Genomic DNA, 57671 nt, shown 5'->3' with positions numbered 1-57671 from the left:
TTCGGCGTAGTCCAGACCGAAGTCTTTCTGATCCCGCCACGACAAGCCTCGCTGTTCGGCAAGTTGCCGGAACTCGCTGGTTCTGATGAGAAGACCGCCAGGGAATATATAGGCCTGAATGAAGTCCGCGCTTTTCGCGTAATCTTCGAACAGGTCGTCGCGCATCGAAATGTACTGGATGGCCGCCCGGCCACCCGGTTTCAGATTCCGCGCCACGCAATCCATGAAGGTGGGCCAGTATTCACGCCCAAGCGCTTCGACCATTTCGACGCTGACGATGGCGTCATATTGCCCGGCGGTATCGCGATAATCCTGTTTGCGGAAATCCACTGCGACGTCGTGATGGTGGCGCGCCCATGTCAGTTGCTCATCGGACAAACTGATCGCGGTGACAGAAGCGCCTCGAGAGGCAAGATGCGCGGCGAGCGCACCCCATCCACACCCTATCTCAAGCACTTTCGGAGCGTCGTTGATGCGCGACGCCAGTGCATCCCATTTACGCCGCTGCGCCGGTTCAAGCCCGTCGTCGCGCAACTCGAGAGCGGATGAGTAACTCATCGTCGGGTCGAGCCATGCCTGGTAGAAGTCGTTCCCCAGATCGTAATGCGCGCTGATGTTTTTCTGCGCGCCTTCATGGGTGTTTCGATTGATCAGATGGGCCAGCTTAAGCGCATGGCGAAAAGGGCCCTTGGCGCGCGCCGTATCGCCCAGGCGCCCTGCATGCTGCATGAAAAGCGCGAAGAGCGGAACCGGATCCGGGCTCCACCATTCACCCGCTTCCCAAGCCTGGTACCAGCCGACCGAGCCGTTGCTGGCAAGACGAACGAGAGCGTTCCAGCTGCGCAGCTGGACTTCGCATTCGAAGCCTGGAGTACGGCCGCCGAGGACGCGACGAGTTCCATCCGGCAAAACACCGTAAATTGCACCGGAAGTCAGCGCGGCGTCTATCCGGTCCAGGATCTTGCCGAACCCCGGCGCGGTGATCCTTGCAAGCCAACCGGGCTTGCGCGCAAAACGCTGGGATCCGGAAAGCAGCTCGCGGCCGCGCTGGGTTGTCGGCATGTCCATCGCCGGTCCTATGGCGCGTCCGGCCGTCCCGCTCAAGCATCACTTGGCCGCGCGATATGCCTCCAGTGCCCGTTCGCGCGCCTCCTTGTGACCAATCATCTTGGACGGATAATCTCCCCGCTTTTCATCGGGCGGATCGTGAATACAATCGTCGGACAAGTCACCTAGTTCGAGCACATACTCGCGGATATAATCAGCAGAGTTGAATTTCTCGCTTTGTGTGAGCGGCGCCATGATCCGCACGAACATATTGCTGTCCACCCCGGTACCGGAAATCCACTGCCAGTTGACGCCGTTGTTGCCGTAGTCCGCATCGACGAGACAGTCCCAGAACCATTGTTCTCCGCAACGCCAATCGATCAGCAGGTGTTTCACCAGAAAGCTTGCCGCGATCATCCGGACACGGTTGTGCATCCAGCCGGTCTGCCACAGCTGTCGCATGCCGGCATCGACGATCGGATAACCAGTCATGCCCTTCTGCCAGCATTCCAGATCCTCATCGATCAGGTGCCCCGCGTCCGGGTTGCGCCACAATTTGCGCTCGTCGTAATCGCGGTAACTTTCGCGTGGATAGTCGGGGAATTGATCGATCACGTTCTGCGCATAATCGCGCCAGATCAGTTCCTTCGCAAACGTACGCCATCCGTCGGAGCGCTTATCCTTGAGCTTGTACCACACCTGCGCCGGACTGATCTCGCCCCAGTGGAGGTGCGGCGACAGGCGGGAGGTAATGTCCTGCGAAGGCAGGTTCCGCCCCTCGTCGTAATCGGCCACTTCGTTGGCCCACCAATCGAGCCGATCGTGCGCTGCGGTCTCGCCGAAATCCCAGAAGTCGGTAATCCCGCCCGCCCAGTCTGGCTTTGCGGGCAGCAATTGCCAGTCTTGCAGATCGGGACTGTCCGGCCAGCTATCGGGCGAATGAATCGTGTCTGGTTCCGGCAGAGGATCGCGTGGCGGCATGACGTCAAGCATCGCCTTCGAAAAGGGCGTATAGATCTTGTACGGGCTCCCCGAACCGGTCGTCACACTGCCCGGGGGAAGAAGATAGTTGCCGTCGTAGAGACAGAGCTTGCAATCGTCCCCTAGCGCATCGCGCAGTTCGTCCTCTGCCTCTTTCCACCAGGGTTCGTAATGGCGCATTGCATGGATGCAGGCCGCGCCCACTTCGTCGGCCAACGCGGCGAGCACCTGCGGTGCATCACCCCTTCGCAGCACGATGCGCGAACGATGCGCTCCCAAGCTGCGCGCCAAACTATCGAGCGAGTGATGCAGCCAGACCCTGCTCGCCCCGCCATAGGCATGGTCCCCGGCCCGATCGTCATCCAGAACATAGACCGGGACGACCGGACCGGCTTGGGCGGCGGCGTGGAAAGCGGGCTGATCGGCCAGACGCAAGTCGCGCCGAAGCCACACAATCTGAACAGAACTCATGCCTGCGGAACCCGGATCACGACGCGCTTGTTCCTGACTGCATGAGCGACATCATTCACGATTCCGAGCATCTGGCCGCCGAAACCGTTGTCCTGCCGGAGCGCGGCTTCACGATCGACCGTGGCAAAGCCTTGTTGGCAGCAGCGATGCTGTGGGTCGGCTGGGCGCTCATGGTCTATCTGGTTACACATGCACAGACCGGCGCATTCGATGAGTGGGGCCTTCATCTGTATCGTACCGGCGCCGCCTTGGAACCCATCGGCAGTCCACGCATCCACGAGGCAGTCCGCGACGTGACTTCCCTGGGCGGCATCTTCCTGAGCACTCTGATAGTGATCGGCGCGGTAACGGCATTACTGTTCCTGAGCTTGCGACGCGAGGCGTTCCTGTTCGCGGCGACCGTCTTTCTTGGCTGGATGCTCAACAATGTCATGAAATGGCTGATCGGGCGGCCACGCCCGGAAATCGTGCCACACCTGACCGAGGCTGGCGGCAACAGTTTCCCGAGCGGGCACAGCTTCGGATCGGCCATGATCTATATCGGTATGGCGCTGGCCTTCGCGTCGCTCAGCAACCGGCATTCGGTGCGCTATACACTGGTTGGCGCGGCGATGATCATATCTGCGATGATCGCCTGGAGCCGCGTGATGCTTGGCGTTCACTATCCGAGCGATGTCGTTGCTGGATGGATGGGCGGCGCTGCCTGGGCGTTCACGGCTGCCGCGCTGCTATATCGTCCGGTACGGGCAGTGGCGGATCACGAGTTGGGGGAGCCGAGCCCCCAGACAGTTCGTTGAAATAGCTGCTGCATACCTCCTGCGGCAGCGGAACGGAAAAGCGACCGGCGGCGCGCGGGTCCGTGAACCTCGCATCACGTAAGGTTAGAGACCCGTCGCTGCCCTGCTCGATAAAAGGCGTGCGCGACCAGAACAGAAATGCACCGACCTGGCTGTCGGTCTTCGCCAGTTCCGCCAGTTGACAGGACGGAAGGTATACATCACCCAGACGTTCCACCTTCTGGCTGGCGGACGGCCCCGAAAATTGCGGCAGGATTTCATATCTGCCAGTGGGATCGGGAAAGATGATATCCCTTTGCCAGAATGCGAACGGAACCGGTGAGGCGATCGGCTTGCCATAAGCGACATTGAGATTGCCGAGTTCGCTCATTGAACGCGACGTAGCCCAGTTGCCGCCGATATAGGCCAGTGCGATCACTATCCCCAATTGGGCGGGCCGCATCCAGTTTCCACCCCGCTTCTCACGGCGAAGCGAAAACCACAGGGTGAAGCCCATAAGAGCCCACAACCACACATCGATGATGAACAGCGTATCGCCGTAAAACCAGCGGTGGCTGAAGGGTTCGAGCAGGCGAATGCCGTATGAGTTCAGCCAGTCGAACGCCGGATGCGTCAAGCAACCGATAAGACTGAGCAGATAAAGCCATGTGAAATTCACCGGTCGCCGCGCGGCTGGCCGACTGCCACGCTTTGCCTGCCAGCGATCAAAGCCCCAGAGCAATCCGGCGAGGATAAGTGGCAGAAGCACCAAGGCGGGCGGACCGTGGGTGATACCACGGCGAAAGCCGAGATGTTCGACACCATCGAGCCAGAAAAAACAGGCCGCATCCACATCAGGCAAGTTCGCGCCGATGATCAGTGCGGGCATGGCCAGACCCGTCTTCTTCTTGAGACCTGCCTGACCGAGCAATGCCCCGACCAGGCTGTGCGTCAGATTATCCATCGGCGTTCAGATCAAGATTCGCGGGCATTTTCCCGCCGCAGGTTGACGGAGTTGACACAGTCCTGATGCAGGAATGGCCCCCCACCGAATTTGGACGCACGAGCCCTGCCCTGACGGACATATTCGGCTGAAGATGACTGAAAGAAATCCATATCCAAGCGCGTAACCGGTACGCTGCAAGTAGGAAAGATACAAAACGGGGCGACGAAATATCGCCGCCCCACATTAAATCGGCTTCGATTGAATAATTACATGCTGGAAGAACCCGGCGTGCGCGAACTGTCCCGGGCAGCCGAGAATTCGCCGTCGCTGAGGTAGCTGTCGCCATCTTCATCGAAGTAGAAAAATGTCTGTCCCGCTTCGTTGATCTGTGCTGTCGTAATGTATGGCTTGGTCTGATCGTTGGAGACAGGGGTATTAGGGTTGGAGGGTACAGCCCAGATCGCATATTCCGCAACCGACAGCTTCCCGTCCGAATTACGGTCAAGATAGGCAAAATCCATTTCCGAGCGCGGCGGTATCGGGTTCACGTTCGCATCATCGCTGGACTGCGACGCGTCCATAGAAGGACTGCTGTCATTTTCGCTCGCGCTGGCCATTTCCGCGTCGCGATTGGCGTCATATTCATCGCTCACAGCCTGGCGGTCCATGGCATCATATGCAGTCTGCTGATTTTCGGACAGTTCGCCGCCCACTGGCATCGCGTCATCTGCCATCATGCCCGTTTCGGTCGCCATTTCGGGTGTGTCGGTAACGGCCGTCTCATCAACGTCGTTATCCGCACAGGCGGAAAGGGCCAGGGCAGCACTGGTCAGGGCGAGAGTAGTGAGATTTTTCAAAACGTCCTCCTGTTCTAGAGCGTCGCAAAACGCGACGTCTTCACCTTCCCAACGGGACAGGAGGCTAATCGTTCATATTAAAGCAATATTCTGCCGAAGCGGTTTCAGACCGGGTCCTGAGCCGTGCCGCTCACCGTCCACGTCTGTCCCTTGCCGAGCAGCTTGGCGAGATTGGCTTCCTTGCCTTCGCTCGCCGCAGCCTTTTCGGCCATGGCGGCAGCTTCGAAGGTCGGACGTGGATCGTCATAGAGCACGCCGAGCGCCATCGGGAACGGACCGAACGGCATTTCGACCAGCATATGCGCGATCGAGCGATTGGTGACATCGTGCACGATCACCTTCGCCGCTTCCCAATCGCCATCAGTCACATCGACCACTTCGAGGCTGAGAGTGTCGTGGTTCAGGGCGATGCCCTTGGCGCCGCCTGCGAACAGCATGGGCTGGCCGTTTTCGAGCCAGAGCTGCTGATCTTCCGCGCCCTTGGGTGCAGCGAAGTCGTTGAACACATCCTTGTTGTAGACGATGCAGTTCTGGAAAATCTCGATAAACGCAGCGCCCTGATGAGCATGGGCCGCCTTAAGTACATCGGGAAGGTTCTTGGACACGTCGAACCCGCGCCCCACGAAGCGCGCACCCGCGCCGAGCGCAAAAGCGGCTGGACGTGCGGGATGATCGTAGCTGCCGATGGGGGTCGAAGGCGACTTGGTCCCTTCCCGGCTGGTGGGCGAAGCCTGGCCCTTGGTAAGACCATAGATTTCGTTATTGAACAGCATGATCTGCATGTTCACGTTTCTGCGAAGAACATGCATCAAGTGATTGCCGCCGATCGACAATCCATCTCCGTCACCGGTCACCAGCCAGATATCGAGATCCGGATTGGCCAGTTTCGCGCCCGTCGCAAAAGCGGGTGCACGGCCGTGGATGGTGTGGAAGCCGTAGCTCTCGACGTAATAGGGGAAACGGCTGGAGCAGCCGATGCCGGAAATGAACACGGTGTTCGCCGGGTCCGCGCCAAGTTGCGGCAATGTGCGCTGCACGGCCTTGAGGATCGCATAGTCCCCGCAACCCGGGCACCAGCGGACTTCCTGATCGGTTTCCCAATCCTTGAGCGTGGTTTCGATCTTTACAGGAGCGTTCATTCTGCGCCTCCATCGGGGCTCGGCAACTGGTCGTCATTGACCAGGACCTGACCGCCTTCATTATCCGGAATACCGTCGAAATATTTGCTAATCGCTTCTTCCAGTTCAGCGATCTGGAAAGGCTGGCCGCTGGTCTTGGTCAGCGGCGTAGCGTCGACAAGGAACTGATCGCGCAGGACCGTCTTGAACTGGCCGGTGTTCATTTCGGGCACGAGGATGTTGTCGTATTTCCGCAGCAGCTTGCCGGTGTTCGAAGGCATCGGCCAGATGTGGCGGACGTGGATGTGGCTGACGTCCATTCCCTTGCGGCGGCAATTGTCGACCGCGCGGCGGATCGGGCCGAAGGTCGAACCCCAGCCGACCACGGCCAGTTTGCCGCCGGCATCGTCGCCGTCCGGGCCGAGATTGACGCCTTGCGGGGCCAATTCCTTCGCAATCCCGTCGATCTTGTTCTTGCGCGCATCGGTCATGCGCTGGTGGTTGTCCGGCGAATAATCGATATTACCGGTCAGTTCGTGCTTCTCGATCCCGCCGATGCGATGCATCAGGCCGAGTGTGCCCGGCTTGACCCAGGGACGTGCACCCTTCCCGTCCCGTTTGTAGGGCAGGAAATTCTCGCCGTCGTTGGGCTGATCGAGGAATTCGACCGGGAACGGCGCGAAATCGGCCGGATCAGGCACCTTCCACGGTTCGGCGGCATTAGCGATGTAACCGTCGGTCAGCAGCATAACCGGGGTCATGTACTGCACCGCGATCCGGCAGGCCTCGATCGCGCATTCGAAAGCATCGCCCGGGCTGCTGGCGGCGATCACCGGCATCGGTGCATCGCCATTGCGGCCATAGACCGCCTGATAGAGATCGCTCTGCTCGGTCTTGGTCGGCAGGCCGGTGGACGGGCCGCCGCGCTGCGAATTGACGATGACCAGCGGCAGTTCAGTCATGATGGCAAGGCCCATCGCCTCGCCCTTGAGCGCGATGCCGGGACCTGACGAAGAGGTCACGCCGAGGCTGCCCGCATAGCTCGCGCCGATGGCGGCACAGATCGCGGCAATCTCGTCTTCCGCCTGGAAGGTGGTGACGTCGAACTCCTTGAGCCGCGCCAGATGATGCAGGATCGCAGAAGCAGGGGTGATCGGATAGCCGCCGAAGAACATCGGCAATTCGGCAAGCTGCGCGCCTGCGACGAGGCCGAGACTGACGGCCTCGGCACCGGTGACCGTCCGGTAGAGGCCGGGGTCGCTGGGCACAGGTTCGATATGAAGCTGTTTAAGCGGGCCGGACAGTTCCGCCGTTTCGCCATAGGCATGGCCCGCGTCGAGCGCGGCGATATTGGCGTCGGCAATATCGGGCTTGGACTTGAACTTGCCCCTCAGCCAGTCGTGGATCGGCTCGCGCGGGCGATCGAACATCCACAGCGCAAGGCCGAGCGTCCACATGTTCTTTGACCGCAGCGCATCCTTGTTGCCGAGGCCATAGGGCTTGACCGCCTCGATCGTCTTTTCGCTGATGTCGAAGGCGAGCACGTCGAACTTCGCCAAGCTGCCATCCTCCAGCGGATTGGCATCGTATTTCGCCTTGTCGAGGTTGCGCTTGGTAAAGGCACCGGTGTCGGCAATGATCAGCCCACCGGGCTTGAGCGCTGCGAGGTTCACCTTGAGCGCGGCGGGGTTCATCGCGACCAGCACATCGGGCGCATCGCCCGCGGTGTTGATTTCGCGGCTGCCGAAATTGATCTGGAATGCCGAAACCCCGAACAGCGTCCCTTGAGGAGCGCGGATTTCTGCCGGAAAATCGGGAAAGGTCGCCAGATCGTTGCCGGCCAGCGCAGTCGACAGAGTGAACTGCCCGCCGGTCAGCTGCATGCCATCGCCAGAGTCGCCGGCGAAGCGCACAACAACGCTTTCGGGGTTTGCGGGGAGGCCGTCCTGGGTCAGGTCGGCGTCATTCGGGGCGACTGTCGCCATCCGGATCTTCCTTGTCTGCACCGCCAGTTTGCGGTGCCGTTTCTTCTGGGATGCGCCACCTAGGCCCCACCCCATCCTCTCGCAATGAAGTTTCTCTGCTAGGCCAAAAAAGACGCATGGAAAAGCGCTGTGAACAGGCTAAGTCCCGAAACGCAACGCAAATGGGAGAGATACCGATGGCCGATACCGAACATTACGTCCGCGACGATGTGCGCGGGTTCCTCGACATGCTCGAACAAATGGGCGGAAAGGGCGTGGAAGAAGTCGGTGCCGACGAAGGCCGTGCCCAGATGCGCGCCATGAGCGCAGTAGCAGAAGCAGAACCGCGCGCGATGGCGGTCCAGAAGGATCTGACCTGCCCCGGACCTGCCGGCACGGTTCCCATCCGTTTCTACGACGTAAAGGCCGAACGAGGCCCCAGCCCTTGCGTGATTTTCATCCACGGTGGCGGCTTCGTGATCGGCGATCTGGACGTCTACAACGCGCTTTGCACCGAGATTTCGCATCATCTCGACCTGCCGGTGGTATCGGTCGATTATCGCCTTGCACCCGAACACGCCTTCCCCGCTGCGCCCGACGATTGCGAAGCGGTAGCACGCTGGGTCGCATCATCGCCGGACGAGCTGGAGCGCGACATTACCGGGTTGATAATTACCGGCGACAGCGCGGGCGGCAACCTGACGATCGTCACCACCAACCAGCTTATGCGCGATCCCGCGGCTGTTCCGGTGATCGTCCAGGCACCGATATACCCGGTGGCAAGCGACGTATCGAAGCATAAGAGCTTCTCGCTGTTTGCAGATGGCTTCCTGCTGACCGGCGCGGCGATGGCATGGTTCACCGACCAGTACAAAGGCGATGCGAACGACCCGCGTCACACCCCGATGGTAGGCGACTGTTCCAATACGCCGCCGACGGTTCTGTGTACCGCCGGGCTCGATCCGCTGCGCGATTCCGGCCGGGAATACGCCGCACACCTGGTGCAACTCGGCACGGAAGTGGTCTTTCTCGAGTTCCCCGGAATGATCCATGGCTTTACGACGCTGCGAAAAGCGATACCGAGCGGCCAGACCGATCTCGAGGCCTTCCTCGATGCCGTGAAATTGATGGTGGAGCGTTACAGGTGAGCGAACTCGGGTACCGACCCTGCGTGGGCGTGATGCTGGTGAATGGCGATGGCAAGGTATTCGTCGGCCGCCGCATCGACAACAAGGAAGGCGACTGGTGGCAAATGCCCCAGGGCGGCGTCGATGAGGGCGAAGACCTGAAGGATGCCGCCTTGCGCGAGCTGGGCGAAGAAACCGGCGCCAGGCCCGAGCACGTTACGATCCTGAAGGCGATGGATGAACCGATACGCTACGATCTGCCGGAAGAACTGATCGGCAAGCTGTGGGGCGGGAAATATCGCGGGCAGGAACAGGTCTGGTATTTTGCCCGCTTCACCGGCGCGGACGAAGATATCGACTTGGAAGCGCACGATCCGCCCGAATTCTGTGATTGGAAATGGGTCGAACCCGAGCAGCTCCCGGAGCTGATCGTTCCGTTCAAGAAACGCGTTTACCGCGCCGTGGTCGATGCCTTTCGCGAGCTGGTCTAGCTCAGTTCTGCTGCGTCGCCCCGTCTTCCGGCAGCACTACTTCAGCCGTCTGAACGCGCTTGGGCGGACCGGCGGCAATGCTGGCGGAAAGCTGTTCGGTTTCGGCGCAACTCTGGCCGCACATCGATTGGAGCTTGGCCAGATTGCCCTTGGCCTTTTCGACCGCGCCCTTTTCAACCATCGCCTCGCCTTCGCCCGCAAGGGCAGCGAGATTGCGCGGATCACGGTCTAGCGCTTCGCGGTAATAACGGATTGCCTTCCCCTGCAACTGGTCCGCACGCGCGGCTTCGGCGAGATGGAGGAGGATCGGCGTGTAACCGGGATCGACGGCGAGCGCGGCTTCATACGCATCGATCGCGCCCTGCACATCGTTCTGCGCGAGAGCTGCTTCCCCTTCCGCGATAAGCACCGCGGCGCGCTGAGCCGGTGCGCGTTGATCTGCCCAACCCACGCTCGAAGTTGCGGCGAGGGCCAGCGAAAGGGCAGCGGCGGCGGGTGCGAAACGCATGAGAGTCTCCAGCGGGGTATTCCGTCCAATGGGCGGCGTATCAGCCATAATTGGTATGGCTAACATGTTCATTCTGCACAGGCGATGAAAAAACCGTCGGTGCCATCATGAAACGGAGACAGGCGTATTCCTTTCCCGCGGGGGCGACCAAGAGGAAGAGGCAGCTCTTTCGCCCGAAGTTCGGAGTGGCGGCCAAGGAAGGCATCGAACTGCCCCGCCCCCTCTTCGTCCAGGAGGGAGCAAGTGACATACACGATCCGACCGCCAGGCTTGACGAGTTTCACCGCCAGATCGAGCAGGTAGGACTGGATGTCGGTAAGGCGGGCCAGTTCCTTTTCATCGAGACGCCAGCGGGCTTCGGGATTGCGCCGCCAGGTGCCGGTGCCCGAGCACGGCGCATCGATCAGGACCGCGTCCGCCTGCCCTGTGAAATCTGCAAAAGCGTCAAGTTCCTGCGCCGGATTTAGCAGGATCGTCTGAATGTTCGTCGCCCCGGCCCGCTCGGCGCGCGGGGCAAGGCGAGACAGGCGATTGCGGTCCGTATCCGAGGCGATGAGACGGCCCAGATTATCCATCGCAGCAGCGAGGGCGAGCGTTTTGCCGCCGCCGCCAGCGCACAGATCAATGACGGTTTCGCCCGGCTGCGCCGCGACCGCCATGCAGGCGAGTTGCGAACCCGTATCCTGTACTTCGATCGCACCATCGCGAAATGCCGACCACTGTTCCACCTGGGTACCCGGTTCCACCCGCAACCCGTTCGGCGCCGCGGTGGTACTGGCAGGTTCCGGAAGCTCCAGAGTGGCGCGATCGGCCTTGAGCGTATTGACCCTCAGATCGAGAGGCGCGCGTTCGAGCAGGGCATCTGTTTCCTGACCTGTCACATCGGATGCGGCCAAGCGCTGTTCGAGCCATTCGGGAGCAACCCCGCCCGGGGCTGCGCTTTCCCCGTCGCGAACGGCCGCGGGCCCGTAGTTCGATCCGTCGAATAGAGCCGGAATATTCTCGTCCACCTCGCCGAGGCGCAGCATAGCGGATCGCCCGCTTACCGGCATCGGGCCACAGGCGCGGATAGCGGCAAACACCAGTTCACGGATGGCACGGCGATCTTTCGATCCGGCGAACCGATTGTTGCGGAACCATTCCGCAAGGATGCGATCGGCCGGCGCGCCTTTGTTGCGCGCGGCTTCGATGATGCTGTCGAGCAGCTCGATCGAAGTCTGAACCCGTGCCGCGGGGGTCATGGCCTATCGCGTCGGATAGTTCGGCGCTTCCCGGGTGATGGCCACGTCGTGGACATGGCTCTCGGTCAGGCCAGCATTGGTAATGCGCACGAATTTTGCATTCTTGCGCAAGTCCTCGATCGAGGCGCTCCCGGTATAACCCATGGCCGCCTTTATTCCGCCGACGAGCTGGTGGATCACAGCGCTTGCAGAACCCTTGTAGGGCACCTGGCCTTCGATCCCTTCGGGTACCAGCTTCTGCTGGCTTACGTCCGCCTGGAAATAGCGATCGGCGCTGCCACGCGCCATCGCACCGACGCTGCCCATGCCGCGATAGCTCTTGTAACTGCGCCCCTGATAAATGAAGGTTTCGCCCGGGGCCTCTTCGGTTCCGGCGAGCATCGATCCGACCATGATCGTCGAAGCACCAGCGGCCAGCGCTTTCGCTGCATCGCCGCTGGTGCGCAGGCCACCATCGGCAATGGCAGGCACACCGAGCTTTTCGGCTTCTTCCACGCAATCCATGATCGCGGTCAGCTGGGGTACGCCAACACCGGCCACGACGCGCGTGGTGCAGATGGAGCCGGGGCCGATGCCCACCTTCACGGCATCGGCACCTGCGCCGGCAAGCACCTTGGCCGCTTCGCCCGTGGCAATATTGCCGGCAATGACCTGTACGCTGTTGGAAAGCTTCTTCACACGCTCGACCGAACGAGCGACATCGCGGTTATGCCCGTGGGCAGTGTCGATGACGACCACGTCCACTTCGGCATCGATCAGCGCTTCGGTCCGTTCGAAACCCTTGTCGCCAACAGTCGTGGCTGCGGCAACGCGTAGGCGCCCGGTCGCATCCTTGGTTGCATCGGGATAGGCCACGGCCTTCTCGATATCCTTGACTGTGATCAGACCAACGCAGCGCCCGTTATCGTCCACAACGAGCAGCTTTTCGATGCGCCGTTGATGAAGCAGCTTGCGCGCTTCTTCCTGGCTGGTGCCGAGCGGCACGGTAGCGAGGTTTTCGGTGGTCATCAGTTCGCTGACAGGCTGGCGCGGATTTTCCGCGAAACGAACGTCGCGATTGGTCAGTATTCCGACCAACTTGCCGCTGCGATCAGTGACAGGGATCCCGCTGATGCGATGCTTGGCCATGATTTCCTGAGCCTGCCCCAGCGTTGCATCCGGATGGATGGTGATGGGATTGACCACCATGCCGCTTTCATACCGCTTTACCGCGCGAACAGCTGCGGCCTGTTCATCGACCTCGAGATTGCGGTGAAGAACGCCGATCCCGCCCAATTGCGCCATGGCGATGGCCATGTCGGCTTCCGTCACCGTGTCCATCGCGGACGAGATGACGGGGATATTCAATGCGATTTCGCGCGTCAGCCACGTGGTCGTATTGGCCATGGATGGCAGGATCTCACTCTCCGCCGGTACAAGAAGTACGTCGTCGAAAGTAAGACCGAGGGGAATGTCGAGATGTGCCACGTAGAGAATCGCCTGCCGGAGGAAATGTGGCGGCCCATGTAACGACGGTTTGTTGCGGGCGCTAGTGGCTCAGGCGGAGTGGCACCCTGCCGAGCCGCTACGGCGATGCCAGTACAGGCGCCCCAGCACCAGCAAAGCTCCGACAGGGAATAGAAACCGGATCAACACTGGTTCCCAGCTTCCGTCACCAGTCGAGAAGGACACGGTCGGCAAGGCGATTCCAAAGAACCAGTACACTTCCTCTGGCGTCGACCAGACCGTTACCGCACCTCCAACCCCGACGAAGGCGAGAACCATCCACAACGGCTTCAGTGCGAGCCCGGGTTCGCGCAGCGCCAGCACCATTGCAGTCAGGCTGACCAAGAGGCACGCGAAAGCCGCGGCGAGAAAAGCGGTGAATGAAAAAGACACGATCTGTCAGTCCGCCGTCCAGCCGCCATCCACGCTCCAGTTGGCGCCGTTCACATTCTGCGCCTCGTCACGGCAAAGGAACACGGCCATCGCGCCGATTTCCGCCGGTTGAACGAATTTCTTGGTCGGCTGTTTGGCGAGGAGCACCTCGTTCATCACCTGCTCGCGTGTCATGCCGCGCGCCTTCATCGTGTCCGGAATCTGGTTCTCGACGAGCGGCGTCCAGACATAGCCGGGGCTGATGCAATTGGCCGTCACGCCGTGCTCCGCCACTTCCAGCGCCACTGTCTTGGTCAGGCCGTCCAGCCCGTGTTTGGCTGCAATATAGGCGCTCTTGAACGGGCTAGCGACCTTGGAGTGGGCGCTCGCCGTGTTGATGATACGGCCCCAGCCCTTCGCCTTCATCCCCGGGATTGCGAGGCGCGTGGTATGGAACGCGGCGGTCAGGTTCAGCGCGATGATCGTATCCCACTTTTCGACCGGGAAATCTTCCACCGGTGCAACATGCTGCATACCGGCATTGTTCACGAGGACGTCGACCCCGCCCGCTTCCTCCATCATCGCTTCGATCTGCGATACGTCGGTCAGGTCGGCTCCGCTGTGAGTTGCGCCCAGCTCGTCGCACAGTTTCGCGATCTCGCTATCGTCCCCGAAGCCGTTAAGTACGACGCTTGCGCCTTCGGCTGCGAGCGCCCGTGCAATCGCGAGGCCGATGCCGCTGGTCGACCCGGTGACGAGTGCGCGCTTACCATCGAGAAACATTTGAACCTCCGGCCGTTATAGGGAATATCGATTCAGGCCATCGCGCACATAGTGAGCGCTGTAAAGCCGACAGCACAGGGGGAACGGATGCGGCTCAATCCTTTCGATACCGGCAATATCAATGTCCGATCGAGCGGCGGAGGCATGCCCGGCGGCAAGGCGGGCGGTATCGGTTGCGGCACGATCATCATCGCGGCGCTGGGCTATTTCGTTTTCGGCCTGGATCCGATGCAGACTGCAGGAATGGTCGAGAGCGTGCAGCAAGGCCAGCAGCAGGCGGGGCCGGCCAATACCAATGAGCAGGAAGTCTGCACCAGCAGCGAGTATGCGACCGAAGCCTGTAATGCCCTGACATCGCTCAACACAACGTGGTCCCAGACCTTCCGTGATCAGGGGTACGATTTCCAAGAGCCTACGCTCGATCTGTTCGGCGGCGGCGGCGTCCGTACGAAAGGATGCGGAAATGCATCTTCGGCAGTCGGCCCGTTCTATTGCCCGGCAGACCAGACAATCTATATCGATACGAGCTTCTACGACACGCTGGAACGGCAGTTGGGCGCTGGCGGGGATTTTGCCCGCTATTACGTTCTCGCCCACGAATACGGCCACCATATCCAGACGATAACGGGCATTTCCGATCAAATGCGCAGCCTTCAGCAGCAGAACCCGCGCCGGGCGAACCAGCTTCAGGTGCTGATGGAATTGCAGGCAGATTGTTACGCGGGTGTATGGGCGGGGAAGAACCGCAACCTGATCGAACCCGGCGATATCGAAGAAGGCATGAACGCTGCGGCCGCCATCGGCGACGATCGGCTGACGGGCGGGCGGGTTTCGTCTGAAAATTTCACCCACGGCACCAGCAAGCAACGCAGCGACGCGCTGCGCATGGGACTGCAAGGCGATGACCGGGCCTGCGATCGCATCACGAACGTAGGCTGACCGCACTTCGAAAACCGAAAAGGGCGCGGCACAATGACCGCGCCCTTCGTATACGCGCCTGTGGCGACCTAGCGCGAAAGTCCGGAGATTTCGGCGTCGAGTTCACGCAGCGCTTCTGCGCGCTGACGATCGGAAAGGTTGCGATCGATGGCGAGTGCCTGCCGCGCAGCCTTCAGCGCCTTGAGTGCAATGCGATCGCCATATTCTTCGCAAACATACATGGTGGTGCGGCCCTGAGCGTCGGTGACCGATGTAACCGGCGCATCGTAACCGCGGCACTGGTTCACGACGCGCGGCGCCGAAGCACGGGCACGCGCAGCTACTGCGCGAGCCTGCACGCCTGCCGCGGTGGCCGATGCCATTGCGACCCGCATTTCGGAATTGGCGCGCGCTTCTGCTGCCCGCTCGCGAGCCAGCTCTGCGGCCTCAATCCGAAGTTCGCGCTGCTCGCTCAGGCGCTCCTGCAGCTCGCTGTTCCGCTCTGCACGGTCTGCTTCCAGTTCGGCCATTCGCGCTTCATGTTCTGCCATGCCTGCCTGGTGATCCGCTTCGTCGCCCGCGGTCATTTCGGACCATTCACTATCGCCGTAACGCACAGTCCGCCGCTCGGTCACATTGCCGTTGTCATCCACGCGCTCAATTCGAACCGTGCGATCGCCAGGTTCGGCTGCCGCAACCTCTTGCGGCGGCAGAGGCGCCGAAGGTGCAGTTGGCGAAAGCGGAGAAGCGGGAATCTGCGATTTGGTGGAGGGCGCAGCAATGGCTTCGGAATAGTAGACGCTGGCAGTCATCGGCAAAGCTACCAGCGCAGCCGCGACCGTGCCGCGTGCGACCAGGCGGCGCCGGCGCGAATGGTCCGTCATCGGCAGACTACGCAGGCGATGAATGATCGATTTGTCGCCGAGCACCGGACAGGCCATCGGTGCAGCCAGAGCGGGTCGCGGGGCAGGCCCTGAGCGGCGGGCATAGTCAGCGATAACCGCCGCATAGGCCGCCCGTTCGTCACGGCTGCGGCTGGCGACTACGCGGGCGTCGCAGAACGCTTCTTGGTCCCGGCGCATGGCCGTCCAGCCCATCCAGCCGAGCGGATTGAACCAGTGCATCGCAAACAGCGGCTGGATCAACATGTTTGCAAGTATGTCGTGTCCGCGATGGTGGGCCACTTCATGCGCGATAGCGAGATCGCGGACCTGCCGTTCGCGGCTGACCATGAAGCCGTCGGGAAGCGCTACGACTTTGTCTAACACGCCGAAAGCCATGGGACCTGAAATCGCAGGCGTTTCGATGAGGCGGATATTGTCCACCTCGCCCACCGGCCGCGCATCCACGAGCAGTTCCCGGCGCAATTCGCCGTAGAGCCAGAAGCGACGGCCCATGAAGATCGCCGCGCCGACCAGCCATACTATCACCAACGGAACCACGAAATCGATGGGAGAGCTCACCGGCATCGGCATCGCCGGCGCGACGAATTCGGTGTAGGAAAAGCCAACATCCGCACCGGGTGCAGAAACCAGCCCCGACCGGACAGGCTCTATCAGTGCCCCGCTCTCGGACGAGGCAGGCCGCATCCATGCCGGAAGGGTCACGGGAGGGAATAGCAGCCGCGCGAGTGGCAGAAACCAAAGGGCGTAGGCCGCGCCCGCGCCAAGGTGCTTTGCCACAGGGCGGCGCAAGAGCAGCGCCAGCGCGATGAGACCACCGGTCCATAACAGCGTGTCGAAAAGGAACAGTTCCCAATAATCGCGAACAAGCTCGGTCATTTGCGCATCTCCCTCAAGAGCGCCTCGATTTCGGCAAGATCGTCATCGGTCAGCGCTTCGCTTTCCGCTAGTTGCGCAAACAATGGAGCTGCACGGCCACCGAATAGTCGATCGACAAGGCGACGGCTTTCGCCTCCGACATAATCGGAGCGTTCGATCAGCGGGCGATAAAGAAATTTCCGTCCGTCGGGTTCTGTGCCGACAGCCTCTTTCTGAACCAGGCGACTAAGCAAAGTCTTAACCGTAGCGATCGACCAGTCGCGTTCGTCACAAATTGCGTCGCAGACGTCGGTCGCGGACACGGGGTTCTTGTCCCACAACACTTCCATAATGGCGTGCTCGGCATCGCTGATCCGCTCACCGGTAGCCTTGCGCCTGGACATTCCCTGCTCCCATTGGTTCGATTGCTAGCGAAGTTTATATCGACTTCGATTACGCATGTAAACACTCGATTCCGTGTGATCATCGGTCTGGAACCACCTTCCCCGCGGTGCGCTGGGGAGAATACTCGACCAATAGGAAACCGGACCCGATGAACGACGACGATCGAAATGCCATTCTTGCCGCGCCGCAACTCCGCCTCGTCGGAAGTGTCGACGAGGCCATGTATGCCGAATTCCGCGATCAGCTGAGCGCAGCACCGAAGGAAGGCCTGCTCGTGATTGCGCTCACCACCTTGGGCGGAAATCCGGAAATCGCGAGAACGATGGCCGACGACGTTCGCCTCCTCCGCAATGCCGGTCGGACGATCTATTTCCTCGGAAAATCCGCTGTCTATTCCGCGGGCGCGACATTCATGGCCGGATTTCCCGTAGAATGCCGCTACATGACCGAAGATTCCTCGCTCCTTCTGCACGAGCGCCAGATTGCGAAGACGATCCAGCTGAACGGGCCGCTGAAAAGCTGCATTGCTCAGCTCAAAGCAGCGTTGAATGAAATCGAACATTCGATCGCCATCGAGGAACAGGGTTTCCGCGCGATCGTGGACGGGGCCGACGTCGAGTTCGAGGAGGTCCGCGACAAGGCGCCGGACAATTGGTACATCGGATGCAAGGAAGCCGCGGAGCGCGGCCTTATTGCGGGTGTGATCTGAAAGGCCACCATGTCATGCTGACGGCACGATCCGTCGATTCGCCCTTGCCGCCGCCGCTTTGCTGATTACCTCTCCGGTTTTCGCCCAAAGCGAGCCGGAGGTACAAAGCCGTGAGTATGCCACGCAACTCGTCCTGATCGAGACCACGATGGGCGACATTACGGTATCGATCGAGACCGAGCGAGCGCCGGTCACCGCGGCAAACTTCCTCCGCTATGTGGACGAGGATCGGTTCGGCGGCACGCATTTCTACCGCGCCATGCACCTCGATTGGGGTGAACCTCCCAACGGCTTGTTGCAGGGAGGCACGCAGATGGACCCTGATCGCGTCCTCGATCCGATCGCACATGAGCCGACCAGCCAGACGGGACTGAGCCACACGAATGGCGCACTATCCATGGCGCGCTACGATCCCGGGACGGCCACGGGCGACTTCTCGATCATGATAAAGGACCAGACGGGTCTCGATGCCGATCCCACCTCCTCCGATCCCAATCTTCAGCTGGGCTTCGCCGTCTTCGGTTATGTTGTAGACGGTATGGATGTCGTGCAGGCGATCCATGCGTTGCCGCCCGACCCAGAAAAGGGAGAGGGCTGGATGAAGGGGCAATTGTTGGCAGAGCCTGTCGAAATCGTGGATATGCGCCGCGTAGAAGCCACCCAGCCCGACTAGCACACCTCCGCGGTGTTTACCGGAGGCGGCCCGGGAGGGACTCGGGCGGGATGCATGTAGAATGGGTCTGACCCAAGTTCCTGGCTGTCCCCGTAAGCTTCGGACAGGACCGCATAGAGCTGCGGATCGTAGTCGGCCAGATCGCGAGCGTTCAGTATCCGGCGTCCATCGAAGGCCTGGAGACGGTTCGAATTGAACCAGAACTGCGTTCCTTCCGCCCAATACTCCTGCATCGTCGTGGTGGTGTATTCCTCAAACCACAGGTCGTTTGCCAAGGCATTTGCGTAGGCTTCCGTGACCCTTTCATAAAGGCCCGGATCTGCACCCTCGATCGCGAACAGTACATTGTGGGCAAATTCGTGAACGAAGATCGTCTCGCCCCAATAGCGGCTTATCGGCAGGCCCAAGACGTCCTCTTCGGACCCGACCATGCGTTCACCCCCGATTCCCCGCGCCCGTTCGTCCCAATATTCCCTGTCGGTTTTCGAGCCGATCCGTTCGTCGTAATGCTTCAGTTCGCATCGCGTCAGGCGCGGATCGTCACGGGCCGGCTTGGTCCAGTCCGCATTTTCCGGCAAATCAAGCAGCGCTTCGTCGCGGGAAATGAGCGCGATGCGATAATCGTTGGAAACGAGCCATGCCGCGAGATCGGGCCGGTGAGCGAGCATGCCGCGGACCATGTCGCGTGCCGCGAACAGTGCCGCGTCCGGGACACGGGCGGAGGAGAGGATAGGTATGCCCGCCGCGTCCACGTGCTTGCGGTAGAAAGGATCCGCCGCAAGCCGCGCGGGCGGCGCGCCTGCGATCGTTGCGCAGGCCGTCAGCAGCGCCGCAGAAACGATAGTGGCGAGAATCCGCATTGCCACGCCTAATCGTCGGGACGTTCCTGAGAAAGTCGGCTCATCAGAATGGCTGTGCGCTGTGCCTGACGAATGATGGAGCGCAGTTCGATCGTCTCACCTTCCGCGTGGCTTCCGGTGCCGGCCGGTCCCATTCCCGCTAGCCCATCGGTGTAAGGTGCAACGAAGCTGATATCGGCGGCCCCGCGAAGCGAAGGGGGATAAGGTTGCATCGCTTCGCGACCCAAATCTGCGTTGATCAGATTGAGCTTGTCCAGCAACGCACGGTTACCATCGGTCGGGGCCATCGGGGGGTAGCGAAAATCGATGGCAATCTGCGCTTGGGTTCCTGGGAGGTGGTCGGCAACGATAGCACGCATTCTCTCGGCGACACGCTCGTTCTGTTCCTGCGTCAAAGCGCGCAGATCACCGCGGGCGATCGCAGTCGAGGGAATGATGTTCGTCTTGCCGCTGGTGGTGGCAGAAAGGCCGTCGTCGGATAAATGCGCCGGTGTCCCGCCGGCCATAAAGCCTACATTGTAGGTCAGATCTTCCTCGGCCAGCTCCCTGCGAAACGTATCGAGAATACGGGCCATTTCATAAATCGCGCCATAGCCTGCGTACTCCGAGAAAATCCCCGAACTGTGGCCGCTTCTCGCGCTGGTGGTCAGCGTCCAGCCACCGGATGATCGCCGCGCAATGACGCCCATGTCCTTGCCGTCGCGGATCGACAAGCCTTCGAAGCCGAGCGCTACATCAGACCATTTTCCCGCTTCGACCAGATCCTTGCGCGCCGCTTCGAGCGGTTCACCGGCATCTTCCTCGTCCCCTGTCAGCGCGACGACGATATTGGCATCGTCGAGTGTGCCGGCCTGTTTCATAGCGCGAAGAGCGGCAATGATTACGACGATCCCGCCCTTGTCGTCCATAATGCCGGGGCCGACCGCAGTGTCACCCTCGCGAACGAAGCCGGTGAACGGAGAATCGGGCTCGAACACGGTATCCAGATGCCCGATAAGCAGCATTTTGGTGGTGCCTGCCGCACCATCATGGCGCGCAAAGAGATGCCCCGCTCGCCCGTTGGCCGATTGGTCGATCCATTCGGTCGTGACGCCAAGCGCTTCGAACTCCGGGATGAGCGCATCGGCAACAGCCTTCACCCCCGCATGATTATGCGAACCCGAATTGATCAAGGTTATCTTTTCGAGCAGCGCCACATCGCTTTCGAACCCGTCCTCGACGGTTGCAACGATGGCTTGCTCTGCGGGCTGGAGTTGCGCGGCAGCGGGGGCGGCGGCGAACGCCGCGACACCCGCGGCGAATGCGACCACCCTCGCCCGCATCAATAAACCCGCTTTTTCGGTTCGATATACTTCACGTCGTCAGTCAGCGTGTATTCGTGGACCGGACGGTAGTCGATCTTCACGCCGCCGCCATTGCCGCCCCAGCCGTCGAACCAGGCAATGGTGTGCTTCATCCATTCGGCATCGTTGCGATCGGGGTAGTCTTCGTGAGCGTGCGCGCCGCGGCTTTCCTTGCGGTTCTCCGCACTCGCCATGGTCACGTTCGCCTGTGCCATGAGATTGTCGAGTTCGAGCGTTTCGATCAGATCGCTGTTCCAGATCAGCGAGCGGTCGAAGACCTTCACGTCTTCCATCCGCTTGTTGATCGCCGTCAGTTCCTCGACGCCTTCAGCCAGGAGCTTGCTGTCGCGGAAAACGGCCGCGTGGCGAGTCATCGACTTCTGCATATCCGAACGCAGCTTGGCGGTCGGGGTGCTGCCATCGGCATAACGGAAATGGTCGAGACGAGACAGGGCGAGATCGGCACTGTCGTTCGGCAGTTCGTCGTGGCTTGTACCCGGCTTGATCAGTTCCTTCAGGCGATGGCCAGTAGCACGCCCAAAGACGACGAGATCGATCAGCGAGTTCGAGCCGAGCCGGTTGGCGCCGTGCACCGACACGCAGGCTGCTTCGCCCACTGCAAACAGACCGGGGACGATCTTCTCGGGATCGCTGGTATCGCCCGCCATTACTTCGCCGTGGAAGTTACAGGGAATGCCGCCCATGTTGTAATGGACGGTGGGCGTAACCGGCAGCGGTTCGCGGGTCAGATCGACACCGGCGAAGATCTTTCCGCTTTCGGTAATGCCAGGCAGGCGCTGGGCCAAGACGGTCGGATCGATATGGTCGAGATGGAGGAAAATGTGGTCCTTTTCCGGGCCCACACCGCGGCCTTCACGCATTTCGAGCGCCATCGAACGGCTGACGACGTCGCGCGAGGCCAGATCCTTCGCGCTCGGGGCGTAGCGTTCCATGAACCGCTCACCTTCGGAGTTGGTCAGATAACCGCCCTCCCCGCGTGCGCCTTCGGTGATCAGTACGCCGGCACCGTAAATACCTGTGGGATGGAATTGTACGAATTCCATATCCTGCAAGGGCAAGCCAGCGCGAAGCACCATGCCGCCACCGTCACCGGTGCACGTGTGCGCGGAGGTCGCAGTAAAATAGCAGCGGCCATAACCACCGGTTGCCAAAACCACGGCTTTCGAACGGAAGCGATGGATCGTCCCGTCGTCGAGGCACATGGCGATCACGCCAACGCAGACGCCATCTTTCATGATCAGGTCGAGCGCGAAATATTCGATGAAGAAATCCGCGTCGTACTTCAGGCTCTGCTGATAGAGCGCGTGCAACATGGCGTGACCGGTGCGGTCGGCCGCAGCGCAGGTGCGCTGCACCGGCGGGCCTTCGCCCATGTTCTGCATGTGCCCGCCGAAGGGGCGCTGATAGATCGTGCCGTCGTCGTTACGACTGAAGGGCACACCAGCGTGCTCCAGCTCGTAAACCGCCTGCGGTGCTTCGCGGACCATGTATTCGATCGCGTCCTGATCGCCGAGCCAGTCGGAACCCTTGACGGTATCGTACATGTGCCACTGCCAGTGGTCGGGCGTGTTGTTGCCCAGGCTGGCGGCGATGCCGCCTTGCGCGGCAACCGTGTGCGAACGCGTCGGGAAGACCTTGGTGATGTTCGCGGTCTTGAGGCCACTTTCGGCTGCACCCATGGTGGCGCGCAAGCCCGAACCGCCCGCCCCCACGACGACCACGTCATACGTGTGATCGGTGATCGGATATTCGCGTCCGTTGATGCTGAAAGTCTGATTGAAAGCCATCAGGCGGCTCCTCCAAGGGCGAGGCGTGCTATCGAAACAAGACCGAACGCGCCGCCGCCGATGGTTGCAAAGTTGAGAAGGGCGAGGACGCCGAACTTGGTTCCGGCGTCGTGGACATAGTCTTCGATCAGCACCTGCAAGCCGATGCGTGCGTGCCAGAAGACCGAGATGATGAGCAGCGCCAGTGCCGTGGCGGGCAGCGTCTGCGATGCCCAGCCCGTTACGGTGGCGAAGCTGTAATTCGGCAGCAGCGCGAGGCTGACCGCCAGAAACAGTGCGAGGACCAGATTGCCGATCGCGGTGAAGCGCTGCAGCAGCCAGTGATGCGCGCCTTCGTGTGCCGAGCCCAGCCCGCGCACGCGTCCGATGGAGGTTCCGTTACCCATGGGGCTTACCCTTTAACGAAGCAGAATGAGGGCCCAGAAGCCCGCCGTGAGAAGAATGCCGAGCAGCGGCGCGAGAATGGACCACGTCTTGTTCGTGCCGAGTTCGTAACCGGCACCGATGTCCATGACGAAATGGCGAAGGCCGCTCATCATGTGGGAAAAGAAAGCCCAGCTAAGGCCGACCAGCACGACCATACCCAATGGCGAGCCCATGACCGTCTGGAAGGTCGCGTACGCATCCGGACCGGCTGCCATTGCGCCCAGCCACCAGAGCAGGACGGCCAGGCCGACCAGGGCGAGACCATCGCCGGTTACGCGATGGAGGATGGAGATCGCCATGTGGGGTCCCCATTTCCAGATTTGCAGATGTGGTGCGATCGGGCGGTTGGCCATCATTCTCGTCCGGTTGGATAATTTGAAGGCCTTCCCTTAGCGAAGCTGACGCGTGGCGCAAGGATGGCAATGCGGCTTTCCCTTCGATACAGCGGCGTAATGACTACCATCCTCCTTACAGGTTCCTCCCGCGGCATCGGCGCCGCTGCCAAGGCATCGCTCGAAGCACGCGGTGCGAAGGTTATCGGTCAGGCGACGTCGAGCAAGGCTGTCGACACCGTCCCTGCAGATTTCTGCGAGCCGGGTGCTCCGCACGAATTGTGGGAGGCCGCGCTCGCCAGGACTGGCGGCGATATCGACGTCCTGATCAACAATGCTGGTCTTTTCGATCCGAACCCGCTCGATCGTTCGGACATCGAATGGCTCGACGCATGGGAGGACACCATGCGGATCAACCTGACCGCTTCGGCTCAATTGAGCCGGTTTGCAGTCAGGCACTGGCAGGAACGCGGCTTTCCCGGCCGCATCGTTCACGTCGCGAGCCGAGCGGGCCATCGCGGAGATTCGCCTGCCCACTGGCATTACGCCGCGAGCAAGGGGGGGATGCTGGCCATGCACAAGACCATCGCCCGCCAATATGCACATCAGGGCATCCTCAGCTTTGCCATCACGCCCGGATTTACGGATACTGCAATGGCGGGCGATTACCTCGAAAGCCGAGGCGGTGCAGGCCTTCTTGCCGATATTCCTCTTGGCCGGGTAGCCGAACCCGAAGAAATGGCGCGGATCATAACATTTTGCGCGCTTGATGCTCCTGCGAGCATGACAGGGGCAACACTGGACGCCAACGGAGCCAGTTATGTTCGCTAGATTGCTATCAATGCTGTTGCTTGCCGGATGTGCTGCGACCACCCCGCCCGATACCGTGTCGATGCCAAGCCTGGCGGCGGCCAACCTCTCGGGCGCCTCGTTTCATGAAAGCTGCGAAGACTGGGACGAGTGGGATAAGGCGGCCCCGCCCTTCCGAATTCTCGGCGATAGCTGGTACGTCGGCACTTGCGGGATTGCCGCAATCCTTGTTGCGAGCCCTCAAGGCCATGTTCTCATCGATAGCGGTACCGAGGCAGGTGGCGAACTGATCCTCGCAAATCTGCGTCGGATCGGCGTGGATCCTGAAGATGTTCGGTACATCCTCGCCAGCCACGAACATTTCGATCATGTCGGTGGGCATGCAATTCTCGCCAAGGCGACCGGTGCGCAGATTATCGCCTCGCCCCTCGCAGGTCCGGTTCTCGAAAGCGGGATGGTTTCGGATGAGGACCCACAGGCGGATGCCGATCATCCGGCTATGGCGCCTGTGAAAGTCGCCCGCATCATCCAGGATGGAGAGACCCTCACGCTGGGCGACATTGCCATTACCGCCCACGCCACCCCGGGCCACACACCTGGAGCCATGAGTTACACCTGGACCGCCTGCGCCTCCGATGACGAGCCGCCCGCCTGTCGTCGCATTGCCTATGTCGATAGCCTTTCACCCGTATCGGCGGACAGTTACCGCTTCAGCGACCACCCGCAGACCATTGCCGCTTTCCGCACGAGTATTTCCAAAGTGTCTCAATTGCCTTGCGACGAATTGCTGACACCCCATCCCTCGGCCAGCAGCCTGATCGAGAAATTGCGCGACGGCACGCTCGGATCGCCGGGTCAATGTCAGCGTTATGCTGCTGCTCTCACTTCCGCACTGGACAAGCGCCTCAGCAAGGAACGTGCAGGTGGCTGATAGCTGGAAGATCGTTGCGGAAGTTTCCAAGGATGTCGCCAGGGCGGCATTGGTCGCGCACGAAGACGCGATCGACTGGCCGCCTGAATGGATCGTCACCGGCATGGAAGTGGCAGATGATCGCCCTGAAAAATGGACGGTCGAGGTCTATCTGGAACATAAGCCGAAGAAGGCTGAGCTCAGACGCGTCGCCGCCTTGTTCGATAGCGATGCACCAACCCTGACAGTCGAGAAGGTGCCCGAAGCCGACTGGGTGACCGAAAGCCAGAAAGGCGTCGAGCCGATCCGCGCGGGCCGCTTCCATGTCCGCACGCCTGATCATCCCGCCGATGCGGGTATGGTGGATTTCGCCATTCCTGCCAGCCAGGCCTTCGGCACCGGGCAGCACCAGACCACCGCGGGCTGCCTCGCCATGCTCGACCTGATGAAGCGCGAAGGCGTGGTCGCCCGCAACCATGCCGATATCGGTACCGGCACTGGGTTGCTGGCCTTTGCTGCCATGCATCTCTGGCCAAGCGCAACCGCCACCGCATCGGATATCGATCCGGTCTGCGCGGGCGTCGTGCGCGACAACATGGCGATGAACGGCATTGTCGAAGGCGACCGCGCAGGCGAGCTGATCATGGTCATCGCCGACGGAATGGACGACCCGCTGCTCAAACTGCGCGGCCCGTACGACCTGTTCATTGCCAATATCCTTGCCGGACCGCTGGTCGAACTGGCGCCGTCCTTCGCTTCCGCCGTCACTCCAGGTGGCAATCTGCTGCTCGCAGGGTTGCTCGAAACGCAGGAAACACGCGTGCGGACCGCCTATCGCAAACTCGGATTTCGTCTTGGTCGCCGGTTGGTGAATGGTGACTGGTCGATCTTGTGGCTGCGCAAAAGTCGCCACCGGTGAAGCGCGCTGCGCGAGTCGGCGCGTGGGCACTAGCCGTGCTCATCACCCTGTTCGTGCTGTTTCTTCTGGCTGCATGGATCGGCAGCGCCATTCCACGAAATTCGGGCTGGACCGAACCCGATAGCGGTATCGAAATCATGATCGAAACCAACGGTGTTCACACCGCAATCGTCATGCCGCTCGTCACACCGCAAAAGGACTGGCGAGCGGATTTTCCAGCCGGCGATGTGGACGATTCCCAGCGCCCCTATACGCATGTCTCGGTGAGTTGGGGGGAACGCGAGGTATTCCTCAACACGCCGACCTGGGCCGACATCACCGTGTCCACCGCCATAGGGGCGATCATCAGCGGCGACAGTCTGCTGCATGTCGCCCATTATGTGCGCCCGGCCCCCGGCGCGGATCTGCGTCCGCTTGTTATTTCTCCAAGACAGTATGCCCGGCTCGTCGCCGCCGTCGAACGCCAGATCGTACCATCCGACAAGCGCACCATGTATCACGGGTATTTCGGGAATGACGTTTTTTACGACGCGCCCGGCACTTATCACCTCGGCAACACCTGCAACCAGTGGACCAGCGACACCTTGGCCACCGCCGGTATTCGCGTGGGCCTATGGACGCCGCTCGAAGGTGGCGTCATGAAATGGATACCCGAACCGTTGCAGGCCGGTTCGCGGTAGCAATTGGTTCAGGCAGTCCCGTCTTCTTCTGACATACGCCTATCCACATCTCGATCCTCGGCGATTGTCGTATCGTAGTTCACCACCGCGCGCACGACCTCCTGCATCATCGCCATGCGTTCCGGAATGGACACCCGCGTGCGGGCGATCATAACAGCAATGGCATAGGTCCGCCCGTCAGGCGATGTGAACAGCCCGATGTCGTTATATCCGGACTGCTCCCCGTCATAGACTTGACCCGTCCCGGTCTTGTGGCGGACGATCCAGTCTTGCGGTGCACCGGCCTTGAGGCGTTGAGGGCCGCTCTTCGTGCGCGACATCGTGGCCAGAAGCAGTGCTGTAGACGGGCCGGAAAGTAGCTTTCCCTCGTGCAGGCGGCCCAGCGCCTCGACGATGACAACCGGCGGGGCACCATCGATCGGATCGGCAAGATAGGCCTCGAACGCATTGCTGCGCCTCTGGTCCGGCACCTGGTCGCGCGCATCGAAAAAGGCAGCTCCCTTCGAATAGGCTTGCGTCCACGTCAGCCCCGCAATGCCGCTCTGCTTCGTCCGTTCGTCGGTACCGAAACGGATGCTGGACAGTCCATGATCGTCGAGGAACTTCTGCACCACATCCGGCCCGCCGACGCGGCGCAGGATGCGGTCGTTGGCAGTATTGTCACTATGGGTGATGGCCCGTTCGCTCAGATCGGCATAATCGGTCGTAAAACTACCCCGCCGGCGAACGATGTCGCGGATCGGCTGGTGGAAGACGGTCAGGTCCGGATCACGGATTTCGACCTTCTCGGTCAATTCGAGCTGCCCCGCATCGACCTCGCCGAGAGCAGTCAGCGTGACCCAGAGCTTGCTCACGCTCTGCTGAGGGAAAAGCTGAAGGCCGTTGAAATGAAGCGTCCTGCGTGCAGCAATGTCGCGCACGGCAATGCCTACATGGCCGGGAAATGTACCACCGATACGGCTGATTTCTCGGTCCAGTTTGCGCTGTTCAGGTGTCATCGGGGCCGGTTGGACCTCGTCTGCCGCCTGTTCGACCAGCGGATCGCCATCGACTTCCGGATGGCTGCGCGGTGTCCACACCAGGATCAGCGCCAGTAGCATGACGGGAACGGCGAAGATGATAAACCGGAAAGATGCGCTCACCCCGGTTCAACGCAGTGCTGACAGCTTGTTCCTGAATCAGCGATTTAACGCTTCCTCCAGCGTTATCAGTGCCTCCGTAGCAAAAGCTTCCATGTTGGCGATCCGGTCGTCCCTTCCGGTTTCGATTACCCGCGCAAGCTCGAAACCATCCGGCCCCGCCACTGCGGAACAGCTCCTCCCGGCCGGCGCGCCGCTTGGGTGGTTCGATCCGCCGACCGAACCGCTTTCGGCCAGGCCCCACTCTGCTCCGAAATTGTCCCGAATGGCGCGCGCCTGAAGCAGAGCGTAGCCCTCGCTCGTCCCGCGCATTCCGTCATAGGCATCACGCGGAAGATCGAAGAGCACATCGCGCGCGCGAAAGGAATACACCACCCCGCCCCCGACGAAGAAATCGAGCGCCCCCGGAACGGTGAGTATCGACGCAGCGATCAACCCGCCTGTTGCGCCATCGGCGACCGCGATTTTCTCGCCACGTTTGCGCAGCAGTCCAGCTATGCGGAGCACCCGAGGCTGGATAGCTGCCAGCACCTACTCGGCCGCCTTGACGATGTCGGCCCACGCCGCCTCGTCGATCACTTCGATACCAAGGTCAGCGGCCTTTTTGAGCTTACTGCCCGCGCCCGGGCCAGCCACGAGCAGGTCGGTCTTTGCACTGACCGATCCGCTGGCCTTGGCTCCAAGACGTTCGGCCTGTGCCTTTGCCTCATCCCGGCTCATGGTTTCCAGTTTCCCGGTAAAGACAACCGTCTTGCCGTTGACCGGACTATCCCGGGTTTCGACGACATAGCGAGGCGGCGCTACTTGCGAGAGTATATCTTCCCACACCGCCTTGTTATGATCTTCATGGAAAAAATCGCCGAGCGCCTCGACAACCGCACTGCCGATACCATCGATGGAAACGAGCGAAGCCAGCGCGTCCTCATCACCCGCATGAGCCTTCTCCGCCGTGCTGCGCAGCGCGGGCAATTCGTGAAAGTTCTTCATCAGATCGCGCGCGGTCACCGACCCGACGTGGCGAATTCCCAGTCCAAACAACAGGCGCGCGGCATCGGGCTCCCTGCGGGCTTCCACAGAAGCCAACAGGTTGTCCACAGACCGCTCCTTCCAGCCGTCGAGCGCTAGAATATCGGCGCGGCGGTCTTTCAGCCGGAAGATGTCGGCCGGGCTTTCCAGCCAGCCAAGTGCAAAGAACTGATCGATCGTCTTTTCGCCCAGCCCGTCGATGTCGAGCGCCCCACGACTGACAAAGTGTTTCAATCTTTCCGTACGTTGCGCAGGACAGATAAGGCCGCCGGTGCAGCGCACGTCGACTTCACCTTCTTCCGCCACCGCCTCGCTGCCACACTCGGGGCAGCGGTCGGGAAATTTGAACGGTGTGCGCTTTTCGTCCCGGGTCAGATTATCCACAAGCTGTGGAATAACGTCGCCTGCACGCTGCACGACCACGCGGTCGCCGGGACGTACGCCGAGGCGTTCGATCTCGTCGCGATTGTGAAGCGTGACATTGGTAACCGTCACGCCGCCAACCAATACCGGCGCAAGACGCCCGACCGGTGTCAGCTTGCCCGTGCGTCCGACCTGGATATCGATGTTTTCCAGCGTGGTCTCCGCCCGTTCGGCAGGAAACTTATGTGCCAGCGCCCAGCGCGGGGCTTTCGCAACAAAGCCAAGCCGCTGCTGGTAATCTAGCCGGTCCACCTTGTAGACGACGCCATCGATTTCATACGGAAGTTCAGGTCGCGCTTCGCCGATGGCATCATAACTGCCCAGTAGTCCTTGCGTATCCTCCACGCGGCGAAACAGCGCAGATACCGGGAAACCCCATTCGCGTAACGCGTCGACCACTTGCTGTTGCGTCGCTCCCGGCACAGCGGACGCTGCGCCCCATCCATGCGCCCAGAACTTCAGCGGGCGCTTTGCCGTCACGGTAGCATCCTTTTGCCGTAGCGAGCCGGCCGCGGCATTCCGCGGGTTGGCGAAAAGCTTGCCGCCTGCTTCTTCCTGCGCCGCATTGAGGGCAAGGAAATCGGCCTTCGCCATGTAGACTTCGCCCCGCACCTCGAAGACGTCGGGTACTTCGCCGGCAATCGATTGGGGAATGTCTGGAATGAAGGCCACATTGGGAGTCACATCTTCCCCCACCTGACCGTCGCCGCGGGTGGCCGCGCGAACCAGAACGCCTTTCTCATAACGGAGCGAGCATGACAGACCGTCGATCTTGTCCTCCGCCGTGAACGCCAGCGGCGCGTCGTCCGCAAGCGACAGGAATCGACGAACGCGCGCGACCCAGTCTTCAACCTCTTCAGCACTGAAGGCATTATCGAGGCTCATCATGCGAACCTCATGTTTTACTTTGGAAAGCGGCGAGGAAGCGATGGCATGGCCGACCTTTCGGCTCGGAGAATCCTCCCGCACCAACTGCGGAAATACTGCCTCCAGTTCGGCATTGCGCCGCACCAGCGCATCGTATTCCTGATCGGTTATCTCAGGCGCGTCCTCGGCATGGTAGAGGCGATCATGATGCGCAATCTGCTTGGCCAGCCGCATCAACTCGTTTGCGGCATCGGCCTCGGTGAGGTCTGGCGTCATCAGAAAACATACTCATCTTGAAAAAGGCAGGCCAGCAGTGGCAGCATTTTACACCCCTTCCAGCAGACGGTCGGCTTGCGCCCGCGCCTCGGGGGTTACTTCTGCGCCGCTTAGCATCCGTGCAATCTCTTCCTTGCGTCCGGCTTCGTCCAGCAGGGCGACACCGGTCTTGGTCACGGTGCCATTTGAGCTTTTTGCGATCATGTAGTGCGTACGCCCCCGCGCCGCGACTTGCGGGCTATGCGTCACGGCAAGTAGCTGTCCATCGGCTGAAAGGCGCGCCAATCGTTCGCCGATCGCACTCGCAACCGCGCCGCCTACGCCGCGGTCGATCTCGTCGAAAATTACCGTGGCCGCGCCGCCCTGCTCCGCGAGCGCGACCTTCAACGCCAGTATGAAGCGCGACAATTCGCCGCCGCTGGCAATCTTGTTGAGCGGCGCGAAATCAGCTCCCGGATTGGTTGCAATCAGGAATTCGATGGAATCCATTCCCGCAGCCCCCCATCTCTCCTCTGGCAACTCGGTAACCGCCGTTTTGAAACGCGCCGCATCGAGCTTGAGCGGAGCGAGTTCACGCGCCACCGCCTCGTCGAGCCGCAGTGCTGCAGCAACCCGTGTAGCATGCAGCGCCTCGGCCTCGGCGCGATAGCGCTGGCCCGCGTCCTTTGCCGCAGCCTCCAGCGCATACAGCTGCGCTTCCCCGCCTTCGATGCTTTCCAGCCGGCTGCGCATCTCGCGCATCTTGGCGGGCAGTTCATCCACCTCGCAGCGATGTTTTCGTGCGATTGCACGCAATTCGAACAAACGGGTTTCCGCTGCGTCAAGCGCAGCAGGATCGTGAACCAGTGCTTCCGCGGCGGCGGAGAGCTTGTCTTCTGCTTCACCCGCTTCGATCACCGCACGGTCCAGCGCACCGAGCGCTTCTGTAAGCAGCGGGTGTTCGGGGGCTATCCGGTCGAGCCGCCGCGCGGCTACACGCAAAGCCGCGAGGGGTGAATCCGACCCCTCCCAGATGTGCCGCAATTCCTCGAGATCGCCTGACAGCTTCTCGCCTTTCTGCATGTCCGCGCGCGTTTCGGCCAGCCGCGCTTCTTCGCCAGCCTGCGGTTCGAGCGCCGTCAGTTCGGCAAGATGGGCCAGCAGGAGGTCCTGATCGGCCTTCGCGGTATCGACCGCCTCGCGCGCCTCGGCCAGTGCGTCTTCGGTGGTGCGCCATTTCGACCATGCCGCTGCCACACGCCCGGCATCTCCACCCGCGAACCGGTCCAGCAGGGCCCGGTGACCGCGAGGGTTCACAAGGCCGCGATCGTCATGCTGGCCGTGCAGTTCGACGAGATACCCGGCCATTTCCCTCAGCAGGCCGACACTGGCCGACTGATCGTTGACGAAGGCTTTGCTCTTCCCATCCGCCTTGATCTGGCGACGCACGATCAGCGGCTCACCTTCCTCAAGTTCGATGTCGGCATCGTCCAGCAATTGCACCAGACCGCCCGGCAGGCTGTTGAATTCGAAACTGGCCGAAACGCTGGCCTTGTCCTCTCCGCCCCGAACCAACCCGCTATCCGCGCGATTGCCCAGCACCAGACCAAGCGCGTCGAGCAGGATCGACTTGCCTGCCCCGGTTTCGCCCGTCAGCACGCCCAATCCCCGACCGAAGGCGAGATCGAGCGCTTCGATCAGGACGATGTTGCGGATGGATAGCCGGGTCAGCATGCAGGCACCTCCTAGCGGCTGCCGCGGGCCGAGTCAGCAGGGCACGCACGCCAATCGACACCCTTTTGATGCCTGACCGATGTAAACGGCGCATGAGCTTTTGCCCTGCTTGCCACTGGTGAGCGATCCTGCCGGTTGGAACGGCTTGTACGGCCGGGCCGATCGCGCACTTTTATCGAGCGAGGAATGATGGCCGCATTCGCGTGCGGCCCCACAAGATCAAAGCGAAGCCGAGTTACGAACCGAAGAGCCCCAAAACCGAAAGCCCGGCTCGGCCGAATGGCTCAGCTCGGCGTCACGCCTGCTGCGTGATCCTGCACCAGATCATACGCCTTGTCGTACCATTCCGTGCCCGGGTAGTTGGCACCCAGCACCGCCGCATACTTCACCGCTTCGTCCGGAATACCCAGCGCGAGGCTGGTTTCCGTAAGACGGTACAGCGCTTCGGGCGCGTGGCTCGTAGTCTGGTAATTGTCGACCACGTTCTGGAAGCGGATCTGTGCGGCAATCCAGCGGCCAGCCCGTTCGTAATGGCGGCCGATTTCCATTTCCTTGCCCGCGAGATGGTCGCGCACGAGGTCGATCTTGAGACGTGCATCGGACGCATAATCGGAATTAGGGAACCGACGATCGATTTCCTGCAGCGCCGTCAGCGCCTGTTCGGTCACCTTCTGATCGCGCTGCACATCGCTGATCTGTTCGTAGTAGCTCAGCGCGATCAGATAGAAGGCGTACGGCGCATCCTTGTTACCCGGATGGATCTGGAGGAAACGCTGCGCCGACTGGATCGCCTTGTTGTAATCCTTGGCGACATAATAGCTGAACGAGCTCATCAGCTGTGCCCGGCGGGCCCATGGCGAATAGGGATGCTGGCGTTCGACCTCGTCAAACAGGGCCGCCGCAAGAGTCGCCTGGCCACTGTCGAGCCGCCGCTTTGCCTCGCCATAAAGCGATTCCACGTCGCGAGCGACATAGGAAGTATCGGCTGGGCCGCTGCTGCGGCCGGCGCAGGCCGCGGTCATCAGAGACGCGCCTGCAAGCGCGGTGCCGAGAATGAGCTTCATCGTGGAACGGGTCTGGTTCGTCATGGGTAGCAGCCTATAGCCACCGCCCCCATGAACGCCAAGTGAAGTTAGCAGCCCTGTCCCCCGGCAGCAGCCACTATCGTCATCCAACGGCAGGCTGGTCCCAATCCCGGCGCGCAATTTCTTCCGGTGCGTCCCACAGCAGGTGGCGATGCTCCAGCATTACCAGATTGGCACTCCGGATGACTTCGCCCTTGGTGCGATAGCCCAGAAGCTGTTCGGCCTGAGTGTCGGGGTTGTTGGTCAGCACACGCAATTCTTCCGACGTGAAATCGCTCAATCCGCGTGCACGCTCGATACCCTTGCTGTCGTAGATATGCAGCACATCGCCGCGGGTGAAATCGCCGGTCATCGAGATGACATCCTGCCGGCGAATCGGCCGATCCCCACTCAACGCCGCGGCGATCGCATCCGAAATCACGATGCTACCCGCCATTTGCAGTCGGTTGGCGATCCAGCTGTCCCAGCCGGACAACGGGTTGGGATGCGGCAGGATCTTGGTCGACCGGCGCGATCCATTGAGCACTTCGGAAACCGGATGGTCCACCTCGCCCTGCGCGATCCAGGTGGTGACGCCTGCCTCCTGCGCCATATTGGCGGCTAGCAGTTTCGTTTCCATGCCGCCGGTGCCAAGCGTGCTCTTGCCCTTGGTCGCGTCCATATACATGCTCACGTCCTCGACCTCGGGCACGAACTGCGCCTCGGGATCGTCGGGATTTCGGTCATACAGACCATCGACACCGGTCAGGATGACGAAATCGTCAGCCCCGACCATCTGCGCGACCTTCGCTGCCAGCCGGTCGTTGTCGCCCACGCGAATTTCTTCGGTGGTGATCGAATCGTTCTCGTTCACGATCGGAACGACATCGGATTCAAGCAGGCGATGCACGGTGTTGCGCGTGTTGAGGAAGCGGCGGTGGTCCTCGAAATCGCCCAGGGTCAACAGGACCTGTGCGATATCGAAACCGAATTCGTGCCCCACCTGCTTATAGGCGTTGAGCAGCAAGGGCATTCCACAGGCGGCAGCCGCCTGTTTGTCGGAAACACCGGCGCTTTCGGGCGTTTCACCGATAATACGCAGACCCAACGCCACCGACCCGGAGGAGCAGAGAATGACGTTGCTACCCTGCGCCCGCAATTGTGCGATATCTTCCAGCAGGCGCTGGAGGAAACCATAACGCGGCGTGAGGAGTTCCTGGTTGGCAAGAAGGGCCGAACCGATTTTGACGACAATGGTAGGTTTTTTAGTCATGTTCCCAAATATTGCGCAGCCTTGAAATTTTCTGAAAAGAATATAGATCGTAATGGTGCGGCGCACAACCGGATTTTTGAAAATATCCATACGTCGCTGATAAATAGGTATTCTCCAGTTTAGCCGCCTAACGGTCAAATAATTCGGCACGAACACAAAGTATAAGACACATTTAAATAGAGCCGTGACGCTCGGAAACGGAATTTAGACATTACAAAAACAGTTTGCATTGTCGGCTGCGGGAAAATGGGTTCCGCTTTACTGTCCCAATGGGTCAACGGCCCCGAAGCCATCACGGTGGTGGACCCCGCCGGCAGCGACGTTCCCGACGGTGTCGCGCTTGTCACAGATCGTTCGGAAATCGCGGATGACCAGTTCGATTGCATCATTGCCGCTGTAAAGCCGCAGTTGATTGACGACATTCTGGCAGATTACGTGAGCAACCTGGCCGCCGGCGGTTACGTGTTATCGATTGCTGCAGGCTATTCGGCCGCACGCCTGTCAAAGCTCATGGGCGATGCACCCGTCATTCGCACGATGCCCAATCTGCCCGCTGCAATCGGTCGCGGGGTCAGTGGAATTTGCCCCGGCCCGCACGCAAGCGATGACCACCTTGCCCATGCGCAGGATTTCATGAGCCGAGCCGGGTCGACCGTGACGGTCGATAGCGAAGACAAGCTGGACCGGGTGACCGCCGTTGCAGGCTCGGGCCCCGGCTATGTGTTCGAAATTGCCCGCGCCTATGCGGAAGCCGCCATGAAACAGGGCTTTACCGAAGACGAAGCGCGCGAAATGGTTCTCGGCACCATTGGCGGCGCGATCGCAATGGCCAGCGAACCGGGCGCCCCAAGCCTGGAAGAACTGCGCAATTCCGTCACCAGCAAGGCCGGAACGACTGCCGCCGGCCTTGATGCGCTCAATGGCGATGGTGGCCTTTCCACCCGCCTCCATGATACGTTGCAGGCAGCTTACGACCGGGCGGTAGAGTTGCGCTGACCCTCAGCGCCTCCCGTTCCGAATACAAGACAAGAGAGAAACTATGACCGACCAAGCACTTGATCCGCAAATCCACATTCACGAACTTGGCCAGCGCGCTCGCAAGGCCGCTCGCGGCCTCCTGTCGGCCACTACAGACGCAAAGAACAATGCTCTGCGCGAGGCGGCAAAGGCCCTTCGAAACCGCAAGAGCGAACTGCTCGAAGCCAATGCGGAAGACGTGAAGAGTGTCGAAGGCAAAAAGCCCGACAGCTTCATCGACCGGCTGCGTCTGACCGACGACCGGATCGACGGCATGGCCGGTGCGCTGGAAGAAATCGCCGAACTGCCCGACCCCGTCGGTCGCGAGCTTGCGACGTTCGAACGACCCAACGGCTTGTCCATCGAACGTGTCGCCGTGCCGATAGGTGTGATCGGCATGATTTACGAAAGCCGCCCCAATGTCGGGGCCGATGCCAGCGCGCTCTGCCTCAAGTCTGGCAATGCAGTCATCCTGCGCGGCGGCAGCGAAAGCCGCAACTCCACACGCGTGATCGTCGAATGCATGCGCGCCGGGCTGAAGGCAGCCGGTCTCCCCGAAGACGCCGTCCAAACCGTTGGCACGACCGACCGCAATGCCGTCGCCGCGCTTCTGAAAGCCGACGAATTCGTCGACTTGGTAATTCCGCGCGGCGGGCGTGGACTGGTCGAACTGGTCAGGGATCAGGCCAGCGTTCCTACCCTCCTCCACCTCGACGGGAACTGCCACAGCTACGTGCATTCGGCAGCCGACGTCGACAAAGCGGTCAAGGTCATCCGCAACGCGAAGCTTCGCCGCACAGGCGTATGCGGTGCGACGGAAAGCGTCGTGGTCGACCGGTCCGTGGCGGAAGCGTTCATTCCCAAATTCGCCGACGCGATGGCTGGCGATTGCGAATTACGCGGCGATGCCGACGCCGTCGCAATCGACGATCGCCTTAAGCCGGCGACCGAGGAAGACTGGAGCACCGAATATCTCGATCCCATCGCATCGGTGAAGATCGTCGACGGACTGGACGAAGGCATTGCCTGGGTGGAAGAACACTCCAGCCATCACACCGATGCCATCATCACAGAAGATGCTAATGCAGCACGTCAGTTTATGACATCGATCGATAGCGCCATCGTGATGCACAACGCGTCCACCCAATTTGCCGATGGCGGCGAATTCGGCATGGGCGCGGAAATCGGCATCGCGACCGGCAAGATGCATGCCCGCGGTCCCGTTGGCCTCGAGCAGCTGTGCAGCTTCAAGTACCTCGTTCACGGCGACGGCCAGACCCGTCCCTGATCCCCGGGACGTTCGGGGTGCGGTGAAGGCCGCCCGATCACCGTATCGGGCTGGCCGCCACCACGGCCGGATCGATGACGTCCGGCGGTATTTCTACATGGACGGTTTCCGGCCGATAGACTTCTATCGGCGCCGGTGTGACTGGCGGGCTACCTGCGAACCATTGGGCGCCGTTCTCGTTCGGCACATCCACAGATTGTCCGATTTGCTGCTGCGCGCTGCGAATTTTGGCCAGTCGGTGCGCGTCTTGGCCTTTCGTATTGATCATACGATCCACGGGCCCGCCCTCGGCCATCGTCAATGCGACAGTCAGCAGGATACCGCCAGCCAGCATCAAGGCAAATTTCTTGTCCATTGCAAATTGCCTTTGCGAATAACCGATTGATGTAGGTCAGCAGGAATTGGTCGCGAGCCGCTGCGTATTGGTTATGTCCTGATTGGTCCGCTCACGCACGTTGAACGCGCTTTCGTATCGCAAATCCAACCCGCTGCTGACGATGCTTGGCAGGATCTTGGGCGTGTAATGATAGGATACCTCGGCAAACATTACCGCTGTGCCCTCGGCAGCCCTGATCCGCGTTGTGGCAGGGCCCATTCCTGCAGCGAGGGAAGAATCATTTCGTCCCTTGTTCTGCAAACCGTAACGTGGAGCGACCGCGAGCGACCCGAAGCATCGTTGCCAATTTATCATCTGGCCGGCGTTGCCGCCGGTTTTGCCATTGGGTTGCAAGGAAGATAGGACCACCCGGCCATTGCTTGCAAAATCCAAGCCCGTACCTGCCTGCGTAGCCCCGGCAAATACTTCGTAAATATCTGCCTCGTCGATTCCCGACCGTGCACGTCCGGCGTTGTCCGCCACAGTGATTGCAATCTGATTGATCCGCATATGCGCCATCACCAAATTGATTATTTCCAGCCCACCGAAGAGCAGGGTAATGAAAATCGGGAGGGAGAAGGCGAATTCGGTCAGGGCCAAACCGCTTTCCGACAAACGCAGCCGGCGCAGAAAGCGCCGTGGCAAGATTGCTTCGCGCATCATCACACACACACCGTTGGTGGTTTCTTCTGAACAGCGTAGGGCTGGTTCCGGATCGCACTGGTTGCAACGATGGAATAATCCGGTGAAACGTCCAGAAATCGATGGATCGGAAACAGGCGGGGCATGGACAGATTCACTTCATAGAACACGACATCGTCCGCGCCGCCGATGTTATTGCGACCCGCGCTTGCATCGAAAGCCCCATTCTCGTTGAGGTCGATGAAGCAATCGCCTGGATCGTACTGCCCGTTGGAATTATAATCGGTCACGAGTTTCTCGCTTCGCCCGATGCTGGAAAAATCATAGTAGCTGCGCATGTTGATCTGATAGGTGGCATTGCGCGCCACCACGTCGGAGCGGGTCCTGATCGCGCAACCGATCTTCGCCTCAACGCTATCGCCGCTGCAGGCAAAACCCGGCGCCTCGAGCGAGCCCGTTCGCGATACATCGTTGAGCGCACCCTGCACCACTGAGCGAAGATAAGCCTGATAGCCGAGATCCAAACCTCCCAGGAGGAAGAGCATCAGCGGGGTCAGGACGAAGGCAAACTCAATGATCGCCGCACCCTGCTCCTCCTTGCGGAGGCGTTTGAACAGACCGATCATTGCGTTAGCCTCAGTGCGCCGATCTGGTTGCCGATCTCTCGGAACTTGGCGATCAGAGCCGTGCGGTTGGCGGCCGTGTCCGCCTGCCCCGGGCTGCTCGCGCAGCCGGTGAGATTGGAATTGAGCGCCGTGTCGAACCCGATGACCCAAACCGAGGTGTTCATATTCTTTGCCGCGTTGCACGCCATGCGAAAGCGCTGCTCGTGACGAGCGCGTAACTGGGCAGTGACGGAATTGCCCTGATCGTCGGACGTGCAGTTGGTTGCGCCTTTCACCCGCATATCGTTGCGCTCGACGCCATAAGAGCCGTACACATTGCAGTAGGCAGTTTGGTCGCCGTCTGTCATGAAAATGACGTGGCGGTTGCACGGCATGCCGTTGTAGACATCGCAGCTATCGCCGAAGATCCCACCAGTGGAGATAAGGCGGGCGCCCCAGATCATGCCGATGTCGTGATAGGTGCCGCCTACGGTTTCCAGCCCCTTGACGTAGGTATCCAGAGCCGAACGGGACCACACCGCAAGACGGCGCGCTTCCGAAGGGCAGGCCCAGTAACCACTACTGTAGGAATTGTTCATGATCGAGCCCGAAGTGGTTCCGATCGATGTCGATGTGCCTGATGTTGTGCCGGCATTGCGGGTGTAGATAAGGTTGGGCACCATCGGTCGCCAGCGCGTCGCATCGCTGTTGGGTATCAGATCGATATTGAGATCGTTTGCGCCCGAGGGGATCGTCATGCTGGTGCCGCCATCGATGCTGGTCACCGTGTCGCGTTCCTCGATGCATCCGTTCCAGGTCATGTCGGCAACGCTTCCACCGGTCACCGCGGCGGCAAGGTCCTTGAGATTGAACGGGCCGGGCGTGCTCGTTCTGCCGGTACCATCGGTTGCGAAGGTCAGCTTGCCGTTTGTCTTGAGATAGTCAGTGACATCATACTCTGTCTGCTGGTAGGTCCAGCTGCTGAACTGCCTCTTGCTGGTGTCATAGGTTGTCGTTTCGAGAACCCGCCACCGACGACAACTTTGATTGCTGCCCGAGCGGTCGGATGCTCCGGTGTAGCCCCAGTTCTCGGACTGGACGTAGGCATCGCTCGATGAGGTTCCCTGATATTTGACTGCAGTCGTCGCGGTCGGAGGAGGGCCACCACCCGGAACATCATCGGCATTCACATAATTCTGACACTGATTGTTGCTGATGGAACCGCTATAATATTCCCATTGCCCGCCACTCAGTGTCGGCGGCTTCGGCGCGTAGTCGTCAAACCTTGCCACGCGCGACGGCACCGTCGTGTTCTTGCGCATATAGTTGGGGTTCTGCGCATAGACCAACCGCCCAACGTTCACCGTGCTCGAATAAGGCACGACACCGTACCGCAGCCGCAGACCCTGCGCGGTCAGCTGCGTCTGGATCGGGGCGAGCTCGTCGTAGAGCGCCATCACCGCATCCTGCAGCGCCTCGATCTTGCGCGTGCCATCGACCGGATCGTTCATCGACCCCGTCACGTCCAGCACCAGCACGATATCCGTGTTCACGAAGTTGAGCGAGGCATCGCAGCTCACCGCCACCGGCAGCGTTTCGAAGCCGAACAGGCGCATGATCGCGGTCGGGATCGCGGTAGAGGCGTTCACGCGGATCACGCCCGCTTCCGGCTTGGTGATCACCGGGGTGAAGGCCTGCGCCCCGTACTGCCCCTGCGGAAAGTTGAACGTAAAGAACTCCTGCCCCGTATTGCGCACCGTATCGTTGAGGGAATCGTTCTTCATCACCCGCCGCGCGGCCAGCGAGGCAGCGTCGCAGGCGCTCTGCATCTTGCTCTTCGCCATATAGGCGCGGCTGAGGTCCACCCCGCTACCGATCATGATGGTCAGCGGGACCAGGCCCGCTCCGACTATCGCCAGCACGTTGCCTTTGTGGTCGTGCAGCAGCCGGGCCAGTAAACGACACAGGAATGCCATCGCATCACACTTTCGCAAAGCGGGGTATGTCGACGCATGATGCATCGCCCCGCCCGACCCCTATCCTGTTCCGGTTAAGAAAAGCCTATGTCGCTCGGTTAAGCGAACCTTACCGCGCCCCGGCCCGCCTGCGCCCGCAACCGCGTGTAGGAGCGGCCCGCGCGCCGATCCTATTTCGCTTTCCTACAGGCCCCCTCCCGGCCCATGCCCGCGCGCCCATCTTTCAGGAGAGCCCGCATGACCCGCCGCAAGGACCCCGCCGAAACCCGCATCCCCGTCGCCGCCGAAGACCTCCCCGCCTTCGACAGCGTCCCCGTCAAATACCGCCACGATGGCTGGACCCCGGCGCGCCAGAAAGCCTTCATCGGCGCGCTTGCGGATACCGGCAGCGTCAGCCGCGCCGCGCGCTACGTCAACATGAGCCCCGAAGGCGCCTATTACCTGCGCCGCCGCCCGGGTTCCGAAAGCTTCCGCCGCGCGTGGGAGGCCGCACTCGATCTCGGCGTGCAGCGGCTCAAGGACATCGCCTATGAACGCGCGATCGACGGCCAGCTCAGCCCCGTCTTCGTCGCCGGCAAGCTGAAAGGCTTCCGCCGCATCCGCAACGATCGCCTGCTGATGTTCTGCCTCCGGATGAACGCCCGCGACGAACGCGGCAAGCGCCTCGCCGCCAGTTACTTCGATAGCGACGCCGCAAGGCTGCATGGGGGGACGGGCACGTCCTCAAGCAGCGTAGCGGTAGGACAGACTGGACCGTCCTCAAGTAGCGTAGCGATAGGACAGACAGGCACGTCCTCAAGCAGCGTAGCGATAGGACAGACAAAAACCTCCTCAAGCAGCACCGCCCCGCTCCCGAACCCGAAGCCCGTCCGCCTCGGCGTAAGCTACACCCTCCCCGCCCTCTCCCGTGCGGAGAAGGACGACATGAACGCCGCCATGGTCGAACATTTCGATCCGGTGGACATGAGCCTGGCAGAGATCGAGGCCATGCAGACCCAGCTCGCCGAAATCGCCCGCCGCAAGCGCGACGAGGACGACGGCCCGCCCGATCACGCCATCGACACCCCCTTCACCCAGCTAACCAGCAGCGACTGGAAGGCGGCGGGTGATCTGGAAGATCTGATCGAGGTCGAGGACGAACTGGAACAGTGGAACGAGGACGAGGACCACTGGCGGGATAATCCGGGCTAGGTATCACACGGCGCGGCCCTGCCGGTATGTGCTGAACCCGAGCCGAAAAGGCGAGGCAAGGCCGACCGGCCGCCCGAGCTTATGCGAGGAAGCCAAGGGGCGCGGATGCGCCCCGCCCCAGCGTTTGAGGGCGCAAACAAAAACCGGACCTTGGAAGAAGCTAGCCGTAGAACGCTATCTTCACGCGTCAAAACCGTGGAACTCTCGATGCCAAGAGAGAAACTTCGGATGCGGTTTGTAAGACTCGACTTCCGGTGCCTTGAGCTTGCCCGTCGGATTGATGATCGCTTCGACACCCTCGCGGTCGTTGACCTTGCGGTGCACGATGATTTCCAGATCGTCTTTGAAGCCGATTAGACCACGGTCGAACATCCAATGCGCTGTGCCTGAAAGCGCAAGGCCATTGCGCACGCTGTCAGGGCCGCCGTGCTCCACCGGGCGAATATGCGCGGCCTGCGCTTCCAAGCGGCCTCCGCCATTGACCAACTTCCAGCCTGTTACCGCGCAGCGGCCATCATAAGCGTGCATCACGGCGCGGCGGAAAGCGCGGTCGCGGAATGGCTTGGACACAAGCGACTGGACAATGGGGCGCTCGATTTCAAATGGGGTCTGATGCTCGCGGACACGGTTGTCCTCGATAACTTCGTCATCGTTACGAGGCAGGAAATCCTCATCCGGCAGGCCGAGCGAAATGATGCGAGCGAAGTCTGAAGGCGAAAGCGGGCGGACGGCGGCTTGCGCGCGACCAGAGATTTTGCCTTCCTCATTGAGAACGCCCTGCTCAACCTGCTCGCCATTTACGATATGCGGCACGGTCGGCTCGAAAGGTAGATAGCTGCCTTTCTCGATGATCGCGCGATACCTGTCAGGCTCAGTCGGGTCAGGTATGATTTCCTCGACTTTCGCCACCGCGAAGAATCCTTTGGAGTTCGGAATCTTGACCGGCTCACGATAAACAATCCAGTCGCCGACCATTTGCTGCGCGCGGCTGAGATAGCTTTTCGGAAACTGGTAATGCACTTCTGGGATGTCGTCGTAGATCGACCCATCCTTGTGCATGAAAACACCGAAGGTCATTCTTCGCCCGCTATGTCGCTCGCATCTTCGGCCGACATATCTTCGACCACCCCCGAGAGGTATTTTTCGTAGGTATCGCGAAGGTATTTCAACGAACGCTCACGATCTATGTTCGTCTTTAAGTGATCCTCTACAAACTTGAGCCGAGCCTTTGCTGCATCGATTATCTCCGACCAAGTTTTACACCAAACCTCGATATTATCGTCTCGATAGACCTGACCAGGTGGACGGTCGGCTTGTCGAGCCTCTTTTTTTCCAGACGCGTCGAGTTCGTTCGAGACGACCCAGAAACTCCATTTCGTATCTATCGACGCAAAACGCTCATCCGCCGAGACTGCAAATGCATAGGATTTAATCTGCGCAATCTCATTCATACCAATCTTAACGCTGGGACGCTTCAGTTCGATTACCAGATGCTCGCGCTGACTAGGCCGATTTTGCGGGACTGCTCGGGATAGCATTAAATCGACTATGCCCACGCTTCCATCGATACGCTTGACCGGGCGATCAATCACCGTGCCATCATCTAGCAATTTTTTGTGCTTTCTAAGTACCTCGGTCAATGATTGATCATTTACAGTGAGGTTGAATTCCTCACCAATAATCCATGTGTTATCATCAGCGAGAATCTTATGGAGCTGACTCCGCTCCTTGAGTGCCCGTTTGTATTGGGGATCGAATAACAACGCATCGAGGCCAGTCACAAATTTTAGCCTATCAGCTACAAGTTTGGACGCACTGATAACGTTGGCTAACGATGCATCCTCAAGAAGCCTTGCTAATTCGGTTTGCTTTCTCTCCGGGAGATCTAAGACCTCCGTCAAAATTAACTGAAGTTCCTCCGGTCCTTTCTCAATCGCCTGCCTCAGCATCCGCAGCTGGAAAGCTTTGCTGCGTTTCCCGCTTTCTGAGAATTCAGGCAAATGTCTGTTTACGTTTAGGGCGACAATGTCGAATACTTTTCGCTCAGCCTCTTCGATCAGATTTTGCGGTTCATGTTTGAACGGATAGACTTCCTCAGACTTCCACTGCTCAATCTCAGAACGCGCAGTTTCTACGTCTTTTCGTTTGAAGTAAGATTTAATCTCATTTTGAGCGATTTCGTATGAATCTTCTAACTCCGAATTCATCTCGGAAAGCTCGAGAATACCCTCTTCGTTAAGTTTCGAGACGTATGAAGATTTAAGATAAGCAGAAAATTGATATCCTGGCGTGTGGAAACGTGGCTGACGGCGTTGCAGAGGCAAACCGTTCTGATCACAATAATAAATTACGCGCTCGGTAGCGTTACGCCACTCGACGATCTCAAGTTCGACTGGGTACGCCTCGCCATCAACCTCGATATCCGGTAATGAGATTTGTTCGCGACTAGCAATCGCTTCCTCTGGATCGAGCCTCTCTCCTCGATACTTTATTTCAACGTCTGGATAATCTATTAAATACAGAGCAAATATTTCAGAAAGTTCTTGGAATGCCGCCTGCTCTCTGAGAGTACGAAACTCCCGGTGTAGCTCGCCAATAGTGACTTCGACACCGGTCTCGCTTGCGGGCACAGATTTTGGATCGCTGACACGAACATCCACGATGTTGTCTCGTATCAACCCCACCTGAAACACTAAAGTTTCGTTGCCAGTGCGGTATTTCACTCGCCAATCGGCTATTCGGCCGAGCGCTAGCGCTTTAAACCGACCCCGTCCTTCTTTGCCGTGCAGCCAGCGAGACTTAGTCTTCGAGCGGTTTTTTTCGGCCTTCCACGATCCTCCTAGCCTACCGAACAATCCCTCGGCATCGTCATAGGGAAACCCGTGGCCATTATCGCGAATGCGGATGGCTCGCATACCCAGATCAGATTCATCGAATTTGACGCTTACTTTTGTTGCTTCAGCGTCCAAAGCGTTCCAAATCAATTCGGCCAGAGCCTGAGTAGGACGAGCGCTAGCAAGGCGCTCTAGATGGTCTTCCTGAACAGCTACGGAAAAATGTTTTGCGGCCATGTCCTAGCTAGCTAGCGTGAGCTAAGCTAACTGACAATCAATCACTCTTCCCCATTCGCAGCGAAGGAATAAACGCATCCTGGGAGATGCTCATATTGCCATGCTCGCGCATCCTTGCCTTGCCCTTCTTGTGTTTTTCCAAAAGCTCTTCTTGAGCCTGATGTCGCCGCCGTAACATTTGGCACTCACCTCCTTGCCCAGCGCGCCCATGGTTTCGCGGGCGATCATCTTGTCGCCGAACGGAGCCTTGATCAGGATTTTGAACGAACGGACCGGTGAGCGTCCATCAGGCGGCAGCGGCCCACTCCCGCAGGCCGCCCTCACCTCACCGCTTCTTGCGCGCCTTGCGGGCGGCGTATTTCGCGTCGCGCTTGGCTTTCAGTTCCGCTTCGGTCGGCTCCGGAATGGCGGCGGCTTCGGCGGCTGCCTCGGCGGCGGCGATCTTTTCGGCCTTGGCCTTGGCGATCGCTTCGCGGCGTGCGGCGCTCTTTTCGGCGGCGGCGGCTTCGCGCGCCAGGCGGGCCTCGCGGCGCTTGGCTTCGACCTCAGGGTCGACCGGCGGCTTGGCGGCCATTTTCTTCAGCGCCTTTTCGCGGGCCTTGTCGGCCATGGCTGCGCGTTCCTGGAAAGTGGGTTGCTTGAATGAAGGCATTAGGGATCGTGTCGTTTCTGGTTGGCCGGCAGGCTGCCGGCTGGAAAAATCGGGCTGCGCGGGGTGCGGCGATTACGCCTCCCCCGTCCGCAGCGCGGCAATGAAATCCTTCCACGGAAGGCTCGCATTACGCCCCGCCTTGTGCGGGGGCAGGTCGCCTTACCGCACGCGGGCGTGTTTGAGAATGGGGGTCATTCCTCAACCGTCCGCAGCGCGGCGATGAACGCTTCGTGCGGAATGGTCACATCACCCCCGGCCTTCGCCGGGGCACGCCGCCCTTCGGGCGCTCCCGCATCCTCGGAAATGGGAGACTCACTCTTCTCCCATACGTAGCGCTGCGATGAAGGCTTCCTGAGGGATCGAGACGTTCCCGTATTCCCTCATTCTGGCCTTCCCCTTCTTCTGCTTCTCCAGCAGCTTCTTCTTGCGCGTGACGTCGCCGCCGTAACATTTGGCGGTCACGTCCTTGCGCAGCGCGGCAATGGTTTCGCGGGCGATGACCTTGCCGCCGATGGCGGCCTGGATCGGGATCTTGAACAGGTGGCGCGGGATCAGGTCCTTCAGCCGCTCGCACATGCCGCGGCCGCGTTCTTCCGCCACGCTGCGGTGGACGATCAGCGACAGCGCATCGACCGGCTCGTTGTTGACGAGGATGTTCATCTTGACGAGGTCGCCCTCGCGGCTGCCGATCTGTTCATAGTCGAAGCTGGCATAGCCCCGGCTAATCGATTTCAGCCGGTCGTAGAAATCGAACACCACTTCGTTCAGCGGCAATTCGTAGCTCACCTGCGCGCGCCCGCCGACATAGGTCAGGTTCGTCTGGATGCCGCGGCGGTCCTGGCACAGCTTCAGGATCGCACCGAGATATTCGTCGGGCGCGTAGATCACCGCCTTGATCCACGGTTCTTCCACCGTCTCGATCCGGTTGACGTCCGGCCAGTCGGCGGGATTGTGAATCTCGATGGTCTTGGCGTCTTCGTTCTTCGAATGGCCGAGGTGGACCCGGTACACGACCGAGGGGGCCGTGGTGATGAGGTCGAGATCGTATTCGCGGCTGAGGCGTTCCTGGATGATTTCCAGGTGCAGCAGGCCGAGGAAGCCGGCGCGGAAGCCGAAGCCCAGCGCGGCGCTGCTTTCCATTTCGTAGCTGAAGCTCGCATCGTTGAGCCGCAGCTTGCCGATGCTTTCGCGCAGCTTTTCGAAATCGGCGGCGTCGACGGGGAACAGGCCGCAGAAGACCACGGGCTGGACTTCCTTGTAGCCTTTCAGCGCCTCGGGCGCCCCGTTCTTTACCGTTGTGATGGTGTCGCCGACGCGGGCCTGCTCCACCTCCTTGATCTGCGCGGTGATGAAGCCGATTTCGCCCGGGCCGAGTTCCGGCAGGTCGGTGCGCTTGGGGGTGAAGCAGCCGACCCGGTCGATCAGGTGCTGGGTGCCGCCCTGCATGAACCTGACCTGCTGGCCCTTCTTGATGACCCCGTCCATCACGCGCACCAGGATCACGACGCCGAGATACGGGTCGTACCAGCTGTCGACCAGCATGGCCTTCAGCGGTGCGTCGCGGTCGCCCGTAGGCGGCGGGATGCGCTTGACCAGCGCTTCCAGCGTTTCCTCGATGCCGATGCCCGATTTGGCGCTGGTGAGGACGGCGCCGCCTTCCTCCCACGGGCCGGTGGCCTCGATGCCGACGATTTCCTCGATCTCCTCGGCCACGCGCTGCGGTTCGGCGGCGGGCAGGTCGATCTTGTTGATGACGGGGACGATTTCGTGGTCGTGCTCGATGGACTGGTAGACATTGGCCAGCGTCTGCGCTTCCACCCCTTGCGCGGCGTCCACCACCAGCAGCGCGCCCTCGCACGCGGCCAGGCTGCGGCTGACCTCATAGGCGAAGTCGACATGGCCAGGCGTGTCCATGAGGTTAAGCTCATAGGTCTCGCCATCGCGCGCGGTGTAGTTGAGACGCACGGTCTGCGCCTTGATCGTGATGCCCCGCTCCTTCTCGATGTCCATGTTATCAAGGACTTGCTCGGACATCTCCCGGTCGGTCAGCCCCCCGGTAAACTGGATCAACCGATCAGCCAACGTCGACTTGCCATGGTCGATGTGGGCTATGATGGAGAAATTGCGGATCTTGGAAAGGTCGGTCATTGCGCCGCCCCATTAGCCGCGCCGCGCCGCCCTGTCAGCAGACAAAGCTACACCTGTACCGCTTCCTTGCGACCGGTCTGTCTCGGAGCGCTGGCCGAAAGGTTGAATTGCGCGAAGCCGGCCCCTCCCCCGCTATCCGGAGCCATGGCATATTTGCCCGGCGAAAGCGCGGCCAGCGGCACACCAGCCGCCGCGAGTTCGTAAGGGCTCACGCGGTGCCGCGTGCACAACCCGCCTGCCCCGTCATCGACCAGTTCCTGTTCGAATTCGAGGCCCTGCGTATCGTCCATCGTCCGGCGAACGGTACACACAGCCAGCTGGCCCTGCCCGAAGTCGAGCACGAACATGGTCCCGACCGGCACGTCCTCGAGCCCCTGGATCATCGCGCCGGAGCGCGAAAGATTGCGCAGGGTGACGTCGTAATAGTGATCCTCGTGGATCACGCCAATCTTGCGGAAGACCGTCCGGCGGGAAGCGCGCTGCGTACCGCTATCCGTGGGCGCGAGGGTCCATTCCCCTTTTGCCAGCTCCTGACATACCTGATCGTTCGAAAGCGCATCGGAATAGACAAAGCCGCTGACCTGATCGATGCCGAGCCGCTTCAGTTCGCTCATGAGATCAAGCGCGTGAACGCCGGAGGCCGTCGTCTCCATTCCCATGGCGTCGGACAGCGCGATTACTGCCCGGACGAGATCCATATCGCCGAGATCGTTGCCCATGATGGGTTCGAAGAATTGCGCACCGATACGTAACGCGCTCAGCGGCGCCCGCCGCAGATAAGCGAGCGAGGAGAGCCCCGAACCGAACTGGTCGACGGTGAGCCGCACTCCGAGCTTGAACAGGCTCCCGAGCGCCTTGTCCAGTTTCGACGCATCTCCGAGGAGCACCTTCTCCGGAAAGCGCAACTCGAGCCGCGTGGGATCGAGATCCGTGTCCGCCAGCACCTGCTCGACACACTGGACAAAACCGTTGGCCTCGAACTGGACGGGGCTGATATGGAGTGACACCCGCAGACTATCCGGCCAGGAAAGCGCGTCTTCGCATGCACGTCGAATGGCCCATTCCCCGATCGGGACAATCAGGCGGCTGCCTTCGGCGACTGGCAAAAAGGTCTCCGCTGGCACGCGGCCGCGCTCCTCGTCCGCCCAGCAGTACTGGGCTTCGAGAGAGAGCACGCGATTGTCTTCAAGCGAAACGACCGGCTGATATTCGAGCGTGAAGTGGCCGCTCTCGATGGCATCGGCCAGATCGTCTTCCATCCGTTTGCGCAGGTTCGCCTCGTGCTCGAGATCGGCTGCGTAAAAACGGAACTGGCCGCGGCCCCCGTTCTTTGAAGCATAAAGAGCCAGGTCGGCGGCGCGAGACAGTTCATCGCGTTCGATACCGTCATAAGGTGCAACCGCGATGCCTACCGAACAACCGATGACCGCTCGACCTTCTTCGACCGAATAGGGCTGCGAAAGGATCTGGATGATCTTCTTGGCAACTTCGCCAAGCTCTCCGCGGTCGTCCATATCGGGAACGAGTATCTGGAATTCGTCGCCACCAAGGCGGCCGATTTCCCCCCGTCCGCCGATGACGCTAGTGAGACGCTCTGCCACCTGCTGCAGCAACTGGTCGCCCGCAGCATGGCCCAGCGTGTCGTTGACCTGTTTGAACTTGTCGAGGTCTAGCATCATCAAGGCTGCGCTGCGCTGCGCACTCTTGAAGGCATGCAGCGTGGAATCAATTCGCTGTTCCATCCGGTGGCGGTTTGCCAGACCGGTCAGGGAATCGAATTTGGCCAGACGGTTGGCTTCTTCTTCGCTTCGGAAATCCAGTGTGACGTCGACTGCGCTGCCGCGAAATCCGAGAAAGTTCGTGTCATTGTCGTGCAGGGGCCTGCCCGAGAGCCGGAGGACGATGTCGTTCTGCACATCACCTGCCTGAACGGTCAGATTGGCAAAACTCTTGCGGGTATTGAGCCTCAGCCCCAGAGATCGACCGTCGCCATCGCCTTCCACAGGTACAAGCAATTGCTGAAGAGGCTCGCCGGAAGCGCGTGCAAAATCTATACCCAGACCTTCGAGAATTGCCGGGCTAAGGTAAAGGATCCGGCCGTGGGCGTCGGTCGCCCAGAAGCCCAATGCACCGCTGCGCTCGATTTCTTCGACCACGTCCAGCTTTTCGGAACGGGCGAAGGTAGCCGATAAAGAGCGAGATACATCTTCGGCCAGGGCCTCAGCCTCAGCTTTTCTTCCTCTCAAGAAATCGGAAAAGGGCATGGCCCCCATCGTCGTGCCGCCTCATGCAACAATTTGCCTCGGTACGACCGGCCTAGATAGTAATGGTTATTTTTAACCTAACGGCATATCCGAGACGATCAGATTCCGCTTCCGGGCTTCGGATTGCCAACTTCAACCTCGACGAACTTTTTTCGACCTGAGCCAAGCTGCTCCGCAACCATCATCGAGTAAGCATCCTGCGTGAGAGCGGCCAGGGGGCGCCCGGCTGCCTCGATCTGATAGGGCGACACACGATGACGGGTGCAAAGGCCATCGGCGCCATCGCTGATAAGCTGCGTTTCGAACTCGACGCCCTGCATCGACCCCTTCGAACGACGGACAGTCGCTACAGCCAACTGACCACCGCCGAGATCCAGAACGATATCGGTTCCTTGCGGGACATCGAGCAGACCTTCGATCATCGCGCCGGTCTTGGACAGGTTGCGCATCACGACCCTGTAACGGCTATCTTCGTGGATCAGACCGATCCGGCGGAAAACGCGCTTGCGGTCCGCGCGATATTTGGCGGGGCCACGCGGTTCGTACTTGAGCTTGCCCTGTTCGAGGCGCTCCAGGAGTTCCTCGTGCGAGATCGCCCGCGAAAAAATATGTCCCTGGATCAGCGTCGCGCCGCGTTTAGTGACCAGCGCCAGTTCGTCTTCCGCTTCGACGCCTTCTGCGACCGTGTCCATCTTCAGCGCTGCTGCAAGGCCCGTGATGGCACTGAGAATAGCGGCGTTGTTGTTACCTTCTTCCGTAGCGCCCCGGACAAAGCTCTGGTCGATCTTGATCTTGTCGAAAGGTGCCGTGCGCAGATAGCTTAGCGAGCTGTAACCGGTTCCGAAATCGTCCAGAGCCAGACGAACGCCCAGATCCTTCAGTTCTGCGAACATGCGTTGCGATCGATCAGCATCGCCGAGAAAAACGCTTTCGGTGATTTCAAGTTCGAGCCTGTCGGGTGAAAGCCCGCTATAGTGCAGCGCATTCTTCACCACATGCGCAAAGTCGTCATGCGAAAACTGGATCGCGGAGACATTGACTGCGACACGTAAATCGACCGGCCACTCCTTGGCCTGCCGGCACACTTCCCTGAGCGCCCAGTCGCCCATCTCCTTGATGATCCCGATTTCCTCGGCCACCGGGATGAAGACGCCGGGCGATATGCTACCCCGTTCGGGATGCTCCCACCGCATGAGAGCCTCGCAGGCCTGCACGGTGTGTGTCTTTGCGCAGATCAGTGGCTGATAGTGCATCGACAGTTCGCTGTTCGTAATCGCGTCGCGAAGGTCTTCCTCGACCTGCCGACGATGCTTGGCGCCATCCTGCAGATCGCTCGAATAGAATCGATACTGGCCTCGCCCGCCCCCCTTGGCGGCGTAGAGCGCGAGATCGGTGGCCTTGACCAGTTCCTCGGTGTCGAGCCCATCATACGGTGCAATCGCAATGCCGACAGATGTGCCGATGATCGCACGCGCGCCATTGATCGAATAAGGCTGCGAGATCATCTGGATCAGCCTTTGGCCCAATTCGCCCAGTGCACCCCGGTCATCGATGTCGGGAAGCATGATCTGGAATTCGTCACCGCCCAGTCGACCGATTTCGCCCTTGTCGCCGACAATACGGCCAAGTCTCGCTGCGACTTGCTTCAGCAATTCGTCGCCGGCTGGGTGGCCAAGCGTATCGTTGACCTGTTTGAATCGATCGAGGTCGAGCATCAAAAGCGCGCAGGAGCGCTTGGAATTGCGGTAGGCCGCGAGCGTTGCCGACAGCCGCTTGGTCATGCGGTGACGATTGGACAGCCCGGTCAGCGAATCATACTGCGCGAGCCGTTCGGCATCGCGTTGGCTTTCACGGCTGCGGGTGATGTCTTTCGCACTCCCGCGGTACCCGGTGAAGCGTTGGGCTTCATCGAATTGCGGCTTGCCGGCGATTTCCCACCACACTTCCTGGCCTGCAACCGCGAGCCTGACGTTCAACTGGCTGATCGAATTTCGTGCACTGAGCAGGAAAGCGAGCGGCCGCTCGGTCCGGTTTGGATCGTCATCTTGCTCGGTCATGAAGAGATCACCGAGGGGTTTTCCGATGGCCTCGCCATCATTCCAGCCAAGCTTGAGAGCGGCATTCTGGGAAAGATAGATCAGGCGACCCTGAGCGTCCGTCGCCCAGAACCAGCCGAGCCCGGCGGCTTCGAAACTGTCGAGAAGTTCAACCCGGCGCGCCGCATCGGATGCGGCAATGGGGCAAAGCGGCGCATCCTCCAGCGCCTCGTCCTCCATTGTTTTGGCCCGCGTCGCCCGCGAGAAGAACCCACCCATCTAAAGCTTACCTCTAACTGAAAAACCCGGAAAGCGGCCCGAAAGCTCCGGGTAACTACTGCATTTACCGGCAATTTCTTTCCAAAGGCATAATCCCGCTGCCAAGCAGTCGGACGGCTTCGACGAACTTGCCATGCGCACGGCAGACGTGCATCTAACGCACTGTCTTGCGGGAGAAGGACATGCGGCACATCGCAATCGTGGGTTCGGGTCCGGCCGGGTACTACACTGCGGAAGCGGCCGTTAAGAAATGGGGCGATGAAGCCCGTATCGATGTCTTCGACATGTTACCCGTTCCTTTCGGGCTGATCCGCACCGGTGTCGCGCCCGATCATCAGTCGATCAAGGGCGTTTCGCGACGTTACGAAAAAACCGCTATCGGCGACACCGTGCGTTTCGTTGGCAATATCGCGATCGGCCGCGATGTCTCGATAGAAGAACTGCAATCATTGTACGATGCGGTCATTCTCGCCACCGGCGCGCCGAAAGATCGCCTGCTGCGCATTGAGGGGTCCGATGCCGAGAATGTCATCGGCAGTGCGGCATTTGTCGGGTGGTACAATGGCCATCCCGAATTCTCCAATCTGAACCCCGATCTTTCTGGCCGCCATGCGGTTGTCGTTGGCATGGGCAATGTTGCGCTCGACGTAGCGCGAATTTTGTCCAAGACCGAAGACGAATTCGCGGGTTCGGACATCGTCACCCACGCGCTTGATGCGCTGAGAAACAGCAGGCTCGAAAGCGTCACCATCCTTGGCCGCCGGGGGCCGCACCAGATCATGATGACCCCCAAGGAACTTGGGGAACTCCTGCAGCTGGAGCGGGCCAGTCCACAGGTCGAAAGCGCCGACCTGCCACCGCTCGATGACGATGCCGTGCTTGAGCCGGGAATGCGCAAATCAGTGACTCTGCTGCGCGAATTTGCCGCCATTCCCCCAAACATTCATGGCGAGAAACCCATCGCGATCGAGTTCGATTTTTTCGCCAGCCCCAAGGCGATCGATGTGACTGACGGCAGAGCGACAGGCGTGGTGGTCGAACGGACCGTGGTCGAGGCCGGCCGTGCGATCGGCACCGGTGAAAGCTACCGCGTACCGGCAGATATCGTCATAACCTGCATCGGTTACGAGACGTCGCCCATCGAAGGCGTCCCGTTCGACGAACGTGCAGGCCGCTTCGCCAACGATCAGGGCCGCATCCTGCCCGGCCTATATTGCGTCGGCTGGGCCAAGCGGGGGCCTAGCGGGACAATCGGCACGAACCGCCCCGATGGCTATTCCGTCATCGATATCGTCGTCGAAGACATCGGGTCGGGACACCGCAGACGGGGGCGCGAGGGTTTTGACGATCTGGCGGCAGAGCGCCGGCTCGATATCGTCACCTTCCGCGACTGGCAAAAGATCGAGGAAGCGGAGATCGCCGCCGCGCGCGACGGGTCGCCACGAGAGAAATTCGTCGACATCGAAAGCATGATCGCTGCGCGCGGATTGTGAAGCCTGCTTGCCAAAACCGTAGCCGGCCCGCATGAATTGCCGAAATGCCGACAGAAGAGCGGCAGTCAAAAGTGGAGAGAACCGAAAACCATGGCGAAGCTCGAAGATGAAGCTGCCCAGTCGACCAGCGCGCTCGGGCCCCTTGTCGGCCTGACACGCGAAGACATTTTCGGAGCGGTCGCGGTCATGTTACGCGAAACGGCTTCGGACCCGCAGCGTCTGATGAAGCACAGCCGGACGATGGGCGAGGACATGATCAAGATCATGACCGGCAAGAGCGATCTCGCCCCCAATCCGAAGGACAAGCGCTTTCAGGACCCGGCCTGGCAATACAACCCGTTCATGCGCGCCGGAATGCAATATTACCTCGCCGTGCAGAAGGGCGCATCGCACTGGCTCGAAGATCTTGAGCTGGACGAGCTGGAGCGGGATCGTGCGCGTTTCGTTTCGAATATCATCATCGACAGTCTTGCCCCGACCAACACGCTGATCGGCAATCCTTCCGCCCAGAAGATGGCCATCACCAGCGGCGGCCTGTCGCTGATCAAGGGGCTCAAGAACGCCTATGACGACATGGTCTACAACAAGGGCATGGTCAGCCAGGTCGACAAGAAACCCTTCAAGCTTGGTGAAAACGTCGCCACGTCCAAGGGCTCCGTAGTCCTGCGCACGGAGATGATGGAGTTGATCCAGTACACCCCGACGACGGACGAGGTTTACGAGATCCCCCAGCTCACCATCCCGCCGCAGATCAACAAGATGTACATCAACGATCTGTCGCCGGAAAAATCGGTGGTGAAATACCAGCTCGACAACGGCATCCAGACCTTCGTCATAAGCTGGAAGAACCCGACGAAGGATCAAGGCCATTGGGACATGGCCGATTACGTCAATTCCTGTCGGGAGGCGCTGGAAGCGGTCGCCAAGATCACCGGCAGCAAAAAGGTCAACGTTTCCGCCGGGTGCTCCGGCGGTCAGACCGCTACCATGCTGGCCAGCAAGATGGCGTCCGACAAGGACGAACTGCTCGGCGCCCTCACACTGATGGTCTGTGTTCTCCACCCCAAGCAGAACGATATCGAGGCCGGTTCGCTGGTCAGCGAGAACGGTCTTGCCCTCGCCAAACATCGCGCTGCGAAGAAGGGCGTCATCAAGGGGGACGACCTCGCCCGCGGCTTCGCCTGGCTGCGCCCGAACGATCTGATCTGGAACTACGTCATCAACAATTACCTGCTTGGACAGGACCCGCCCGCTTTCGATGTGCTGTTCTGGAATGCCGATGCGACCAATCTTTCGGGCGCGTTGATGGGCGATTTCCTGACGGTGTTCGAAACACTGGCCTTCACGAAGAAGGGCGAGGTCGAGATGGTCGATCACAAGATCGATCTGTCGAAGGTCACGAGCGATCTTTTCATCCTCGGCGGCGTCACCGATCATATCACACCGTGGAAGGCGACATACCGGTCCACCCAGCTGTTCGGGTCGAAGGACGTGACCTACGTTCTCAGCCATTCCGGCCACATGCAGGCCATTCTGAACCCTCCGGGAAATCCGAAGGCGAAATATTACATTCAGGGCGATGGCGAAAAGAAGCTCCCCGCCACGGCCGATGAATGGCTGAAGGGAACCGAAGAAGTCGCCGGTAGCTGGTGGCCTTACTGGATAGACTGGGTTCAGACGCGTTCCGGCAGGAAGAAGAAAGCCCCTGCCAAGCTCGGGACCAAGGAATACGCCCCGCTGGACCCGGCGCCCGGCCAGTACGTCTTGGAATCCTGCTGACAGGCAGTCTTGAAGGATCATTTGAGTGACCGCATCGAAGAACGAACCCATGACCGCCACTATCGAAATGATGGAGGCTGGTGGGCGGACCCTGCGCGTGGCGACCTGGCGGCTGGACGACGACCTTGATCATCCCCCGATCCTGTTCTTCAATGGTATCGGCGCGAATATCGAAGCTGTCGCCCCGCTGGCCGAAAAGCTGACCGAACGCGCTTTCGTGATGTTCGACATGCCGGGAACGGGCGAAAGCCCCGATCCCGCGCTGCCGTATAATCCTTTCACGATGAGCTGGACGGCCAGGCAGGTACTGGATCAGCTCGGGATCGCCGAAGTCGATGTGATGGGTGTTTCGTGGGGGGGTGCCATGGCCCAGCACTTCGCGCTTCAATATCCCAAGCGGACCCACAGACTGGTCCTGGCCGCCACGACGGCAGGGATGCTCATGGTGCCGGGCAATCCCGCCGCGCTGACCAAGATGGCCAATCCGCGCCGCTACATCGATCCCAAATATATGAACGAGCATTTCCAGACGCTCTACGGCGGCATCGATCCCGACGGCGGGGCAAACCAGAAGACCAGCCACATCGGTCGCCTCAAGCCGCCATCACCGCGGGGATATTTCTACCAGCTTATCGCCATGCTGGGGTGGACGAGCCTTCCCGCCCTGCCCCTGATGAAGAAGGAAACGTTGGTGATGATGGGCGACGATGATCAGATCGTCCCACTCGTCAATGGGCGCATCCTCGCCTCTGCGATCCCCAATGCGCATTTGGAAGTCATAGCGGGCGGCGGCCATCTTTTCCTGCTGACGCATGCCGACCAGTGCATTGCCAAGCTGAGAGCATTTCTCGACGCTCCGACCACAGAAGCGGAACTGGCCAGAGCCGCCTGAACAGCGGGACGGCCGGGATCATAAGGAATTGACGATGGCCACCGATCCCGCGCTTGCCGCAAATCCGCTCGCCAATCAGCCGATACGCCAGACCAGCGGTGAAGGCGGTGCGCTCGGCCGGACCGGATTTTCCTGGGCGATCTTCGAATGGGCCCGCAATCCCTATTACATCCTCATCGTCATCTACATTTTCGCACCCTATTTCGCGCGGGACATCATCGGGGCGGATCTCCTCGCCAGCGGTACGCTTGCCGGTCTGCCGGACGATCAGGCGCTCGCAGCGGCCAATGCGCAGGGCCAGGCAACGATTGCCTCGGTAACGAAATGGGCCGGATTGATCGCCGCGCTCACCGCGCCGTTTCTGGGTGCCGCGCTGGACCGCGGGGGGCGACTGAAGCCCATTCTGGCAATCTTCCTCGGATCGATCGTCGTCTGTTCGGCCATGCTTTGGTTCGCGATGCCGGGCGGCCAGGGGCTGAGCGTAGGCGCGATCATGGTGCTGCTGGTCGTCGCCTATGTCAGCTACACCTATTCCGAGGTCACACATAATGCCATGCTCAGCGTTGCGGGCGAGCCCAAGCGGCTGGCGATGATCTCGGGTCTGGGCCTCGGTCTGGGCAATCTTGCTGCAACGCTAATCTTCCTCGCTATCGCCCTGCTTTTCGTTCTGCCCGCCGCGATCGGCTGGCCTTTTGCCATTCCCCAGTTCGGCGTCGATCTTTCGAAGTTCGAACATGCGCGGCTTGCCGGGCCGATATGTGCCGTCTGGCTTGCCGTCTTCTCGATCCCGTTTTTTCTCAATGCACGCGATCCCGGCGTTCCGGGCGCGAGCTGGGCCAGGGCTTTCCGGGACGGCGCGGTAAGCGTCTGGCAAACTCTTCGAGCAGCGACCCACTACCGCGAACTGATGAAATTCCTCGTAGCTCGCATGTTCTATGCCGATGGAATGGCTGCCCTCCTGGCGCTTGGCGCGGTCTATGTGGCACTCTTCCTCGGCTGGAATTTCCTGGAAATGCTGTGCTACGCCATTTTTGCCAGCGCCTGCGCCTTTGCCGGCGGTCTCATCGGCGGATGGCTGGAGTCAAAGGTCGGCGTCAAGCGCGCCCTCCTGGTCGAAATCATGTTGATGGTCCTCGCCGGGCTAACGCAGCTCGGCATAACCCGCGAAAGCCTGTTTCTCGGCCTCATTGAAAACAGTCAGGTCTGGGACGGCCCGGTGTTCCAGACACTTTCGGACATCGTCTACCTTTCGCTGATCAGCGTGGTCGCCATCACTGTTACGGCCAGCATTTCGTCTGGCCGCACGATGCTGGTGACGCTTGCCCCGCCGGGCCGCAGTGGCGAATTCTTCGGCCTCTACGCCATTGCCGGGACGATCACCGTATGGATGGGGCCGCTGCTGGTGGAACAGTTTACCCTTTGGTCGGGCGATCAGCGCATCGGCATGGTTTCGATCAACAT

Annotated in this window: 51 protein-coding genes and 1 pseudogene (2 of these 52 cut by a window edge); 17 read left to right on the top strand and 35 right to left on the bottom strand. The window is 60.5% G+C overall.

All coding sequences use genetic code 11. From position 1 onward, the window contains the following. Both K3177_RS11105 and K3177_RS11100 read right to left on the bottom strand, forming a co-directional pair. Positions 1–1068: the 5' portion of an SAM-dependent methyltransferase gene (locus K3177_RS11105; protein ID WP_221598310.1), read on the bottom strand. Its footprint begins 183 nt before the window's first position; only the first 1068 of its 1251 coding nucleotides appear in the window; it begins with the start codon at positions 1066–1068; the stop codon falls past the left edge of the window. A gap of 39 nt (positions 1069–1107) precedes the next feature. After that, positions 1108–2499 (bottom strand): cryptochrome/photolyase family protein, encoded by a 1392-nt coding sequence (locus K3177_RS11100; protein WP_221598309.1) that lies wholly within the window; start codon positions 2497–2499, stop codon positions 1108–1110. Between the two features lie 41 nt (positions 2500–2540). Here K3177_RS11100 and K3177_RS11095 point away from each other — a divergent pair, with 41 nt between their 5' ends. Beyond that, the gene (locus K3177_RS11095; protein WP_221598308.1) at positions 2541–3296 is read left to right on the top strand and encodes a phosphatase PAP2 family protein; all 756 of its coding nucleotides are present in this window, start codon (positions 2541–2543) and stop codon (positions 3294–3296) included. Here the strand turns inward: K3177_RS11095 and K3177_RS11090 are convergent. The 4 genes from K3177_RS11090 to K3177_RS11075 form a co-directional block, all read right to left on the bottom strand. Beyond that, a complete protein-coding gene (locus tag K3177_RS11090) occupies positions 3211–4239 on the bottom strand; it encodes a metal-dependent hydrolase (protein ID WP_221598307.1) in 1029 nt (342 codons plus the stop codon). The two genes, K3177_RS11095 and K3177_RS11090, sit on opposite strands and share 86 nt — an antisense overlap. Before the next feature lie 248 nt (positions 4240–4487). After that, positions 4488–5078 carry a hypothetical protein gene (locus tag K3177_RS11085; RefSeq protein WP_221598306.1) on the bottom strand — a complete coding sequence of 197 codons (591 nt, stop codon included), beginning with the start codon at positions 5076–5078 and terminating at the stop codon, positions 4488–4490. Positions 5079–5182: 104 nt separating this feature from the next. Next, positions 5183–6217 (bottom strand): 2-oxoacid:ferredoxin oxidoreductase subunit beta, encoded by a 1035-nt coding sequence (locus K3177_RS11080; RefSeq protein ID WP_221598305.1) that lies wholly within the window; start codon positions 6215–6217, stop codon positions 5183–5185. After that, positions 6214–8181, bottom strand: a complete 1968-nt coding sequence (locus K3177_RS11075) for a 2-oxoacid:acceptor oxidoreductase subunit alpha (RefSeq protein ID WP_221598304.1) — start codon at positions 8179–8181, stop codon at positions 6214–6216. Before K3177_RS11075 ends, K3177_RS11080 begins: the two co-directional genes overlap by 4 nt. A 176-nt stretch (positions 8182–8357) precedes the next feature. Here K3177_RS11075 and K3177_RS11070 point away from each other — a divergent pair, with 176 nt between their 5' ends. Beyond that, positions 8358–9308, top strand: a complete 951-nt coding sequence (locus K3177_RS11070; protein ID WP_196846014.1) for an alpha/beta hydrolase — start codon at positions 8358–8360, stop codon at positions 9306–9308. After that, the gene (locus tag K3177_RS11065) at positions 9305–9778 is read left to right on the top strand and encodes an RNA pyrophosphohydrolase (protein WP_103023696.1); all 474 of its coding nucleotides are present in this window, start codon (positions 9305–9307) and stop codon (positions 9776–9778) included. The genes K3177_RS11070 and K3177_RS11065 overlap by 4 nt, the downstream gene beginning before the upstream one ends. A 1-nt stretch (position 9779) precedes the next feature. Here K3177_RS11065 and K3177_RS11060 read toward each other — a convergent pair whose 3' ends face one another. The 5 genes from K3177_RS11060 to K3177_RS11040 form a co-directional block, all read right to left on the bottom strand. Further along, complete coding sequence (locus K3177_RS11060; protein ID WP_221598303.1) at positions 9780–10286, bottom strand: tetratricopeptide repeat protein; 507 nt, start codon at positions 10284–10286, stop codon at positions 9780–9782. 68 nt (positions 10287–10354) lie between these two features. Then, positions 10355–11527 (bottom strand): RsmB/NOP family class I SAM-dependent RNA methyltransferase, encoded by a 1173-nt coding sequence (locus tag K3177_RS11055; protein WP_221598302.1) that lies wholly within the window; start codon positions 11525–11527, stop codon positions 10355–10357. 3 nt (positions 11528–11530) lie between these two features. Beyond that, complete coding sequence (guaB, locus tag K3177_RS11050) at positions 11531–12994, bottom strand: IMP dehydrogenase (protein ID WP_221598301.1); 1464 nt, start codon at positions 12992–12994, stop codon at positions 11531–11533. A gap of 69 nt (positions 12995–13063) precedes the next feature. Continuing rightward, a complete protein-coding gene (locus K3177_RS11045; RefSeq protein ID WP_221598300.1) occupies positions 13064–13405 on the bottom strand; it encodes a hypothetical protein in 342 nt (113 codons plus the stop codon). A 6-nt stretch (positions 13406–13411) separates the two neighbouring features. Beyond that, positions 13412–14167 (bottom strand): 3-hydroxybutyrate dehydrogenase, encoded by a 756-nt coding sequence (locus tag K3177_RS11040; protein WP_221598299.1) that lies wholly within the window; start codon positions 14165–14167, stop codon positions 13412–13414. An 87-nt stretch (positions 14168–14254) separates the two neighbouring features. On the opposite strand from K3177_RS11040, the gene ypfJ reads away from it, so the two are divergent. Next, positions 14255–15106: a KPN_02809 family neutral zinc metallopeptidase gene (gene ypfJ / locus K3177_RS11035; RefSeq protein ID WP_221598298.1), complete on the top strand. Its 852-nt coding sequence runs from the start codon at positions 14255–14257 to the stop codon at positions 15104–15106. 68 nt (positions 15107–15174) lie between these two features. On the opposite strand, the gene K3177_RS11030 is transcribed toward ypfJ, so the two are convergent. Both K3177_RS11030 and K3177_RS11025 read right to left on the bottom strand, forming a co-directional pair. Continuing rightward, complete coding sequence (locus K3177_RS11030) at positions 15175–16866, bottom strand: M56 family metallopeptidase (protein ID WP_221598297.1); 1692 nt, start codon at positions 16864–16866, stop codon at positions 15175–15177. Then, positions 16863–17249, bottom strand: a complete 387-nt coding sequence (locus tag K3177_RS11025) for a BlaI/MecI/CopY family transcriptional regulator (RefSeq protein WP_221598296.1) — start codon at positions 17247–17249, stop codon at positions 16863–16865. The genes K3177_RS11030 and K3177_RS11025 overlap by 4 nt, the downstream gene beginning before the upstream one ends. A 149-nt stretch (positions 17250–17398) precedes the next feature. Between K3177_RS11025 and K3177_RS11020 the strand changes: the two genes are divergently transcribed. Together K3177_RS11020 and K3177_RS11015 are read left to right on the top strand one after the other, a co-directional pair. Next, the gene (locus K3177_RS11020) at positions 17399–17959 is read left to right on the top strand and encodes an ATP-dependent Clp protease proteolytic subunit (RefSeq protein WP_103023687.1); all 561 of its coding nucleotides are present in this window, start codon (positions 17399–17401) and stop codon (positions 17957–17959) included. 58 nt (positions 17960–18017) lie between these two features. Further along, the gene (locus tag K3177_RS11015) at positions 18018–18632 is read left to right on the top strand and encodes a peptidylprolyl isomerase (protein ID WP_247714429.1); all 615 of its coding nucleotides are present in this window, start codon (positions 18018–18020) and stop codon (positions 18630–18632) included. On the opposite strand, the gene K3177_RS11010 is transcribed toward K3177_RS11015, so the two are convergent. From K3177_RS11010 to sdhC, 5 genes are read right to left on the bottom strand one after another with little or no spacing between them, the layout of a single operon-like run. After that, positions 18629–19492, bottom strand: coding sequence for a glycoside hydrolase (locus K3177_RS11010; RefSeq protein ID WP_221598295.1), 864 nt, complete (start codon positions 19490–19492; stop codon positions 18629–18631). The genes K3177_RS11015 and K3177_RS11010 overlap by 4 nt on opposite strands. A gap of 8 nt (positions 19493–19500) precedes the next feature. After that, the gene (locus K3177_RS11005; RefSeq protein WP_221598294.1) at positions 19501–20814 is read right to left on the bottom strand and encodes a M20/M25/M40 family metallo-hydrolase; all 1314 of its coding nucleotides are present in this window, start codon (positions 20812–20814) and stop codon (positions 19501–19503) included. Further along, positions 20814–22643: a succinate dehydrogenase flavoprotein subunit gene (gene sdhA, locus K3177_RS11000; protein ID WP_221598293.1), complete on the bottom strand. Its 1830-nt coding sequence runs from the start codon at positions 22641–22643 to the stop codon at positions 20814–20816. Before sdhA ends, K3177_RS11005 begins: the two co-directional genes overlap by 1 nt. Beyond that, positions 22643–23029 carry a succinate dehydrogenase, hydrophobic membrane anchor protein gene (gene sdhD, locus K3177_RS10995; protein WP_196846000.1) on the bottom strand — a complete coding sequence of 129 codons (387 nt, stop codon included), beginning with the start codon at positions 23027–23029 and terminating at the stop codon, positions 22643–22645. Before sdhD ends, sdhA begins: the two co-directional genes overlap by 1 nt. A gap of 12 nt (positions 23030–23041) precedes the next feature. Further along, positions 23042–23422, bottom strand: a complete 381-nt coding sequence (sdhC, locus tag K3177_RS10990) for a succinate dehydrogenase, cytochrome b556 subunit (RefSeq protein ID WP_221598292.1) — start codon at positions 23420–23422, stop codon at positions 23042–23044. A 99-nt stretch (positions 23423–23521) separates the two neighbouring features. Here sdhC and K3177_RS10985 point away from each other — a divergent pair, with 99 nt between their 5' ends. The 4 genes from K3177_RS10985 (at position 23522) to K3177_RS10970 (ending at position 26720) form a co-directional block, all read left to right on the top strand. Next, positions 23522–24232, top strand: a complete 711-nt coding sequence (locus tag K3177_RS10985; protein ID WP_221598291.1) for an SDR family NAD(P)-dependent oxidoreductase — start codon at positions 23522–23524, stop codon at positions 24230–24232. A 61-nt stretch (positions 24233–24293) separates the two neighbouring features. Next, complete coding sequence (gene bla / locus K3177_RS10980; protein WP_247714459.1) at positions 24294–25142, top strand: subclass B3 metallo-beta-lactamase; 849 nt, start codon at positions 24294–24296, stop codon at positions 25140–25142. After that, the gene (locus tag K3177_RS10975; protein WP_345725392.1) at positions 25135–26040 is read left to right on the top strand and encodes a 50S ribosomal protein L11 methyltransferase; all 906 of its coding nucleotides are present in this window, start codon (positions 25135–25137) and stop codon (positions 26038–26040) included. The genes bla and K3177_RS10975 overlap by 8 nt, the downstream gene beginning before the upstream one ends. Beyond that, a complete protein-coding gene (locus tag K3177_RS10970) occupies positions 26037–26720 on the top strand; it encodes a DUF2459 domain-containing protein (protein WP_345725391.1) in 684 nt (227 codons plus the stop codon). Before K3177_RS10975 ends, K3177_RS10970 begins: the two co-directional genes overlap by 4 nt. Before the next feature lie 8 nt (positions 26721–26728). Here the strand turns inward: K3177_RS10970 and K3177_RS10965 are convergent, their stop codons facing one another. The 6 genes from K3177_RS10965 to proB form a co-directional block, all read right to left on the bottom strand. Continuing rightward, positions 26729–27862 (bottom strand): serine hydrolase, encoded by a 1134-nt coding sequence (locus K3177_RS10965; protein ID WP_345725390.1) that lies wholly within the window; start codon positions 27860–27862, stop codon positions 26729–26731. Positions 27863–27898: 36 nt separating this feature from the next. After that, positions 27899–28390 (bottom strand): CinA family protein, encoded by a 492-nt coding sequence (locus tag K3177_RS10960; RefSeq protein WP_221598288.1) that lies wholly within the window; start codon positions 28388–28390, stop codon positions 27899–27901. Further along, the gene (gene ligA, locus K3177_RS10955) at positions 28391–30451 is read right to left on the bottom strand and encodes an NAD-dependent DNA ligase LigA (protein ID WP_221598287.1); all 2061 of its coding nucleotides are present in this window, start codon (positions 30449–30451) and stop codon (positions 28391–28393) included. 48 nt (positions 30452–30499) lie between these two features. Continuing rightward, positions 30500–32164, bottom strand: a complete 1665-nt coding sequence (gene recN / locus K3177_RS10950) for a DNA repair protein RecN (protein WP_221598286.1) — start codon at positions 32162–32164, stop codon at positions 30500–30502. Between the two features lie 284 nt (positions 32165–32448). Continuing rightward, positions 32449–33228, bottom strand: a complete 780-nt coding sequence (locus K3177_RS10945; protein WP_221598521.1) for an outer membrane protein assembly factor BamD — start codon at positions 33226–33228, stop codon at positions 32449–32451. A gap of 103 nt (positions 33229–33331) precedes the next feature. Beyond that, positions 33332–34501 carry a glutamate 5-kinase gene (gene proB / locus K3177_RS10940; RefSeq protein ID WP_221598285.1) on the bottom strand — a complete coding sequence of 390 codons (1170 nt, stop codon included), beginning with the start codon at positions 34499–34501 and terminating at the stop codon, positions 33332–33334. A 210-nt stretch (positions 34502–34711) separates the two neighbouring features. Here proB and K3177_RS15545 point away from each other — a divergent pair, with 210 nt between their 5' ends. Continuing rightward, positions 34712–35497, top strand: a complete 786-nt coding sequence (locus K3177_RS15545; protein WP_345725405.1) for a pyrroline-5-carboxylate reductase family protein — start codon at positions 34712–34714, stop codon at positions 35495–35497. Between the two features lie 43 nt (positions 35498–35540). Continuing rightward, a complete protein-coding gene (locus K3177_RS10930) occupies positions 35541–36806 on the top strand; it encodes a glutamate-5-semialdehyde dehydrogenase (RefSeq protein ID WP_221598284.1) in 1266 nt (421 codons plus the stop codon). 37 nt (positions 36807–36843) lie between these two features. On the opposite strand, the gene K3177_RS10925 is transcribed toward K3177_RS10930, so the two are convergent. The 4 genes from K3177_RS10925 to K3177_RS10910 are packed head-to-tail and all read right to left on the bottom strand — an operon-like array spanning position 36844 to position 40405. Next, entirely contained in the window at positions 36844–37161 is a 318-nt protein-coding gene (locus K3177_RS10925) for a hypothetical protein (RefSeq protein WP_221598283.1), read from the bottom strand. Between the two features lie 36 nt (positions 37162–37197). After that, positions 37198–37845 (bottom strand): TadE/TadG family type IV pilus assembly protein, encoded by a 648-nt coding sequence (locus tag K3177_RS10920; RefSeq protein ID WP_345725389.1) that lies wholly within the window; start codon positions 37843–37845, stop codon positions 37198–37200. After that, positions 37845–38450, bottom strand: coding sequence for a TadE/TadG family type IV pilus assembly protein (locus K3177_RS10915; protein ID WP_221598282.1), 606 nt, complete (start codon positions 38448–38450; stop codon positions 37845–37847). The genes K3177_RS10920 and K3177_RS10915 overlap by 1 nt, the downstream gene beginning before the upstream one ends. Beyond that, positions 38447–40405: a Tad domain-containing protein gene (locus K3177_RS10910; RefSeq protein ID WP_221598281.1), complete on the bottom strand. Its 1959-nt coding sequence runs from the start codon at positions 40403–40405 to the stop codon at positions 38447–38449. Before K3177_RS10910 ends, K3177_RS10915 begins: the two co-directional genes overlap by 4 nt. A 237-nt stretch (positions 40406–40642) precedes the next feature. Between K3177_RS10910 and K3177_RS10905 the strand changes: the two genes are divergently transcribed. After that, positions 40643–41596, top strand: a complete 954-nt coding sequence (locus K3177_RS10905; RefSeq protein ID WP_221598280.1) for a hypothetical protein — start codon at positions 40643–40645, stop codon at positions 41594–41596. A gap of 180 nt (positions 41597–41776) precedes the next feature. Here K3177_RS10905 and K3177_RS10900 read toward each other — a convergent pair whose 3' ends face one another. The 7 genes and pseudogenes from K3177_RS10900 to K3177_RS10870 all read right to left on the bottom strand — a co-directional run bounded on the left by K3177_RS10900 (position 41777) and on the right by K3177_RS10870 (position 52046). Continuing rightward, positions 41777–42571 (bottom strand): HNH endonuclease, encoded by a 795-nt coding sequence (locus K3177_RS10900; RefSeq protein WP_247714426.1) that lies wholly within the window; start codon positions 42569–42571, stop codon positions 41777–41779. A 98-nt stretch (positions 42572–42669) separates the two neighbouring features. Next, a complete protein-coding gene (locus tag K3177_RS10895; protein WP_221598278.1) occupies positions 42670–44667 on the bottom strand; it encodes an ATP-binding protein in 1998 nt (665 codons plus the stop codon). 37 nt (positions 44668–44704) lie between these two features. Continuing rightward, positions 44705–44943, bottom strand: a pseudogene (locus K3177_RS10890) (elongation factor 4); the annotation flags it as partial. A 49-nt stretch (positions 44944–44992) separates the two neighbouring features. Then, complete coding sequence (locus K3177_RS10885) at positions 44993–45319, bottom strand: DUF6481 family protein (protein WP_103023665.1); 327 nt, start codon at positions 45317–45319, stop codon at positions 44993–44995. Positions 45320–45631: 312 nt separating this feature from the next. Then, the gene (gene lepA, locus K3177_RS10880; RefSeq protein WP_221598277.1) at positions 45632–47467 is read right to left on the bottom strand and encodes a translation elongation factor 4; all 1836 of its coding nucleotides are present in this window, start codon (positions 47465–47467) and stop codon (positions 45632–45634) included. A 47-nt stretch (positions 47468–47514) separates the two neighbouring features. Continuing rightward, positions 47515–49740 (bottom strand): putative bifunctional diguanylate cyclase/phosphodiesterase, encoded by a 2226-nt coding sequence (locus tag K3177_RS10875; protein WP_221598276.1) that lies wholly within the window; start codon positions 49738–49740, stop codon positions 47515–47517. Positions 49741–49829: 89 nt separating this feature from the next. Beyond that, a complete protein-coding gene (locus K3177_RS10870; RefSeq protein WP_247714425.1) occupies positions 49830–52046 on the bottom strand; it encodes a putative bifunctional diguanylate cyclase/phosphodiesterase in 2217 nt (738 codons plus the stop codon). 182 nt (positions 52047–52228) lie between these two features. On the opposite strand from K3177_RS10870, the gene K3177_RS10865 reads away from it, so the two are divergent. The 4 genes from K3177_RS10865 to K3177_RS10850 all read left to right on the top strand — a co-directional run. Then, on the top strand, positions 52229–53539 hold the full coding sequence (locus K3177_RS10865) for an FAD-dependent oxidoreductase (RefSeq protein ID WP_221598275.1): 1311 nt from the start codon (positions 52229–52231) through the stop codon (positions 53537–53539). 90 nt (positions 53540–53629) lie between these two features. After that, entirely contained in the window at positions 53630–55318 is a 1689-nt protein-coding gene (locus tag K3177_RS10860; protein ID WP_221598274.1) for a PHA/PHB synthase family protein, read from the top strand. A 25-nt stretch (positions 55319–55343) separates the two neighbouring features. After that, positions 55344–56210: an alpha/beta fold hydrolase gene (locus K3177_RS10855; RefSeq protein ID WP_345725388.1), complete on the top strand. Its 867-nt coding sequence runs from the start codon at positions 55344–55346 to the stop codon at positions 56208–56210. Positions 56211–56244: 34 nt separating this feature from the next. Further along, positions 56245–57671, top strand: the 5' portion of a protein-coding gene (locus K3177_RS10850) for an MFS transporter (protein WP_221598273.1). 61 nt of this gene lie beyond the right edge of the window; only the first 1427 of its 1488 coding nucleotides appear in the window; its start codon is at positions 56245–56247; its stop codon lies off the right edge, out of view.

Source organism: Qipengyuania pacifica, assembly GCF_019711555.1.
Lineage (GTDB): Bacteria > Pseudomonadota > Alphaproteobacteria > Sphingomonadales > Sphingomonadaceae > Qipengyuania > Qipengyuania pacifica.
The sequence above is the reverse complement of the archived record's forward strand: the minus strand, read 5'-3'. Positions and strand labels throughout refer to the sequence as shown.

Excerpts from the sequence above, each read along its gene's own strand:
- proB (WP_221598285.1), bottom strand. The coding sequence starts at position 34,501 with ATGACTAAAAAACCTACCATTGTCGTCAAAATCGGTTCGGCCCTTCTT.
- K3177_RS11080 (WP_221598305.1), bottom strand. The coding sequence starts at position 6,217 with ATGAACGCTCCTGTAAAGATCGAAACCACGCTCAAGGATTGGGAAACC.
- K3177_RS11055 (WP_221598302.1), bottom strand. The coding sequence starts at position 11,527 with ATGACCCCCGCGGCACGGGTTCAGACTTCGATCGAGCTGCTCGACAGC.
- bla (WP_247714459.1), top strand. The coding sequence starts at position 24,294 with ATGCCAAGCCTGGCGGCGGCCAACCTCTCGGGCGCCTCGTTTCATGAA.
- K3177_RS10915 (WP_221598282.1), bottom strand. The coding sequence starts at position 38,450 with ATGATCGGTCTGTTCAAACGCCTCCGCAAGGAGGAGCAGGGTGCGGCG.
- sdhD (WP_196846000.1), bottom strand. The coding sequence starts at position 23,029 with ATGGGTAACGGAACCTCCATCGGACGCGTGCGCGGGCTGGGCTCGGCA.
- K3177_RS11010 (WP_221598295.1), bottom strand. The coding sequence starts at position 19,492 with ATGCGGATTCTCGCCACTATCGTTTCTGCGGCGCTGCTGACGGCCTGC.
- K3177_RS11095 (WP_221598308.1), top strand. The coding sequence starts at position 2,541 with ATGAGCGACATCATTCACGATTCCGAGCATCTGGCCGCCGAAACCGTT.
- K3177_RS11020 (WP_103023687.1), top strand. The coding sequence starts at position 17,399 with ATGAACGACGACGATCGAAATGCCATTCTTGCCGCGCCGCAACTCCGC.
- K3177_RS11100 (WP_221598309.1), bottom strand. The coding sequence starts at position 2,499 with ATGAGTTCTGTTCAGATTGTGTGGCTTCGGCGCGACTTGCGTCTGGCC.
- K3177_RS10985 (WP_221598291.1), top strand. The coding sequence starts at position 23,522 with ATGACTACCATCCTCCTTACAGGTTCCTCCCGCGGCATCGGCGCCGCT.
- K3177_RS10860 (WP_221598274.1), top strand. The coding sequence starts at position 53,630 with ATGGCGAAGCTCGAAGATGAAGCTGCCCAGTCGACCAGCGCGCTCGGG.
- ligA (WP_221598287.1), bottom strand. The coding sequence starts at position 30,451 with ATGACGCCAGACCTCACCGAGGCCGATGCCGCAAACGAGTTGATGCGG.
- sdhC (WP_221598292.1), bottom strand. The coding sequence starts at position 23,422 with ATGGCCAACCGCCCGATCGCACCACATCTGCAAATCTGGAAATGGGGA.
- K3177_RS10910 (WP_221598281.1), bottom strand. The coding sequence starts at position 40,405 with ATGGCATTCCTGTGTCGTTTACTGGCCCGGCTGCTGCACGACCACAAA.
- K3177_RS11040 (WP_221598299.1), bottom strand. The coding sequence starts at position 14,167 with ATGTTTCTCGATGGTAAGCGCGCACTCGTCACCGGGTCGACCAGCGGC.
- K3177_RS11005 (WP_221598294.1), bottom strand. The coding sequence starts at position 20,814 with ATGCGGGCGAGGGTGGTCGCATTCGCCGCGGGTGTCGCGGCGTTCGCC.
- K3177_RS10900 (WP_247714426.1), bottom strand. The coding sequence starts at position 42,571 with ATGGTCGGCGACTGGATTGTTTATCGTGAGCCGGTCAAGATTCCGAAC.
- K3177_RS11025 (WP_221598296.1), bottom strand. The coding sequence starts at position 17,249 with ATGTCCAGGCGCAAGGCTACCGGTGAGCGGATCAGCGATGCCGAGCAC.
- K3177_RS10905 (WP_221598280.1), top strand. The coding sequence starts at position 40,643 with ATGACCCGCCGCAAGGACCCCGCCGAAACCCGCATCCCCGTCGCCGCC.
- K3177_RS10865 (WP_221598275.1), top strand. The coding sequence starts at position 52,229 with ATGCGGCACATCGCAATCGTGGGTTCGGGTCCGGCCGGGTACTACACT.
- K3177_RS10925 (WP_221598283.1), bottom strand. The coding sequence starts at position 37,161 with ATGGACAAGAAATTTGCCTTGATGCTGGCTGGCGGTATCCTGCTGACT.
- K3177_RS11060 (WP_221598303.1), bottom strand. The coding sequence starts at position 10,286 with ATGCGTTTCGCACCCGCCGCCGCTGCCCTTTCGCTGGCCCTCGCCGCA.
- K3177_RS11030 (WP_221598297.1), bottom strand. The coding sequence starts at position 16,866 with ATGACCGAGCTTGTTCGCGATTATTGGGAACTGTTCCTTTTCGACACG.
- K3177_RS11070 (WP_196846014.1), top strand. The coding sequence starts at position 8,358 with ATGGCCGATACCGAACATTACGTCCGCGACGATGTGCGCGGGTTCCTC.
- K3177_RS10870 (WP_247714425.1), bottom strand. The coding sequence starts at position 52,046 with ATGGGTGGGTTCTTCTCGCGGGCGACGCGGGCCAAAACAATGGAGGAC.
- K3177_RS10895 (WP_221598278.1), bottom strand. The coding sequence starts at position 44,667 with ATGGCCGCAAAACATTTTTCCGTAGCTGTTCAGGAAGACCATCTAGAG.
- K3177_RS11090 (WP_221598307.1), bottom strand. The coding sequence starts at position 4,239 with ATGGATAATCTGACGCACAGCCTGGTCGGGGCATTGCTCGGTCAGGCA.
- K3177_RS11075 (WP_221598304.1), bottom strand. The coding sequence starts at position 8,181 with ATGGCGACAGTCGCCCCGAATGACGCCGACCTGACCCAGGACGGCCTC.
- K3177_RS10885 (WP_103023665.1), bottom strand. The coding sequence starts at position 45,319 with ATGCCTTCATTCAAGCAACCCACTTTCCAGGAACGCGCAGCCATGGCC.
- sdhA (WP_221598293.1), bottom strand. The coding sequence starts at position 22,643 with ATGGCTTTCAATCAGACTTTCAGCATCAACGGACGCGAATATCCGATC.
- recN (WP_221598286.1), bottom strand. The coding sequence starts at position 32,164 with ATGCTGACCCGGCTATCCATCCGCAACATCGTCCTGATCGAAGCGCTC.
- K3177_RS10875 (WP_221598276.1), bottom strand. The coding sequence starts at position 49,740 with ATGGGGGCCATGCCCTTTTCCGATTTCTTGAGAGGAAGAAAAGCTGAG.
- K3177_RS10920 (WP_345725389.1), bottom strand. The coding sequence starts at position 37,845 with ATGATGCGCGAAGCAATCTTGCCACGGCGCTTTCTGCGCCGGCTGCGT.
- K3177_RS10930 (WP_221598284.1), top strand. The coding sequence starts at position 35,541 with ATGACCGACCAAGCACTTGATCCGCAAATCCACATTCACGAACTTGGC.
- lepA (WP_221598277.1), bottom strand. The coding sequence starts at position 47,467 with ATGACCGACCTTTCCAAGATCCGCAATTTCTCCATCATAGCCCACATC.
- ypfJ (WP_221598298.1), top strand. The coding sequence starts at position 14,255 with ATGCGGCTCAATCCTTTCGATACCGGCAATATCAATGTCCGATCGAGC.
- K3177_RS10945 (WP_221598521.1), bottom strand. The coding sequence starts at position 33,228 with ATGAAGCTCATTCTCGGCACCGCGCTTGCAGGCGCGTCTCTGATGACC.